Below are 57,671 nucleotides of genomic sequence, written 5' to 3' on the forward strand. Positions count from 1 at the left end.
TTTAAAAATATCGCCCTTGAATGGGATGAGGGAAGAAAGGATCGCTGGTCTGTTGGTTATCGTGATGACATGATGGACGCATTTGAAAAAGACGTCTTACATGGACGTATTAGAGAACGGTGATAATGTGATTCATGGTAACTTTAAATACGTTTAGCCCACCAACAATAGTAAATAGGCAGCCAATAAAAAGGCTGGTTTTTTGTCCTCTGCGCATTAATTCCATACTGAAAACAAACATATTCCATAACTATGAATGGAGTCATCTTAAAAGGATTGTCGTAATTGAGTGGTAGATGTGAGCTATATTTCATATAAAATATTCTACGGCTAGGACTTAAAGCCATAAAATAAGCGTATTATAAGCTATTGAACTATGTCCGAGCGAAAGATTATAAAAAAGGTGAAACATTATGAGCATATTCAAATCGATTTGGGATTTTTTTGGTCTTTATCAGACTAAAAGAATAAGAATTCTACATGTATTAATTCTACTCTTAGTGATATCACAAATCATAGTTAGTAATTGGATGACTGGAACAAAGTCAGTAGTTATTCCTTTTTTTGATGAAGCTTATTTATTCACTTGGATTCATATTGTTTCAGGATTTGTACTTTTTTTCCTGACGTTCTTTTTAGTCGTATCATGTTTTAACCAGCGTGGGCTTAGATATTTTTATCCCTATCTCTGGGGGGACTTTAAGCAAATCAAAGAAGATATAAGCTTACTTTTAGCCAAAAAACTACCAGACAGCTCTCCTAAAGGACTTGCAGCAACAGTTCAAGGGTTAGGGTTAGGTGCTTTATCAATTGTTATTTTGTCAGGCATTGTATGGTTTATATTATGGTTACAGCAGTCGTCACTTGCTTTAGAGGCTAGAAGTATTCATAAATCACTCACAATTTTAATTGAGATTTATATTTACGGTCACGGTGGTTTAGGGATTATTCATTTTGTACTTTGGAACAAAAGTAAAAATAAGTAGGGAGTGGATACTTTGCGGTTTAGTTATTTTGACATTAATTTCAGGTGATAGAAAAAGCGAATTGATACTTAGTTAACTCATGGGTGAGCAACTTGAAAAATCCTACCTATAGAGGAAGCGTTGACGTCTTTGTTAATTTTCGTGAGGTTCTTCTCTGCCAATTTAACGTGTAAGCAATAAAGTAGGAATGTGTGATACGTTGGTTTAATCGACCTCAAAACCTGACATTATTAAGTCATCACAGAATACCAGCCTTAAGGGTATAAAAAATAAAAATGAATTGTAAATGTGTATTACCAATGGTGCAGGTAATTGTTTGTTTTACCTCTTTTGGAACCTTGGCTTTTCAAGAACAGCAATATAACCCTGTAGTGTTCAATATGGCTCAGTTGTATGATTTTAATCCTGTAAGGGGCAATGTTAAGGAGCTTGTCGGCACGGTTTACAATGAAGATAAAACGATTAATTACAAGTCCGTACTAAAAATAGGGCCTGATGGTTGTGTCGAGAGTTTTTGGCTAGATCAGAAAAAAGATGAATATCTAAGCAGTGTTCATAATTACCTTTTAATTAAAAGGGTTAAGAATAAGTTGATTGGAATGGATGCGAATGGGCCAGTCGAAATTGTGATAGGTAAAGACTGTAATATAATTTCAAGGAAAGATACAAATGGAGAATTAATCTATCAATATAATAAAGATGGATTTATCACAGGTTCAGTGCTTGCGGACACGAAAGAAAAATTTGGTGAGAACAGCTATAACGAGCATAAGCTACCAACAGAAATTAAATATTATAAAGGTAATAGCGTTATTTCAGAGACGTTAATAACTTATGGTAAAGATTTCACGAAACCATTTGATCTTACTATGGATATTCGGGCATTAGGGCAAACAATTCTATTGGTTGATTCAAAATGTGATTATGATAAGCGCAATATTGCTTACCAGTGTAATTTTACTCTCACCTTGGACTCGAATGGTAAAACGGTGAAATTGGCAAAAATCAGTAAAACAGAAGTGAAATTTTATTAATTAATAAAAATAGTGGCTTACATAAGTGACAGTATTTCATGTCAGGGGCAGGTGATGACTGTCTTTTATTTTTCAATAGATTGTCATTTATATCTCATACGTTAGAGACATTTTTATCATTGTTCTGTCATCCGTGAGTTATATTTCTGTCATTTCCTACTGGTACATTCTATCTCGAACATAAACTGCGTGATTTCGTACATTTGATGCAAATCTAAGCGCAATTCAATAGAAAGCGAGATAAATAGAATGACACCGTTACAACATTCAACGCTAGCGACAGTATTCAGTTTATTATTTGCCAGCCAAGCCATCGCCGCCACTGAAATTTCCTTTTGGCATTCCATGGAAGGGGAGCTGGGTGAAGAGGTTAATGCGTTAGCCACCGAATTTAATAAGACACACCCAGATTATAAAATTATGCCTGTATATAAAGGCAACTATGAACAAAGCCTTGCTGCAGGTATTGCGGCTTTTCGTTCTGGTAATGCCCCTGCCATTTTACAGGTTTATGAAGTTGGCACGGCAACGATGATGGCATCTAAGGCGATTAAGCCAGTTTATGAAGTTTTCCAAGATGCAGGTATTGCATTTGATGAATCGCAATTTGTTCCAACCGTTTCGGGTTATTACAGTGATGCAAAAACAGGGCATTTGTTATCGCAACCGTTTAATAGCTCAACGCCTGTTTTGTATTACAACAAAGAAGCCTTCAAAAAAGCAGGCTTAAATCCAGATGAGCCGCCGAAAACATGGCAAGACATGGCGGCTTATACGGCAAAGCTACGTGAGTCTGGTATGAAATGTGGTTATGCCAGTGGCTGGCAAGGTTGGATCCAAATTGAAAACTTTAGTGCTTGGCATGGTAAACCTATTGCGTCAAAAAATAATGGGTTTGATGGGGTAGATGCTGTTTTAGAATTTAATCAGCCAACACAAGTTAAGCATATCGCTTTGTTGCAAGAAATGAATAAAAAAGGCGATTTCAGCTACTTAGGCCGTAAAGATGAATCCACCGAAAAATTCTACAACGGCGATTGTGCCATCATTACCGCTTCTTCAGGCTCACTCGCGAATATTCGCAAGCATGCCAAATTTGATTTTGGTGTTGGCATGATGCCTTATGACGCCGAAGTGGAGGGAGCACCGCAAAATGCCATTATCGGTGGAGCCAGTTTATGGGTGATGGCAGGAAAAGACCCTGCAACATATAAAGGGGTTGCCGAGTTTATGCAGTTCTTAGCTAAACCTGAAAATGCAGCACAGTGGCACCAAAAAACGGGTTATTTGCCGATAACAACGGCAGCTTATAATTTAAGCCGTGAATCGGGTTATTATGATAAAAACCCAGGTGCAGATATTGCGACTCGCCAGATGCTAAACAAACCTCCTTTAGCCTACACCAAAGGCTTACGTTTAGGGAATATGCCTCAAATTCGTACCATTGTAGATGAAGAATTAGAATCGGTTTGGTCAGGGAAAAAAACGCCCCAACAGGCTTTAGATACCGCAGTTGACCGAGGTAATCAATTATTACGCCGCTTTGAAAAATCAACCCAGCAGTAACTGACAGACACTATTGCCTCTTTCTTCAAGGAAGGGGCAATTATGCAACTTAACCGAGTGTTTTTATGTCTTCTTCACGACCTGTTTTTCGATCAAGTTGGCTACCCTATGCCCTTGTTCTACCTCAGTTATTGATTACCATTATTTTTTTTATTTGGCCAGCTGTTCAAGCCTTATGGTACTCATTGCAAAATATTGATCCATTTGGGTTCTCAAGTGAATTTGTTGGGTTAGATAACTTTATTCAATTATTCCAAGATAGCTATTATCTTGATTCATTTTATACCACCATGGTGTTTAGTGGATTAGTGGCAGGATGTGGGTTATTTGTCTCATTGTTTTTTGCCGCCTTGGTGGATTATGTTATTCGAGGTAGCCGTTTTTACCAAACATTGATGTTATTACCCTATGCGGTAGCTCCTGCTATTGCCGCGGTTTTATGGATGTTTTTATTCAGCCCAGGCAGAGGGTTAATTACCCATGCATTAGAATCTATAGGGTATGATTGGAACCATGCTCAGCACAGTGGGCAAGCGATGTTTTTGGTTGTTCTCGCTTCTGTTTGGAAGCAAATTAGTTATAATTTTTTGTTTTTCTTTGCCGCTTTACAATCCATTCCACGTTCTTTGATGGAAGCTGCCGCTATTGATGGCGCTGGGCCTATCCGCCGTTTTTTCCGCATTTCATTACCGTTGATTACACCAGTCAGTTTCTTCTTATTAGTCGTGAATTTGGTATATGCCTTTTTTGACACATTCCCGATTATTGATGCGGCAACAGGGGGCGGGCCAATTCAAGCAACAACAACATTGATTTATAAGATATATCGAGAGGGTTTTTCTGGGTTAGATTTATCCTCTTCCGCAGCGCAATCTGTCATTTTAATGTTATTAGTGGTGATTTTAACCATTATTCAATTCCGTTTTATTGAACGTAAGGTGCGTTATCAATGATTGAACAGCGCCGAGGGTTAACGATCTTTAGCCATGTCATACTTATCTTAGGTACGATAGTTATTTTATTTCCACTCTATGTGGCTTTTGTCGCCGCAACCTTAGATAACCAAGCGGTATTTGAAACGCCGATTACGCTGATCCCTGGTAGCCATTTATGGGAAAACTTGAGCTACATTTGGAACAATGGCGTAGCAGCCAACAGTGCTCCTTTTTGGGTGATGTTAGCGAATAGTACATTGATGGCTTTGGTTATCACGATTGGGAAAATTACGGTTTCACTGTTATCTGCTTTTGCCATTGTTTGGTTTCGTTTTCCATTTCGTCACCTCTTTTTTTGGATGATTTTTATTACATTAATGCTTCCTGTTGAGGTGCGCATTTTTCCGACGATCGAAGTGATTTCTAATTTGAATATGTTTGATAGCTATTCAGGTCTAACATTGCCCCTCATGGCCTCTGCGACAGCGACTTTTTTATTTCGCCAGTTTTTTATGACGTTGCCTGATGAACTTATGGAAGCTGCTCGCATTGATGGTGCAACCCCGATGCGCTTTTTCTTCGATATTGTATTGCCGCTTTCAAAAACTAATCTCGCGGCTTTATTTGTGATTACCTTTATTTATGGTTGGAATCAATATCTGTGGCCACTATTGATTATTACTGACCTAGATTTAGGGACGGCGGTTGCAGGGATAAAGGGAATGATTGCTTCAGGAGAAGGAACAACACAATGGAATCTAGTCATGGCAGCGATGCTGCTGACATTAATCCCCCCTGTAATTATTGTTTTAGTCATGCAAAGAGCATTTGTGCGTGGCTTGGTCGATAGCGAGAAATAAGCCATGGCAGAGTTAAAATTACAAGCAGTTAGTAAAAGTTGGGATGGTAAAAACCAAGTTATTAAGCCATTAACTGTTGATGTTGCGGATGGTGAGTTTATTGTGATGGTTGGCCCGTCAGGTTGTGGAAAATCAACGTTATTACGTATGGTTGCAGGCCTTGAGCGAGTGACCAGTGGTGATATTTGGATTGACCAGCAACGAGTGACAAATTTAGAACCTAAAGAGCGCGGCATTGCAATGGTTTTTCAAAATTATGCGTTATACCCACATATGAGTGTTGAAGAAAACATGGCGTGGGGGTTAAAAATCAGAGGGTTAGGTAAAGATCAAATCCGCAAAAAAGTTGAAGAAGCTGCCCGTATATTAGAGCTAGAGGGTTTGTTGCAACGCCGTCCGCGTGAATTGTCAGGAGGGCAGCGCCAGCGTGTTGCGATGGGACGGGCAATAGTACGTGATCCCGCTGTGTTTTTGTTTGATGAGCCATTGTCCAACTTAGATGCTAAATTACGCGTACAAATGCGACTGGAACTACAACATCTTCATCAAAGGCTTAAAACAACCAGTTTGTATGTGACTCATGACCAAGTAGAGGCAATGACATTGGCTCAGAGAGTGATGGTGATGAATAGAGGGATTGTAGAGCAGATAGGTACCCCTGTTGAGGTCTATGAGAAACCTGCGAGTCGTTTTGTTGCCAGTTTTATTGGCTCACCAGCGATGAACTTATTTGAGGGTAAAATTAGCGAGGATGGTACATTTTTTATATTTAGTTCAGGGCATTTGATACCACTGAATCGCCAATATTTACAGTGGGCAGGGAGTGCGATAACGTTAGGGATACGACCTGAGCATATAGAATGGGTTTCGAAAACAGTTGAAGGAATACCGCTGGTGGTCGAAAATCTTGAAATACTCGGCGCAGATAATTTAGTGCATGGGCGTATAGCCTCACAAAAAGTGGTTGTACGCCTTAGTCATGAATTTCGTCCACAGGTAGGGACGGCTCTGTATCTTCATTTTCCAGATACGCACCTACATTTTTTCGATAGCCAACAGGGATACCGTTTATGAGTAATTGGCCTTACCCGCATGTTGTCGCACACCGAGGTGGCGGTAAACTTGCACCTGAAAATACGTTAGCCGCAATTGATGTTGGTGCGAGCTTTGGGCATACAATGATTGAGTTTGATGCAAAACTCTCCATTGACGGGCAAATCTTTCTGTTGCACGACGATACGCTAGAAAGAACGAGTGATGGTGCTGGTGTTGCTGGGTTACTGAGTTGGGAAGAATTGCTCACTATTGATGCAGGAAGTTGGTATAGTTCAGAGTTTGCAGGTGAGCACTTACCTTCCCTTGAACAAGTTGCAGATCGTTGCCAGAAATACGGCATGATGGCGAATATCGAAATTAAGCCAACAACAGGTCTAGAAATTGAGACAGGCACTTTGGTTTCATTGGCAGCCCGAGAACTCTGGGTTGGGCAAACGGCACCGTTATTATCGTCCTTTTCTGTTGAGGCTTTAGAGGCTGCCCAAAAAACGGTTCCTGAACTACCAAGGGGGCTGTTACTCGATAAGTGGCGTGATGATTGGCAACAATTAACAACACAATTGGCATGTATTTCTATTCATTTAAACCATAAACTCTTAGATGAAGCACGTGTCAAAATGCTTAAACAAGCAGGGTTACGCATATTAGCTTACACTGTGAATGACCCAGCTCGAGCCTCTCAGCTTTTACAGTGGGGGGTTGATGCAATTTGTACAGATCGTATTGATGTGATTGGGCCTGATTTTTCTTAATTTCCATTATTTTGATAGCCCCAATTTGGGGCTATCAACGTTAATCTTCGACTAACAAGAAACTTTTTCGAATAGTTGAAAGGGATTTTATTTGCTTACCATTGCGATGGTTAGAATCAGCTAACCAAGCTTGTAGTGCTTCATTTACCTGTGGCCATTCACTGTCAATAATCGAAAACCAATCGGTATCTCGATTTCGGCCTTTGGTCACTAGTGCATTACGAAATCGTCCCTCATATTGAAAACCTAAACGTAATGCAGCTTGATGGGAAGGGTTATTCAAGCTATTGCATTTCCATTCGTAACGTCTGTAACCTAGTGTATTAAATACATATTGCATCAATAACCAGTGTGCTTCGGTTGACATGATTGTCCCACTGAGTAAGGTGGAAAAGTGAACATGACCGACTTCAACAACCCCATTATTTGCATCTATTCTCATTAATGAAAATACACCAATTGCTGCATCATTGCGCTTATTAAAAATAGTAAAAAATAAGGGATCACTTTTTTGTGAAGCGTGATGAACCCAATCTTTATATTGCTCAAAATTTTGAGGCGCTTCATCAGATAACCAAGTCCAACTACGCTTATCTGGTGATTGGGAAAATGACTGATATAAGCTTTCAGCGTGTGAAGTATTGAGGGGAGCAATCCGGCAGTGTCTGCCTTGTAGTTGAATTCGCTGAGGTAATTGGCGCGCAGACCAATTTGGAATTAGCCGACCAATAGGTTGGCCAAATTCATTTTCTATGTGCATAAATAGAGTACCTTATAAAAAATAATAGCATTAATATAAGTAAATTGTGGTTTGATAAAAGCTCCACTTTTTACAAATATTAAGGTGCCAATTGGGGGGCGAAGAATATCATTCTTAGAGGGGGGCTAATAAAGCTGATAATAAGGAATAGAGCTAATCAAATATAAACATTTTCTTACGCTTAAAATTTCAGCTTTAACTTAACGTTGCTTATACTAAGCTAAGTTTTGTGCACTTTATTAATTCAAGGAATGCAATGAAAAAAATAGGATTTTTATTTACTGCGATTATGGCTTTAGCTGGATGTCAAGCGCCTAATTCAACGTTGGTTTATACCTGTGATATTGACCAATCGATCAACCAGATATCACACGATAGGAATGGTAGCTTTACATTCCCAACCGCTGCACCCATCGCCAAAGTATTTTTCTTTAATGATGTGATTAACATCCGTGATTTTGTCATCGGTGAATATGCAGGCTTTCCTTTAAATAAAAGTAAAGAGCATCGCAGAGTCGAGAGTATCAAAGATTTTAATGTGACGATTAATAAAGGTGATTATTATCATGATGATGGGCGTATTATTGAAATAGTTTCTCCGAAAAATAATACGATTAGCCTTTTTTTAATTGATAGCCAAACGGGCAAGACAAATTCCTTGCAGTTTTTAACGGACTGTAAAAAAGAATATGTTGTGTTGAAGTCCCGAGGCCATAATCATGAACATGATTACAAAAAAGAACATCCACTATTAAAAAGAAGTGATTAAGCGCGAATACAAGAACTACTTTAATATGGATAACGCAAATTCGGAGTAATTGCTCAGTTGATTTTTATAATTATGTATTAATATCATAGAAATGTTGTCATGATTTACGATATTTTAGTTATAGGCTTTGGTTACCACAGTTGGGAAAATTTAGTGTTAAAGCCTTACTATTCAAATAATGAGTCATTAATAATCAAGAAGGGCGTAATATGATTATTTCTGCAAGAAATCAACTTATCGGTGTTGTTGAGTCTGTTGTTGTTGGGGCAATAAATGATGAAGTTATTTTAGATTTGGGCAACGGAGAAAGTATTGCCGCAATCATCACTAAAAACAGTACTAAACAGTTAGGGTTAGAAAAAGGTAAACAAGCCGTTGCTGTCATTAAAGCACCGTGGGTTGTCCTTGTTTCCGATGCACAAGAGTACCAGTTTTCAGCACGTAACCAATTTTGTGGAAAAGTAGAATCTATTGAAAAGGGTAGTGTAAACTCTGTCGTTAACTTAAAAACGGAGGCGGGAACACTATTGTCAGCTGTGGTAACGAATAATAGCACTGTTGAAATGGCGCTAGCAGTCGGCAGTAAAGTTACGGCAATTATTAAAGCTTCAGCGGTTATTTTAGCCACTAAAAAGTAATGGTTACCGTATTAGACTAAGGCTGCCTCTGGTGGCCTTTTTTACTTTTGATACGAACTTAAGAGTAGCTCAGTATTTAAAATTTTTATTTGCTTGCCTTTTAGTTCAATTAACTTGTCTGTGATTAATTTAGAGAGTGTTCGGTTTAATTGCCTTACCGATACCCCTAGCATAGCAGCTAAAGATTCTCTGTTTTCTAATTTAAAATTAACACCATATTGTTTTTCTACAAAAGATAGGTAGCGCCTTAATTTGTACTCTACTGAATAGGACGCACTTGAATGTAATTGTGATGCGTTATATAGCTTTTTACTGAGGTGCTGGCAGATAAACTGCAAAAATAATGGTGAATTAATTTCCTTTTTTCGAATTATAGATAAAGGAATTGCGAGTAAATCTGCATCTGTAACAGCTTGAATTGTGTTGTAGATCCTATCATGTTCATCGTCATCTTGGAAAAGTTCTAAATCACCAAGAATAGAAAATGCATTTTCAAATGAAAAAACAACCTTATTTCCATTAGTTTCATAGCGTTCTACTTGTAATTTGCCTTTAACAAGAAAATACAGGTGACTAATTTTGCTATCTTGAAAGATTAAGTACTCTTTAGCCTTTATGTGGATAAGTTTTGCTTTTTCGAGAGTTTCTTCAGAAATAATTTCATTAAGATTATGATAGGTAATAAAATCTTCACACTTTGCTGTAGAGTTTACTCTTTTCATTTTAATAGCCACTTATACTTAAAATTATAGGTGAATCATACTCAATTTTTCTTCTTTAAAAAAGGACATGTGTCCTTTTTTAAAGGGCAATAGCCCAGCTAGTTTGTTTGAAAATAACGTGTAGGGTATTAATATCAAAGATTTTTTAGAATCTTAAAGTATATTTAATTTAGAGATATAGGGCTTTGTCCTCTTCCTCTACTGTGATTAATTATATGTTATACCATTCAAACCCCAATGATGGGTAATTTCCCTTATAATTAATAAAAAAGCACTGAACTCACTATTCGTTGGTAATTGTGTTGAATGAATAGGGCTACCGTTAATTACATTGACCAATTCATTAAAAGCATCTTCGATTTGTGGTGTCGTTATAAATTCACCATTAACATGCCTATTTTCTATCAGTAAACCTAGCATTTTATTATTGCTAGAGAGTAATATTTCCCCATCAGGAAGCTGTCTTTTTACTGGAATAATGGCATTTTCAATATGTTCAATTGCTATCTCTGCGTCATAAGCTGTAATAGGCGTGTGTTGTATGCTAAAACCATTAAAGTTTTTAGTGCCAATCGGTAAACTTATTTCAGTTGATAAGTAAGATAATAGGGTTTCACTGTCTTTAATATCCAATTGAATATGATTTTCCATTGCGACCTCACTTTTATATGTTCATTTAATCATGCTATTTGGGTTAGTATTATCTGTACAGTATTTCAACAGTTTTTGCGTTTTATCATAATTACTAATCTATAATAAGTTACAATAAAAAGGTCGAAAAAAGAGAGTTCTATTTTGTATTATTCGGACTTTATTATAAGGATGGAATTTTATGGTAACAATTATTTATGCGCACCCATGGGACGGCAGCTTCTGTCATTTTTTACTCGAAACAATAGAAAAAGAGTTAATGGCCAAAAATAAAAAGTTTCAGATTATTGATTTACATACAGATAACTTTAATCCTGTTTTAACAGAGGCTGAACTTGCATTATATGCAAAAGGGAACTTTATTGATCCTTTAGTGGGAAAATATCAAAGGATACTGAAAGCCAGTTGTGAGGTGATTGTTATTTTCCCTGTTTGGTGGATGGGAATGCCTGCTATTTTAAAAGGTTTCTTTGATAAAGTGATGTTAAATGGTTTTGCTTGGTACTATAACGAACAACAACAAAAGCTTTTACCACTGTTAGATATCAACAAAACGACCATTGTGACGACATCTGAAGAGCCAACTGACTTTATAGTCAAAGAAGGTGATCCTGTTCATGATGCTATTTTCCACTGTATGACAGCGGTAGGGCTTAAAAATGGAAAGTGGATGAACTGTGATCGCGTAACTCAAGGAGGTGATGAGCATCGCTTAGCCTTTATTGCATCACTGTTGGATGAAATTTAGCTTATGGCTATCAATATGAAATAAACAAAATATAATGCAATTATAAAATTAATTGTATTATATTTTAAAATTACGCTGTTTTTGCAATATAACAATATTATTAAAATTAGAAATGTATTTTCTGAATTATAGAATAATAAAGCCTGAATTCTAATTTTGAGTTATGTTATAAATAGAGGGGTTAAAATTCTCTACTTTTATAACAGGATGAGTTTATGTCGGAAATAAGAATTGTTGCAACGATAATTGCAAAAGATAATGAAGTTGAGTTTGTAAAACTAGCAACTAAATCGCTTGTTGAGCCAAGCAATAGAGATGAAGGTTGCCTTCAGTATGAATTACATCAAGATAATGCTAATCCCAATACATTTATTTTCTTTGAGATATGGAAGGATCAACAATCACTAGATAAACATAATGCTACGCAACACTTACAAGATATTATTAAGAGAATAGAAGATAAAATTGATCTGCTAGATGTGAAATTAATAAGTAAAATTGCATAAAATATAATTTATATTATTCCAAATAATAAAAAAGGAATACGTTGTATACGCTAAATCATTCGAGTTGCATGTAGGTGACAAGTGAAGATAGACCAATGAGCATACACAAGTATGTGATTCGGCTATCTGAATGCAGTCGACACCCATGCAGCTTGAAGGATGACGCATATATTCCTTTTTAAATTAACTATTTAAAAATCGCAGTGAGATGCGTTTTGTAATCATTGATATATTTTTCAATATTGGGTTCTTTGATCACGTCGTTAACCATAAAGGTTGGGATTTTTTTCAATCCAAGGAATTGTTGTGATTTATGAAATGCAAAATAAACACCATCCACACCACGACCATCAAAAAAGTTATCAAATTCATCAAATGCATCGACGGGAGCATTCCAAGTCACTGAAAGCATATATTTTCTACCATGAAGCAGGCCACCAGTGCCGTATTGCTTATTTGGATCTTGGCGAGTTCGTCCATCGTTTGCATATAAGTGACCGTGGCCGAGGGTATAAACGTCATCCATATATTTTTTTACCATCCACGGCATCATCATCCACCAGCCAGGCATTTGGTAAATGATTGTATCTGCCCAAAGAAATTTTTTAACTTCGTTTTCGATATCGTAGCCTGATTCAATATGTGTTTCTTGGATAGTATGCCCTAACTCACTTAAACAGGTTTTAGCGACATTATGTAAAGTACGATTAAGTTGTCCTGCGGAGTGAGCGAATGTTTGTCCACCATTGAGAAGAAGAATTTTCATTTGTCTTGCCTTGTTTGCTAATTACTAAGTTGTATTTAGGCTAACAAACTAAAATAAAGATGAAAAGCAGACTAATTAAACAAACTTTTATGTTTTTTAGTTTTATTGTCTGATTTGATGATGGGGTTAAATGAATTTAAGTAAAAGATTTTAATGAAGGCCACTTTTATAGTTAAAGCTATTATCTGCAGGAATTATTGATTTTTTAGCAAAAGTCTATTGAAATTATGGCTATTTTCGTCAGTGTTATTACAGCGTATTCTCTGTGGTATTCAATTGTCGCCACAACTATTGACTAGTTTGCAGTTAATAAATATGGCGAAAAATAATTATCAGTAAAGTTTAATGTGAATGAATTTAAGGGAGATAACATAATGACTATTCCTGTGATCGGCGTTGGTACATTCCGTTTAAAAGATGATGTGGTAATTGCTTCAGTTAAAAATGCATTAGATGTCGGTTATCGAGCCATCGATACTGCGCAAATTTATGAAAATGAAAAAGCGGTTGGGCAAGCGATGGCCGAAAGTGGCATTTCACGTGATGAACTTTATATTACGACAAAAATTTGGATTGAGAATCTAAGCAAAGATAAGCTCATTCCAAGTTTGAAAAAAAGTTTAAATGATTTACAAACAGATTATGTAGATTTAACACTGGTGCATTGGCCATCTCCAAATGATGCTGTTTCTGTTGAAGAATTCATGCAAGCTTTATTGGAAGCAAAAAAACAAGGGTTAACACGTGAAATCGGTATTTCTAATTTTACCATTCCGTTAATGGAAAAAGCGATTGCGGCGGTCGGTGTAGAAAATATTGCGACAAATCAAATCGAGCTATCACCTTATCTGCAAAACAAAAAAGTCGTCGAGTGGGCAAAACAGCACAATATCCATATTACCTCTTATATGACATTAGCCTATGGTAAAGCATTAAACGATGAGACTATTGCGCAAATTGCACAGAAACACAGTGCAACGCCAGCTCAAGTTATTTTAGCGTGGGCGATTGGGGAAGGATACTCAGTTATTCCATCATCAACAAAGCGTGAGAATTTATTAAGCAATTTACAAGCAACCCAATTACAGTTAGATAGTGACGATAAAGCCGCTATTGCAAAATTAGATTGTCATGATCGTTTAGTTAGCCCTGAAGGTTTAGCTCCAAACTGGGACTAATTATTTATATGCACAGAAGCCATAATTTTTTATGGCTTCTGAGGTTGTTGACAAAGCAGGATAAAAGCGTGGTTTTTCCTGCTTTGTGTTATCAGCCGAAAATCAATAAATTGATTTTCCTAATTTATTTTCAAAACCTATCCAACCTGAAGTCAAACCTAATCGGTTTGCCAGCAGTCTGAGAAGCCATAATTTTTTATGGCTTCTGAATTTCTGCAAGATATTGAGTTAAGCTGTCAATAAAAACGCGGATACGCTGGCTGACAACGCGGTCACTGTAATAAACGGCATGGAATGGCAAAGGAACAGGCTGTAAGTCTTCTTTTAATATTTCGACAAACTGGCCATTTTGAATATCTTTATTCACCATAAAGTCAGACAAGCATGCAATTCCATTTCCCGTTAAGCAAAGCTGCCTTAGCGTTTCTCCACTATTTGATGATATCCCTTCCGTGACTTCCATTAATTGCCCATCAACACTTTTAACTGGCCACATATTTAATGATGCGGGTTCAGTAAAGGTTAAACATGTATGGTTCAAAAGCGCTTGAGGGTATTTGGGTTCACCGTGTTGTTCAAGGTAATTTGGAGATGCGATTATCTTGCGGTAGCTATTAAATAATGGGCGGGCGCGTAAGCTGGAGTCGGTGAGTTGCCCTGCACGTATTGCAACATCGACTTTCCGTTCGATTAAATTAACAAAGGTTTCTGATGACACTAACGACAAATGAATGTCGGGATATTGTTGACGAAAAACAGAAACAAAGGGGATTAATATATGCAATACAATCGGTGTTGCAGCATCAATTCGTAATAGGCCTTTTGGGGAAGCTTGCGTTTCGTGTAATTCATTTTCTGCTGCTTGCATTTCTTGCAAGATAACTTTCATACGCTGAAAATAAAGTTCGCCCTCGGCGGTTAGGTCAATTTGCCTTGTGGTGCGGTTAAGCAAGTTGACACCCAATTTTTCTTCCAGTTTTTTGACGATTCGACTTACTGCTGAATTTGCTAAATTCAGTTTATCAGCTGCTTTACTAAAACTTTTTTGTTCTACCACTTCAATAAATACTCGGGCTTCTTCAGATGTTGCTCTCATAATGATTTTATTAGCCAATAAGATGATAGAAAAGAAGGCAGTTATAGTAGCAGAAATAAAAAGTAGTAGGGAGTAAAAGGGTTACAGTAGTAAAGCGTTATTTATTTGACTATTTTCGACATAATAATTAGTCCTTTATGCTCAGTAAAATCATTCCGTTTATAAAATTTTTCTGCGGGGAAACCTCGTTCAGTATTTAGAATAATGGCATTAAAATTACGTTTTATATATTATTTAAGAGCATTTTTAATGTATCAGTATAATTTTCTTTTGCTTTGCCATAAATAAGCTGATCATTGGTTGCTGTTGCTAAAGCTTCGCCGTGAGTATAGTCGATTAAAATGTGCCCCCATTGGGTTGCTTGTTGTGTTGATAATCCTAACTCCGTTAATAACTGGATTAGCTCCTTGGTTATGCGAGAGGCTTGCTCGGGAAATAACTTAGGTGTGCTAAATATTGCTAACGTAATTTGCGGGTATTGAATGATTTTTTCGCGATATCTAAGTAAAAGGTTTTCTATTTTGGGGTAAATGCCTTTTATATCTGCAATATTAACATCATGATAAAGCGTGTTACCAATAGCTTTAATTAATGCATTTTTATCAGAAAAATAGTGGTAAATAGCCATTGGTGTGATGGCCATCTCCTTGGCTATTAACCGCATAGATAATTTCTCAATCCCTTTTTCATCTAATATCACTATTGCTTTCGCAATAATATTTTCAGGTGATATGTTGAGTTGTTGTGATCTCGGGCGTCCAGGTTTACGTTCTGTCATTTGACTATCTCATAATGAGATTGAATAAACCCTGAAGGGAAGCTTTGAGTATTTAAATGTTTTAGCCAAATATCATGGGATAGAGGGCCAAATAAAGAACGTCCTTCACCTAATAAAATAGGAATTTTAGTGATAATAATGTCGTGAATTAGCCCTTGTTTTAAAAAGGATTGAACAACTTGCCCACCATCGATATAAACACGCTTATAGCCTTCAGCCTCTAACATTAGCATGACTTGCTTTGGAGTCTGGTTTGAAAACCGTACCTTACCGATTAAATGCTCAGGTACGGATTGTGCGGAGAGCTTGGATGAAAGCACCACAATAGGTTTTTCATAGGGCCAAGGTGTGAAGTCACAAATTGTTTCGAATGTTCCTCGACCCATGATGATAGCGTCGATGTTGTTGATAAAGCTTTCGTAGCCATGATTTTCATCAGGCAGGTCCTGTTGTAAAAGCCACTTAATATCACCATTTTTACGTGCAATATAGCCATCTAAACTGGTTGCTATGAAGACATGCCCAGTGATCATTATGATACCTCCAGAATTAATTATACGGTGTATAATAATGTAAAAATATAGGAATGCTAGTTTTAATAATGTGGCTATATATGTTTTGTTTAGTTATTGATAACATGCAGCCTGAGTACTAATTTTTCTCGTTCTTTTCTTTTAGATTACTGCTCAATCATTTCGCTGTCTTTGTATTCAAACCACTTATCATCAAAACCCTTCGATATCATAGCGCTATCACTATGTAATAGTATTCTAATGATGTTATTTGAAAACTGGCTTTTATTTCTCTCAAGATGCCTGATCTCTGAAAAAGTGATGGGTTCTATGCACTCTTTATTATTATATAGCCGTCTAAAACCATGTTTGAAATTTTTTTGATTGATGTCACTGAGTAAAAAACCTTTTTCATCATTTTGGTTCCAAGTGAGAATGATTGAATGGTGGTGTTGGAGAAAGAAATTCAATCCGATTTTACTTGTATTTCTAAAAAAATGGTTTTCAATTAAATTAAATAAGCCAGATGAATTCCAATTTATATCCTCCTTGTTAGTTTGATATAGATCTTGTAATTTCGCTCGAAATTCTGATAGGGATTGACACGGTAATATCTTATTTTTAATAAAATTGTACAGTTCGTTGCTATTAGTTTTTGGTGATGTATTTTTTATGATGAGTTTTTTTAATTCTTTGAGTTGTTCCTGTGTGTTACTCTTTTTAGCTAAATATTGAAATATATCGATTTTATGCTTGTTATTCGCTAGCGTAACTTGCCATTGATTAACGAAAGGAAGATATGATTTTAGAACCCAATCAGCGTCCACCGTTGAGCGGTTTTCTAGCGCGTTAACAAAAGCATTTAACTGTTCGTCCAGCTCGCCATATACACTACATAATGGGTAAACATTCACTTTATTTAGGCCAATACTTTGATTTAAACTGCCTATCATGATGGTTTGTACTTCTTTATTAACAGCTCTCATGTAGTCAGCACATTCTAATTGATGTTTACTAATACCGTAAATAGCCGCTTTTTTTATGTCATGCTGAATATTATTTTTCAATTCATCACGTTCCTGATTAATTGCTATTTTTTGTTGACTAGTACTTAATAAATCGAAGGGGTTTTGGCTGCTCTCCACATTATGGAGATGACTGATGAAACTCGAAGTATTATTTTGTAGTGGATTTATGTTTTTTATTTTACTATTTGATAGTATTGAAATTTCATTATTTACGTTAAGTGGCATAATTTACCTTAAAACTGAGTGTTTTTGTAAATTATAATTATTATGTTGAAATGTAGATTTCAAAAAACGCCAAATAAAATTTATTTAACTTAAAGGTTTCCGATTGTAACAATTGATCCAAATCAATTTAACAATAAATACCCTATTGGTGGTAATTTTAATTGTTGTTTAACTACTCAGTTAATATTAATTAAACTTTTATTTTCACTTTAATTGATTTTAGGCAATATCTAATCATATTAGGCTGCTATTCTCTCACCGATTTATACAAAAAATATAAAGAGGTAGCAATGAACGTTAGTCGCAGAAAGTTTTTTAAAATCTGTGCTGGCGGGATGGCAGGTACAACTGTAGCTGCGTTAGGTTTTATGCCTGGAATGGCAATAGCTAATGTACGTGAATATAAATTACTACGTTCTAAAGAGACGCGTAATACTTGTACTTACTGTTCTGTCGGTTGTGGATTATTAATGTATAGCATGGGCGATGGTGCCATGAATGCTAAATCCGCGATCTTCCACGTCGAAGGAGACTCCGACCACCCTGTAAACCGTGGTGCTTTATGTCCTAAAGGGGCTGGCCTGCTGGATTACATTCACAGTGAAAATCGTTTACGTTACCCAGAATATAGAGCGCCAGGCTCTGATAAATGGGAACGTATTAGCTGGGATGATGCTTTCACGCGTATTGCGCGATTAATGAAAGATGACCGCGACGCAAACTTCATTGAAAAAAATGAACAAGGAACAACAGTAAACCGTTGGTTATCCACAGGGATGTTATGTGCATCTGCTGCAAGTAACGAAACGGGAATGTTGACCCAAAAATTCGCACGATCGCTAGGTATGCTGGCGGTTGATAACCAAGCGCGTGTCTGACATGGACCAACGGTAGCAAGTCTTGCTCCAACATTTGGTCGCGGTGCGATGACCAACCATTGGGTTGATATTAAAAATGCGGATGTTGTCGTCGTAATGGGCGGTAACGCTGCGGAAGCTCACCCTGTTGGGTTCCGCTGGGCAATTGAAGCAAAAAATAATAATGATGCAACACTGATTGTTATCGATCCGCGTTTTACGCGTACCGCATCAGTCGCAGACCATTATGTGCCAATTCGTTCAGGCACCGATATTACTTTCTTATCGGGCGTTTTACTGTATCTAATTGAAAATAATAAAATCAATGCTGAATACGTTCAGAACTACACCAATGCGGCGTTAATTGTCAGAGATGATTTTGACTTTGAAGATGGTCTATTTAGTGGCTATAACGCTGACAAACGCAGTTATGACAAAACCAGCTGGAACTACAAATTTGATGAAAATGGTCACGCACTGCGCGATGACACATTACAAGACCCACGTTGTGTTTGGAATTTACTTCGCAAGCACGTCTCACGCTATACGCCTGAGATGGTTGAAAAAATTTGTGGTACTTCACAAGCCGATTTCTTAAAAGTTTGCGAAATTCTCGCGACGACCAGCGCTTCTGATAAAGCAGGTACGTTCCTGTATGCCTTAGGTTGGACACAACATACCGTAGGCGCGCAAAACATCCGTACCATGGCAATGATCCAATTACTGCTTGGTAATATGGGGGTTGCTGGTGGTGGTGTGAACGCATTGCGTGGTCACTCAAATATTCAAGGTTTGACAGACTTAGGCCTGTTATCTACTAGTTTGCCAGGTTACCTGACATTACCTTCAGAAAAACATCTTACTGTCGATAATTACCTGACGGCAAACACGCCAAAAGCGACATTACCGAATCAGGTGAACTACTGGAGTAATTACCCTAAATTCTTCGTCAGTTTGATGAAATCGTTCTACGGTGATTCTGCACAAGCAGATAACCAGTGGGGCTTCGATTGGTTACCTAAATGGGACCAAGCTTATGATGTGATGAAGTATTTTGACATGATGAGCCGTAACGAAGTGACGGGTTACATCTGCCAAGGCTTTAACCCAGTTGCGTCTTTCCCAGACAAAAATAAAGTGGTTAGTTGCCTGAGCAAGCTGAAATATTTAGTGGTTGTTGATCCTCTGGTCACAGAAACAGCAAATTTCTGGCAAAACCACGGTGAGATGAATGACGTCGATACCGCTTCAATTCAAACTGAAGTGTTCCGTTTACCATCAACCTGTTTTGCGGAAGAAGATGGTTCAATCGCTAACTCAGGCCGTTGGTTACAATGGCACTGGCAGGCTGCGGATGGCCCAGGTGAAGCGCGTAATGATGGCCAAATCTTAACGGGTATTTTGTATAAAATCCGTGAAATGTATGAAAAAGAGGGCGGCCAAGGCCAAGAACCTCTGATGCAGATGAAATGGAATTACAAACAGCAATTCCACCCTGAATCAGAAGAAGTTGCGAAAGAGAACAACGGTATTGCACTGGCTGACCTCTATGATGCGGATGGCAATCTTCAGGCGAAAAAAGGCGAGTTACTCAGTTCTTTTGCATTGCTGCGTGATGACGGTACAACCGCTTCGTCTTGTTGGATTTACACTGGTTGCTGGACAGAAAAAGGCAACCAAATGGCGAACCGTGATAACAGCGACCCATCAGGTATCGGTAATACACTAGGTTGGGCATGGGCATGGCCTTTGAACCGCCGTGTGATTTATAACCGAGCATCTTGTGATACCAAAGGTAAACCATGGAATAAAGACCGTGTGCTTATCGAATGGAACGGTAAAAAATGGGTAGGTAACGATATTCCTGACTTTAACGCTTCTGCGCCAGAAGTAGGAACAGGTCCATTTATCATGCAACCTGAAGGGTTAGGGCGTTTATTTGCTATCGATAAGATGGCTGAAGGGCCATTCCCTGAGCACTATGAGCCGTTTGAAACGCCATTAGGTACAAACCCATTGCATCCAAATGTGGTGTCTAACCCTGCTGCGCGAATTTTTGATGAAGACAAGAAGCGTCTTGGTGATCACAAAGATTTCCCTTATGTAGGAACCACATATCGTTTGACTGAGCACTTTCATACGTGGACAAAACACGCTCGCTTAAACGCGATTGCTCAACCAGAGCAATTTGTGGAAATCAGTGAAACCTTAGCGAAAGCGAAGGGCATTGCATTGGGTGATAAAGTCAAAGTCAGCAGTAAACGCGGCTTTATCAAAGCGGTCGCTGTGGTGACACCACGATTGCAAACCCTGATGGTTGATGGCAAACCGATTGAAACGGTTGGTCTGCCAATTCACTGGGGCTTTGAAGGCGCAACACAAAAAGGTTTCATTACCAATACGTTAACGCCATCTGTGGGCGATGCTAACTCTCAGACTCCTGAGTATAAGGCATTCTTAGTTAACATTGAGAAGGCGTAAGGGAGGGAACATGTCCATGCAATCTCAAGACATTATTAAACGTTCCGCGACCAATAGCATTACGCCTCCGCCGCAGGCGCGTGATGATAAGCTGGAAGTGTGTAAGCTTATTGATGTGTCATCCTGTATTGGCTGTAAAGCTTGTCAGGTGGCATGTTCTGAGTGGAATGATATTCGTGACGAAGTGGGCCACTGCGTAGGGGTTTACGATAACCCTACGGATTTAAGTGCCAAATCGTGGACGGTGATGCGTTTTAGCGAAACCACGGAAATGGGCAAGTTAGAGTGGCTGATCCGTAAAGATGGCTGTATGCACTGTACCGACCCAGGCTGTTTGAAATCGTGCCCATCTGCAGGTGCAATCATTCAGTACGCTAATGGTATTGTGGATTTCCAATCAGAGCACTGTATTGGTTGTGGCTACTGTATCGCGGGTTGTCCATTCAACATTCCACGATTGAATCCGAAAGATAATCGTGTGTACAAATGTACTTTGTGCGTTGATAGAGTCAGTGTTGGTCAAGAACCTGCTTGTGTGAAAACGTGTCCGACAGGGGCTATTCGTTTTGGTACAAAAGCCGAAATGCTGGAATACGGCGCAGAGCGCGTCACGAAACTGAAAAATCGTGGTTACGCCCAAGCGGGTATTTATGACCCTGAAGGCGTCGGTGGAACACACGTTGTTTATGTGTTGCATCATGCGGATAAACCCCAGCTTTATCACGGACTGCCTGAAGATCCACAAATTGATACCCCAATTAATCTGTGGAAAGGCGTTCTGAAACCACTTTCTGCAATTGGCTTTATTGCAACCTTTGCGGGATTAATTTTCCACTATGTGGGAATTGGCCCGAACAAAGAAGTGAGTGATGAAGAGGAGGACGATAACCATGAGTAAAAAAAGCAAAATGATTGTACGGACAAAATTTATTGACCGTGCTTGCCACTGGACGGTGGTCATCAGCTTCTTCTTGGTTGCGTTGTCAGGTATTGCACTGTTTTTCCCAACACTGAAATGGCTGACGGAAACTTTCGGTACACCACAAATGGGGCGTATTCTTCACCCATTCTTTGGTGTGTTGATTTTTGTCGTACTGATGTTTATGTTTGTGCGCTTTGTGAAACACAATATTCCAGATAAAAAGGACTTACCTTGGATCAAGAATATTGTAGAAGTCCTCAAAGGTAACGAGCACGAAGTTGCGGATGTTGGCAAATATAACGCAGGCCAAAAAATGATGTTCTGGAGTATTATGAGTATGATTTTCGTACTCTTAGTGACTGGGATTATCATTTGGCGTCCTTACTTTGCGGATATGTTCCCGATGTGGATGATCCGTTGGAGCCTGCTTATTCACGCAGCAGCTGCGATTATTTTAATCCACGCAATCTTAATCCATATGTATATGGCATTCTGGGTTAAAGGCTCGATTAAAGGCATGATCGAAGGCAAAGTGAGCCGTCGTTGGGCGAAGAAACACCACCCACGCTGGTATCGTGATGTTGAAGCGAAAGAAGCTAAAGCAGAAGCGGAAAGTAAAAAGTAATTTACGTATAAGCTAAGCAACCTGAAGCCATCACAGTGTGATGGCTTTTTTGTGGGGATTGTTTTGGTGGCATTTTAATTACGGTAATCGCTCGCTTTAATGCGATACAACACATGTTCTTGTAGCCAATGACCATCAGGGAGCGCAGGGTGATAAAAGTTATCAGGCTGTTTTATCATGCCAAGGCGTTTCATTACCGATTCTGATGGAATGTTGGGAACCGCGGTAAATGCAACTAACTCTTTAAGTTTTAACTGGGTAAACGCCAGCCGAATAACGGCTTTCGCCCCTTCAGAAGCAAAACCTTGATGCCAATAATCAGGAAGCAAGCGCCAACCAATTTCAACGCAGGGGGAAAAGGGCAGGTTAGCGGCGGGAATATTTAAGCCAAGAAAGCCAATAAATGCACTGGTTTCTTTTAATTCGGCAGCCCATAACCCCCAGCCACCTTGTTGGCTAAATTTTGTGATGATGGTTTCTAAAAACTGTTGGCTTTGTTGCTCATCTAATATGGCAGGAAAGTAGCGCATCACGTCTGGGTTGCTATTGAGCGCATAAAACGCGGCGCTATCTTCCTCTTGCCACTTGCGAAGGCGTAATCGCGGGGTCTCTAATTCGAGAATGTTCATGTTACTACGCTATTTTTAAACGCATATGTAAGAGTGGAAAAGGGTTTCCTTCACCATCTAACTCTGAACGGTCATATTGTACAAACCCCATATGTTCATAAAATCCAACAGCTTGTGGATTTTGCTCATTCACATCAAGCTCTGTGATACCCCATTTTTCAATGGCGTATTGTAGGAGCTTCTTCCCTGTCCCTTGCCCGCGGTTTTCTGGGGAGATAAATAGCATTTCAAGGCGATTTTCAGCGTAACCAAGAAAGCCCACCATTTTACCTGTATCATTAAAGGCGACAAATACAGCTAAGTTTGGCAAATATAGCTGTTTAATTGCTACTTTGAGTTCGTCAATTTTTTCTTCAGGTAAAAAATCGTGAGTGGCTCTAACAGAAGCCTCCCAAATTCGAATTATTTCATCATCATGTGCACGCGTGGCAGCTTGGACTATCATTATCTTGTCTCCCTAAAATAATGCTGCAATCTTAAATTGCAGACCTGTAATGTCAATGTCTGATTTTAATTTTAGTTAAGGCTAGTTTTGAGATATTAATCTCAGAAAAAAAAGTCAACTTTGTCATTATGAGATAAGTTTAGATTATTGGGGCGGTTTAACGTCTTTTCACTTTTCCATATTGGTAGGGGTATCTTAATGAAATACAAAGTGTTAACGCTATGTTTATCTGCGGCCTTATTTGCACCGATTGCACCAACCATGGCAAGTACCGACAATCAAGCAGATATGGTTTTAGACCAAGTTTTAGTCCTTAGCCGCCACAATTTACGAACACCAATAGTTAATACAGGTATTCTCACTGAAGTGACTGATAAAAAATGGCCGGATTGGGATGCAAAAAGCGGTTATCTCACTACTCAAGGTGGGGCGCTTGAAGTATATATGGGGCATTATTTTAGAGAGTGGATTGACCAAAATAAGTTACTCGCGGATGAGTTATGCCCAACTAGTAACGAAGATATATATCTGTATACCAATAGCTTACAAAGAACGATAGCGACAGCACAGTTTTTTGCAGCGGGGGCATTTCCTGGCTGTAAAGTGAATATCCACCATCAGCCAGAAATTGGTAAGATGGACCCTGTCTTTAACCCGATTATTACCAATGGCTCGCCTGAGTTTAAACAAAAAGCCCTTGCGGCAATGGATGATTATCTTAAAGGTTTATCACTAAAAGCAGGTTATGAAGAACTTGATACCGTATTGAATATTAAAGATTCTCAAAAATGCAAAACGGATAAATTGTGTAACCTCGATAGCCAAAAAAATAGTTTTATTATCGAAGCAGATAAAGAGCCGGGTGTTAGTGGCCCATTGAAAATTGCGAATTCTGCAGTGGATGCTATCGACCTACAATATTATGAAGGTTTTCCCGCAGATCAAGTCGCATGGGGGCTAGTGGACACCCCTGAGAAATGGAAAAAACTGAATACTCTGAAAAATGCGTACCAAGAGACCTTATTTACGCCAAAAATTATTGCGAAAAATGTGGCTCATCCAATCCTCAATTATATTGATAAAGGCTTTGTATCCGTAGATAAAGGGGAAACAGCTAAATTTATTTTCTTAGTGGGTCACGATTCCAACATTGCTTCATTGATGTCAGCGATGGATTTTAAACCGTATCAGTTAGCGCAGCAGTACGAGCATACGCCAATTGGCGGTAAATTGGTTTTCCAGCGTTGGACAGACAAACAAACGAAAAAAGACTTTATGAAAGTTGAATATGTTTATCAAACTGCAGATCAACTTAGGGACAATGCCTATTTATCTCTTGAGACACCCCCAAAACATGTGACTTTAGAGCTAAAAGATTGCCCGGTTGATAAAAATGGCTATTGTTCATGGGAAGATTTCCAAAAGGTGATGGCGAAAGCATTGGAACAATAAACGTTTAATCTTCCTCGTTAAGGCCCATTAATAGTAATGTTCAATGGGCTTTTTTCATGTTGAAATTTATGTTTAGCTGCTTACAATTCAGCCATCTTATTTTATCGAGTGACAAATATGCCTATCCAGTTTTTACGACTTCCCCAAATTCCAACAGCTGAGATTATTGCGCTAAATACACACCCATTAGTATTGAAGCATATGCCTCTGGGGGATGCACTATTTGATGAAGCATTTTGCCGAAATTGGGTTGCGGGAAAAGAGCAGCATTGGAGCCTGTATGGTTATGGCGTTTGGGCATTTGTTATCGATGGACAATTTGCGGGGTGGGGTGGGCTGCAAAATGAAAACGGTGATGCGGATTTAGCCCTTGTTTTGCATCCAGTATTTTGGGGGGAAGGCAAACGGATTGCGGTACAAATGATCCAAAAGGCTTTTAGTTCCCTGAATATTGATTCCCTAACCATTCATTTGCCATTAACAAGACTTAAGCTAGCGGCATTATTGCGCTATGGATTTGTTGAAGACGGCTTGGTTGATTTTGATGGCGTACCGTTTAAACGGTTTAGGCTGAAAAAAGCCGATAAAAAGACGAAAAAAACCCCGCTATAAAAGCAGGGCGTGAAAATCACGAAAATGTTTATGAGCCTATAATTTACCGCAATTAGCGATGAAATAGTCTTATAAAGTGTATGGATTTATACGTTTTTGTAACATTTATTGAGCTTAAGCTTATTATTGGTAAAGTAAGATGAAATTACTAAAAATTGTAGATAATAAAGCTTATCTGACAACCAGTACGCTTGTTTTTGCGTAACGTACGACGGATGCTGCATTTGAACCTAATAAATAGGTTGTCATACTCGGGCGACGTGAACCCAGTAAGATAATATCAGCATTAATATCTTCGGCAGTGGCTAAAATTTCATCTTTAACCGAACCAACACTCGCCTTTGCATGCACTTTTTCCGCAGGAATTGAAAACAACTTAATTTTCTCTTGTAACTCAGCAAGAATAATCTCAGCTTGTTTTTCATCATTCGGGAAATCGCCTGGTAAAATGGTGCCACCATAGCGTAGATAATTAGAAATTGGGGCCGTGACCGCAAGAAAATGAATATTAGCATTATTCAATTTTTGCAGAGAATTGACATGTGGAACTAACATATTGGTCAGAGCATCTTCGGTTACATCGATCGGAACTAAAATTGTATTGTACATAAATTCTCCTTTTTTCTTTTATATTATAAGTTTAGAACATTCTTATACATTTTGATATTGATTATTCATACTAGAATAGTAACTGATTGGTTGGTGATGGGGTGTGAGCCAGTAGTCGCAATCAGATTTTTAGCAAAGAAAAAATAAAAACGAACATGACCGATGATGGTGATGTTCGTCAAAATAGGAAAGTTTTAATCTAGAGGAAAAGGGCTGGATTATTTTTTAGAGCACGCTTCTTTAATGCCAGCTTTACAGGCTTGCGCTAGGTAATCAGCCGCTAATTTATCATTAATTTCGGTACCTTCACCATTCTCAAGCATCTTTCCGAGCTGATATTGTGCGGGAGGAAATTTTTTCTCAGCAGATTTTTGGAACCACTCAAATGCGGTAATATAGTTTTGTTTTACCCCAATACCTTGATAATAAAATTGCCCCATATAGTTTTGTGCTTCAACATTCCCTTTATTCGCTGATTTTTCAAATAACTCCATCGCAGTTTCAAGGTTTTGTTCTACACCATTACCATTTAGGTACATATCGCCTAAAAATAGCTGAGCATCAGAATTGCCTTTATTTGAGGCCATCGTCAGCCATTTTTTGGCTTTACCGTAGTCTTGTTTCAGCTCATTACCCAGGTAGTAACCAATCCCAAGCATCACTTGTGCTTTAATATCGCCTTTTTGGGCTTCTTGCTCAATACGTTTGATGGTTTCTTTAGGAACCGCAGCAACACTGAGATTAATGGATAAAATAAAGATAAAAATAAGTGAAAGAATTCTAAGCATGGTTTTATTTCTTATGTCATCGATGTTTATTACTATTATTTATAGGCTATAAAATGTATTTTTGCACATTAATTATTGAACTCGCCTAACTACTTCAAGCATATATGTAATGCCATAGTGCAGATATCGCGTTTTAAATAATAAATATTCTTTTCAGGCGTTACACCCTTTTAGGGTAATTAGCGTGTTGAAATACTCTACGTCCATAATGGGTAAATTACAATATCTATTCTAAATTACATCTTATAGGAGTATTTTTGTGGTGTTAAAATATGACGCTATATGATTGTTGTAACAAAATATTAATGTTTTTTTATTTTTTAAACTAAGTATTTCTAATTATGATAATTATATATTAATAGACATTTTATGAATAAAGTAAAAATTAATTTTTTGTTGAAAATCCTTTTTGGTGAATTATGCCAAAAAATATCATAACTTAAACGAAAAATGGCTTTATTTAACGATTTTGGATATAACGATATGAAAAATAGAAAACTTAAATAATGAAAGGTTAGAAAGATAAATAAAGTGTGAATAAAAATAGGTTCACACTTTATTTACACCAAAAAGGTGATTGTTTCAGTTATTTTAAATATTATTCACCAAATAAGGGTGTTGGTTTTCCATTGTCATCAATGGCTACAAAGTTAAACTGGCCATGGATAACTTCTTCACGGCCTTCAGAATACATATCTTCCAAGAAGATGGATACATTCACCGTTAAGCTGGTTCTACCGACTCGGATGACTTTTCCGACTAATTCAACAATCGTGCCTGATGGAATGGGATGTGTAAAATTGATCTTTTCTGTAGAAACGGTCACTAAACGTTTTCGGCTAAAGCGGGTTGCAGTGATAAAAGAGACTTCATCCATCCATGCTAAAGCTGTACCACCAAATAAGGTGCTATGGTGGTTAGTTGTGGTCGGGAATACAACTTTAGAAACGCGGGAAATGGATTGTTCGATTTTTTGTGCGATGACATCATCAACGATGGAACTCATGGTTGGGCCTTACAGTTGTTACTTAGTGTATTAATAATGTTAAGGCTAAGTGTAATACTCATCACAAATAATTACAGCAATAAATGAGAAGTGAATCGATCCAGTTTGGAAGGTTTTTGAAATAGAGCACATTTTGCTATCGTGATGATAAAAATGTATTTATCCACACCGATATGGTGTGAATGAAAACGAATAAAATGAGGCCAGTTAGTTATCTAAATATTCAGCACTCATTCGAATGGCTTTTGCATTATCACCACTTTTTACGCAAGATACCAAAAAGGCTTTGGATTCTGTCCAAATAGTGGCGGAAAAATCTTTACCATCAACATCTTTTTCGATGGTAATCGGGTAATTTTCAACACCATCTAACCACTCTTTTAAGCCAGATTTACAGGTTGCAAAATCCTCTTTTGCTATCGAGCCATCTAAGGTAGGCGTTGCAGTTTGGGGTTTTTTCCCAGAAGCAATCATATTTTCAACTTGCTCTAGGGTGTAGTTTTTCTCTGCCACTACGCCGAAACTCACTAACGAAATCATCATTCCTAATAATAACTTGTTCATAATCACTCCATTTGATTTAAGTCGAGAATGTTAAGGGATTGAGGAATATTAGGCAATAAAAAACCCTCCAACTTGGAGGGTTTTTGTGATCGCGATGAAGCGAATAAACTAGCTGAATCTGTACAGGCTAAATGGTTTTACATTCAGTGCAGGTTCTTTGCCTAACAATAAGTCGGCAGTTAATTCAGACGAAACTGGGCTTTCTGTCATACCCCAACCTGTTGCGGTATTGATAACCAGACCTGGGTACTCATTAACTTGGGAAATAATTGGGTGTTCATCTGGTGCGATGGCCATTGCTCCGCTCCATTGATCAATCAGTTTTGAGTCTTTAAATGCAGGGAATTCGGTTTTTAGTTTCTCAAATGATGCATTCAGTTCTGGCAGGTCTGGTAATGCTGTCATATTTCTGTGTTTTTCAAACGGTGAAACTTCATTCAATTTCCAGCTAGTTGGCTCTGTGAATGAGTTAATCAGTTGCTCATTTAACGAAATGTGCACTGGGAAATCAGGCATTGATAATAATGGGATATATTTATAGCCGTAAACGAAGGAATCTTTCACCACTGGTGCGACGATAACACGTGGAGAAGTTGCATAAGTGCCATCAGCTTGTTCACGGAAGAAGATATTACCTGGTAATGCGACGTTACCACCTGGCGCTGTTGGTGAACCAGAAATTAACTGTTGGGATTGATAAGCAGGCAGAGTTGGGACGTCTACCCCTAAATTCTGCATAAACAAGCGTGACCAAACACCGCCAGCCACAACGACACGAGAGGTTTTGATCGCCCCTTTTTCCGTAACGACATCTGAAATTGCGCCACCTTGAGTTTCTAACCCTCTTGCTGCGCAGTTGGTGTAAATTTTGATCCCCAGTTTTTTGGCATGCTCTGCCATCACGAAGGTCGCAATTTCAGCATCTAAACTGCCTGAATCTTCTTCAAATCCAGCAATGCTCCATTTAGATTGTGCACCTTTTAGGCGCTGATCTAACTCTGCACCTTCAATAATACGAGTTTTGAATGGGATGTCAGAACCGACATTTTTGCTGGTGGTATCAATCCACTCTCTCACGTTGACTAAGTCTTCTTCGTCAAGAGGGACTTCAACACGGCCTTGGGTGCGGTAGCTGGTATCAGCACCGACTTTGGCATTCATCTCTCTCCAGCGATGTTTACCGAGATGGTGAAGTAAGAAGGTTTCTTCTGGCATTTTATAGGTGATAACTTGGCCGTAGAAACGGGATGATTGCTCACCCGCGATATTGCCTTTTTCAACGATGACAACATCTAAGCCTCGACCGACTAATTCAATAGCAGTCATAATCCCTAGAATTCCAGCACCAATAACAACGACGTCAGCTTGTTGTGGTAGTGCACCTTCCGTCCCTGCAACGAAGCCATGTCTTGGCTTACCAGGTACAAAGCGACCTTCACGCGTTAGCATTGGCGTTAAAATTCCAGCACCAGCGGCTACAGTGACAACCGCGCCACCAATAAGAAATTTTCTTCTAGTAATAGCCATTTATAGAGTTCCTTATATAGAATGAGTTTTTAACAGTTAATCAAAGCGTTAATAAGTAATACTTATAATTGTAATTATATTTTTAATTATAATTATGATTGTAAACTAATTTAACGTTGATTTAAAATTTTTAATTAAATGTTAAAAAAATTATTATCTAATCTGAGATAAGGAACACAAAAGAGAAGGAAGAGTCATACTCATCACATGACGAGCATCATTTAATGTCATTTTTGAGAGTGCGGATATTGGTTGAAGTATGAGCTCTTGAATCTAGAATTTGTAGTTTATTGATTAATTTGAATTTTACCTGTTAGGAATAAGGCTGCATTTCCTGTTAGCTTAACTCTGCCGTTATTGACCTCGCAGTGGATTATACCGCCTCTTTTCGAGAGTTGTTTTCCGACCAATGCTGTTTTTTGTAATCGTTCTGCCCAAATTGGGGCAATGGCACAGTGTGAAGTGCCAGTGACAGGGTCTTCATTTACTCCCTTGGCGGGGGCAAAATAGCGTGATACGAAGTCACAGTCGTCTTCAGTACTTTGTGCTGTAATTGTTAACCCTGGCAGAGGAAGTTGTGCAAGGCGTTGCATGTCTGGTTGGCAGTTTTCGATTTGCTGTCTATTTGAAAGAAAACACAGATAGCGGTCTTTGGCGAGCCAAAGCTCAGTAATTTCAATACCTAAAATATCAGCAAGTTCAGGGAATTGTATTGGTGAACTGAGAACTGAATCAAGGATGGGAAAATCAAGAGTGAGGCCTTGTTCACTGCAGGTTACCACTAATTCTCCCGAAAGTGATTTAAAGACGATTGGCTGGGCGTGTTGCTGTAAGACATGGTTAAGGACATAAGCTGTAGCTAAAGTGGCATGGCCACATAAGGCAACTTCCATTTTTGGGGTAAACCAGCGGATATGCTGACCGACTAAAAATGCCGTTTCCGATAAATTAATTTCCGCGGCAATGGCAATGAGCATATGATCAGGTAGCCAATCATTCAGTAGTACAATGGCTGCGGGATTCCCTTGAAATAAGGTATCTGTAAAGGCATCAACATAGTAGACAGGTAGAGAAAGGGACATACTTAACATTCCGGCTTATGGTAGATAAGACAGTGAGTATAATCTGATTAGAAAAAAATAATAAGCTAAGTAATCGTATGGGAGGAAAGAAAACTGCCCAACAACAATATGTCATTGAGCAGTTCAAGTTAATGAAGATAACTACGCTTTGGCTTCGTTTTTATCCGCATTTTTAAGCATCTTTCTTACTGGAATAATCAGTGCGGCCAATACGACAGCACAGATAACCAACGCGATAGATACGTGGGAGAACAATTCAGGCATGGAATCCAGTTGGTCTTTACGGATGTTACCGCCCATAATACCTGCCGCTAAGTTTCCTAATGCACTGGCACAGAACCACAGCCCCATAACCTGACCACGCATTTTTTGCGGTGCTAGCAAGGTCATTGTTGCTAAACCAATTGGGCTTAGGCACAGTTCACCTAAAGTCAGTAATAAGATACTGCCCACTAGCCAGAACGGTGAAACGCCACTTTGTGTTGCTAATACTTGGTTTGCTGCAACCATCATGATAGCGAAACCGCCCGCGGCAAATAAAATACCGATAACAAATTTTGTCATACTGCTTGGGTTCATATTGCGCTTAGCAAGGGATGGCCAGAACCAGCTAAATACAGGGGCTAGCAAAATAATGAACAGAGCATTAATGGATTGGAACCAAATGGTTGGGATTTCAAAGCTACCCATTTGGCGATCGGTATAGTCACGAGCGAAAATGTTAAATGAAGTCGGTTTTTGCTCGAAGGCTGACCAGAAGAACGCGGCTGCAACCAGTAAAATCAAACAAGCTAATAAGCGTGAGCGTTCACTGCTATTTAAACCTGCAAAGAAGAACATAAACAGGAAGTAGATGCCCACACAGGTTGAAATCACGTAAGCAGAACTTTTAGCGATCATTGATGCGTTGAATGGGATTGTGCCGTTATCGATTAAGATAACCAATACCGCGAGCAATGCCATCGCAAAAGTGACCCATTTACCGACATTTTTACGTTGAACTGTCGGGTGGTTCCAAGTGGAATCTAAGCCGACTTCTTTGTCGTAACGACGCATTTGCGGAATAGCATAGAAGCGGAAGATTAACAGCGCCACTAACATCCCTAAACCACCGAGGCCAAAGCCTAAATGCCAACCGTATTTTTCATGCAATGGGCCAATGATTAATGGTGCAATAAATGAACCCATATTGATACCCATATAAAACAGGGAGAAACCGCCATCACGGCGTGTATCTTCTTTCTTATACAGGGTACCTACCATCACGGTGATACAGGTTTTAAACAGCCCCGTTCCGAGTACGATCAGCAATAGACCAACAAAGAAGAAGGTATTCGTTAAAAATGCAGACATTGCGATGGATAAGTGACCAAATGCAATGATCAATGAGCCGTACCAAACCGCTCTGCGTTGGCCTAACCAGTTATCAGCTAACCAGCCGCCTGGTAACGAAGTGATGTAAACACCACCTGCAAAGATACCAACGATAGCAGAGGCTTGTTCAATTGGCAGCTCCATGCCGCCTTGTAAGAGTGCCGCACTCATAAACAGAATAAGTAGCGGGCGAACGCCGTAGAAAGAGAACCTTTCCCACATTTCGGTAAGGAAAAGTGAACTCAGCGGGTATGGATGCCCGAAAAAAGTTTTTGTTTTAGTCGCAGAATTATTCATCTGTGAACTCCCATAAATCATCTCTTGAGAGGTTGTGCATGATATAAAACACCAAGCCGAGCGCCTGAGTGTCGATTATTATTTGATATGTTAACTTTCAGTTTGGAAACATATTTTTAACATACATTATTATAGAATCGCCTATAAACAGAATGAATTTATTGTAAAAGGCGAGGTTTTAAGGTGAAAAGTCGATATAACTCTCATTTTTCACGATAAGGTAGGGGAAGATACAGGATTTTCATTGACAATAAAAGAAAGAATTTTGAATCGATTAAGTTGTTATTAAACAGTTAGTTAATCATATAAAGTATTATTTTTTCGTTAAGAAAACAATAAAGCTTATAAAGCATCAGGTTTTTGGTTAAAAACTATCTGGCTAATTATTGCTCAGTTGGTGAAGCGCGTAGGCCATCTGATTGGCGTCGAATAATGAGCCAAGAATAGATAAGATTAAAAAGGACTAAAGCAGCTGTGAAGAAAAAGACAGCTCTGAAACCATAGGTTGCTGCAACAAACGACCCCATCAGCGGCCCCGTTACATTCCCCACATCCCGCAAAGCTTGGTTATAGCTGAAAATGCGGCCAGTCACTTGGTGCGAAATATTATAAATAATTAGCGTCTGAACCGCTGGTAGTAAGGCGGCATTAAGTGCCCCTAATAAAAAACGTAGGAAACCTAACTCCCAATAGCTACTCACGAGCCCCATCGGGAATAACACGAAAATTGAAGTGCCTAAAACAGCCAATAGGACTTTTTCAGGGCCAATTCGATCACTTAATTTACCTAGCATTGGTGCGCTGATTAACGCGGCGACGCCAGGAATAGATGCAATCACTCCACTAACAAATGCTAGGTTTTCAAGGGAGTCTGACAGTTCTCGAACATAAAGGGTAATGACAGGGTTAATGGAACCCATTGCTGCCTGAATAATCATTGTGGTGAAAAATAAGCTGATGACCAAGTTTTTATTCCGTAGGGAGGCAAAAACCTGTTTACTGGTTAAGGCATCTTTGCGCGAAACAGGGGTGAAACGTTCGCGAACATAAAAAAGGGTGACGAAAAAACAGATAAATAGAACGGTTGCTGTGATAAAAAAGACGGGGCGTAAACCATACTGGTCAGCAAGGAACCCACCAATTAATGGGCCAATGAGCGCACCACTCACAGCCCCCGTGGCCAAAACGCCCATTGCCCAGCCACTTTTTTTCACTGGAATTTGTGTGGCGATTAGCGCATTGGCATTGGGCACAAAGCCACCAAGCAAGCCGAGTAAGGCTCTGAGTGCCAATAATTGCCAGATATTTTGTGCAAAGCCAATCAAGACCATCACAATCGCCATGCCAAGCGCAGAGCGCAGCAGCATTAACTTACGACCTTTACGGTCAGATAGCCGCCCCCAGAACGGCGCGGCGATGGCGGAAAACAGAAAAGTAATACTGAAAACAGCGCCGGTCCATAAATTCAACGAAGCGTGGTCTTTGACGCCGAGCTCTTCAATATAAAGGGGAAGAAAAGGCATGATTAAGCTAAAGGCAGCACCTGTTAAGAAGCAGCCGAACCAGACGACGTATAAGTTTCTTTTCCAGTAATTACCTTTTCCTGTCATATTTTCCCTTTATATTCAGACCGCTTATTTTCCTGTTATATTCAGACCGACAGCGTTGTTGCCGTCACTCAGCTACTCAGGTCACATACTTGTGTACGCTCCTTGGGATATCTTCATTTAGGCGCCTCGCTGTAGGGCTGACTATTTAGGGAAAACTTTTGGCTTATTTTCCTGTTATATTCAGACCGACAGCGTTGTTACCGTCACTCAGCTACCCAAGTCACGTACTTATGTACGCTCCTTGGGATATCTTCATTTAGGCGCCTCGCTGTAGGCCTGACTATTTAGGGAAAACTTTCCATCTATTTAGGAAAAACTCTTTGTTAGGTAGGGCTACAGCTATTTTGTCATAAATTAATGATGAATTTTATCGAGATCGCCATACAGAGATGTTTCACCTTGTGGGCGCGTTTTAAAACGGCGATGTAGCCACATATATTGCTCGGGCGCACGCAAAATTTCTTTTTCGATGACTTGGTTCATCATCGCTGCAGTTGCCACATTGTCTTCTACAGGGAAATTATCCACTGCAGGTTGAATGAGAAGCTCATATCCTTTGCCGTTGGGTAAACGTCGTGGGACAAAAGGGACAACCAGTGGGTTGGCTAAGCGAAGTAATATTTGTGAGCCATTAGTGGTTGCTGCCTTTTCAACCGCAAACAACGGTGCGAAGGTACTATTGCGTGGGCCATAATCGTGATCAGGGGCATACCAGAGAATTTCCCCGTCCTTCAGAGCACGTACCATCCCTTTGACATCTTTACGGTCGAGCATGTATTTATTTGAACGTAAACGCCCACGGGTTTGTAGCCAGTCAATCAGTTTATTATCGTTAGCACGGTATACCCCAATACCTGGGTTTAGCATACCAAAAGCACGCCCGCCTATTTCTAAGGTGAGAAAATGTATGCCAAGCACGATAATCCCGCGGCCAGTCTCTTGGGCAGATAACATATTTTCACGGCCTTCGACCTTAACCCAACGTTTAATGCGCCAATCAGGCCAAAACCATGCCATACCCGTTTCAAATAATCCCATACCGACAGATTCGAAATTTTTATCAATATAGTGTTGCCTATCTTGCATACTCATCTCTGGAAAACACAGTTGCAGGTTACGATCGGCAATTTGTACGCGTTTTTTTAGAAAGCGCTTGGATAATAACCCTAGGCGAGTCCCCATCCAATAGATAACAGGGTAAGGCAGTAAAACAAGAAGATAAAGTACAGTAACACCTATCCACGTTAACCAGTAGCGAGGATGAAGTAGGTGTTTTTGAAAAGTAGGCGCTGGTATCATTAGTATCCGATTATTTTTAGTCTGTAATGGTGAATTTTTATTAATTAGGTTTAATTGAATCTAATTATATCAAATTATTTTTTTAATAAGTTCACTGACTGCATGGTACTCATTAATTCAGCGATGTTTCTCACCGCCATTTTTTCCATCACGCGAGAACGATGCACTTCAACAGTACGTACTGAAACACAGGTAGCTTCAGCAATTTCACGGTTAATTAAACCTTGGAGCACATAGCGACAGATTTCTTTTTCGCGGGGTGTTAGCATTTCATAGCGTTGTTTAATTAGATAATTTTCGGTGGATTGCGTGGTTTGCCGTTGAGCTTGCTCAAGAGTTTTTGCCAGTTGTTGGCTATCAATCGGTTTTTGTAGAAAATCTACGGCACCAAGTTTGACTTGCTCAACCGCCATAGGAATATCCCCATGCCCAGATAGAAAAATCACGGCTAAGGTGCTGTGCTGATCGCACAGATATTGGTGGACTTGCCGACCATCTAGCTTTGGCATGCGCATATCAAGCAAAACCACCCCCTCTTGGTGAAGGGCTGCATGTTGAATAAATTGTTCACTGTCATTCCAAACGGTAACAGTGTAGCCCAGCGTTTCAAGTAAAAACTGGCAGGCGTCGGTCACATCGGTGTCATCATCCACTAGATGGATAACTGGCATAAATACATACCTCGTCGTGTAGAGGGTGACTATTAAGATAGATACTAGTCAGCTCAATAAAGCTATTGTCACATATAATTAATCTGAATGTTATCAATTGCGTGGCATACAGTGCTTAGTGGTGCAAATTATCGGGATAATTAAAAATTAATGTGACTCGCAAGCCGTTTAATCCATCATCACTCAGGTTGTTTTCAATACGAATATCCCCACCTTGACTTTGAATCAAGCGCTGGCAAATCACTAAGCCAAGCCCTAAGCCTTCTTTTTTGGTGGTTGCGAATGGGGTTATCCCTTGTTCAAGTTGTTCTAAAGGCATACCCCCTGCATCATCTTGCAAGACCAGTAAAAAGCGGTTTTGGGCAAAATGAAAACCAAAGTGTAATGTGTTGGCTCCTGCTTGCAGGCTGTTGCTGACTAAGTTGGACAATAATTGCTCCAATAGGGTCTCTGGCAGTACCAACGACACATCTTGGGTGTCTGGTAGTAATAATTTTGCATTAGGGTAATGTTGGTCAACGCGTAAAAGTTGCCAAATATGCTTAATAGCTTGTTTAACAGATTGTTGGCTTAAAATTAGTGCTGGGTCTTGCCCTGGCTTGCCCGCCCAAAGACGTAAATTACGGATGATATCCGCCCCACGTTGGGCTTGGTCGTCAATCTTTGTTAAGGCATTAATTAAAGGATGCTTTTCCGACTCTTTATTCAGCCGCAAAATACACCCTTGTGCATAGTGCCGAATAGCCGATAACGGTTGATTGAGTTCATGAGCAAATCCTGAAGCCATTTCCCCTAAAATATTCAACCTTTGAGCTTTTTGTAAATCTGCCTCTTGCTGGCGCAGTCGGTTATGCGCCACTTCTAATTGACGACTTCGGCGGCGAACTAAAAATGCAATCCATACGTGGTTCACCCCAAGAAGGACAAAAAATAGAGCAACAAAGCCAAGGGTAATTTGGTTTTGAATTGTCCAACTGACAATATCTTGCCAAATTTGCCGCTGCTGTGGATGTTGGTTCACATCCCGCAAAAGGGTTTCCACTTGGGTAACGGAGGCGGGGGCTCCCCAGCGCATAGTACTTTTATCTGTTGAAAGTAAGGTTTTAGTGACCTTGTCGACAAGGTTATCTGGCACTTCGCTTAGGGCCGCAAATGACCAATTGGGATAAAGTTCCGTGCTGGTCAGGCAAGACAGAGAACTAGGATGTTGAATAAGCGGTCGGAATTGCGTTTTATCAATTAGCCCTTCACTGTGCATATTTTCCAATAAACAAACAGGAACGATCGCGGCTGACAGTGAACCATCGCGTAAGGCATACAGCAGGGCATCCGCAGGGAAGCCTAAAAACTGCATTTGAAAATCTTTTTCGGCGTCATAGCCTAAATCTCGCAGCACTTTATAGCCTAATAAATACCCACCAAAAGCATCGGGGGAAATCGCCCCCACTTTTTTACCAATCAAATTTTGAGGTTCAGTCATGTCACTGTTATTGCGTACCAGTATCAGACTACCAATCACGTTGCGGGTGGTGCTATTAGGTTCGACATCGGAACGCAAGGAAAGTAGCCACCGTAAGTGGTAGCGGCTGTCGAGCTGAATAAACTGTGCTGGGTTAGTCAGTAAGAAATCAATTTTTTGGTTGGAAATGGCTTCACGCATTTCATCGAGATTTAAGGGCTGGAGAGTGAAGCGTTCTCCTGGAATTGAATCATTTAACGTATCGACTAAAGGTTGCCAGTGAGATTGTGTGGAACTGGGGCCACGCAAAGCCAAAACGCCGATTGTCCATTGCGCAGAAATCGCAGGAAATGACCATGTTAAAAACATGGTTAATAGTATGTGATACAACAGTATAGGCGATTTTTTTAACATATTTGGGTTATTCGTTGCGTTAGATCAATTTAGCTTCGGGTATGTGGTAAACCACAATAGGGCGCTGGCTCCTCTCTTCCTACAATGGCACTACAAGCTTTACCAAGATAACACACCAGTTTTAAAGAGAAATAAGAATTTCTGCGGTTATCTTAACTGGACTGAATCGATTGTCAATAATGCTTGTAAAACAAATAACATATTGATTAATAACTTTTATTTTCGCATTAGCAATGTCAATACTGGAGCCAATTATGGATCTGAGTAAACGAAAATTTCTACAACAAATTGGGGCAGTGACGGCGGGTGCGTCGTTAATTCCAATCTCGGAGGCTGGCCTAAACTTATCTCCAACGCGTCATGAAGGCAATCCTGAAAAACGTTATGGGATGTTAATCGACTTACGTCGTTGTATTGGCTGCCAATCTTGCACTGTAAGTTGCTCGGTTGAAAACCAAACGCCACAAGGCCAATTTAGAACCACCGTTAACCAATATCAAGTGGCGGTTAAAGGTGAGGAAGGTTTTACCAACGTACTTCTGCCACGCTTATGTAACCACTGTGATTCACCTCCTTGTGTTCCTGTATGCCCTGTTCAAGCCACTTTCCAACGGGAAGACGGCATTGTTGTGGTTGATAATGAACGTTGCGTCGGCTGTGCTTATTGTGTACAGGCTTGCCCGTATGATGCCCGCTTTATTAATCATTCCACACAAACTGCAGATAAATGTACTTTCTGTGCACATCGTTTAGAAGTGGGTTTATTACCCGCATGCGTTGAATCTTGTGTGGGCGGTGCACGTATTATTGGTGACTTAAAAGACCCGAACAGCACCATTCGTAAAATGCTGACTGAACATGAAGCGGAAATTAAAGTGCTCAAACCAGAAAGTGGCACATTACCACAAGTTTTCTATATCGGTTTGGATGATGCATTTGTAGAGCCGCTACAAGGCAAAGGGCAACCCGCATTATGGCAGGAGGTGTTCTGATGGACGGTCAAGTGACATATATTTCTGAAATTATGGCTCAGCCACAAGAATTTTTCTGGCTACCGTGGGCCGTGCAATACTTTTTCTTTATCGGAATCGCTTCTTGCGCTGTGCTGTATGCGTGTTACCTGCATTGGCAAAATAAAAGCGAAAATGGCCGATTAGAGATGATCGCTGTGTTCATCGCGATCACCATGGGGATCACCGCGCCACTCGCGTTAACGGCAGACTTGCACCAAACCGCACGGGTTTGGCATTTCTACGCACACCCAACACTGTGGTCTTGGATGTGGTGGGGCTCGGTTTTATTACCATTATTCACCACATTCATTGGGTTATATTTTGTTGCCCTGATTGTGAAAATGATTTGGAAAAAAGAGTTTAAAGCGACCCGTTGGGTGGCATTGCTAGCGGCGTTATCTGCAATGGGCTTATTGCTGTACACCGGCCGTGAAGCGTCAATCTTAAACGCGCGTCCAATCTGGTATAGCTGGTGGATGCCAGTATTAATGTTCCTAAGTGCGTTGCAAGTTCTGCCTGCATTGATTGGTTTAGGTGCTCGCAAAGAGCCACAATACCAAAACCGTTTAGCCCGTTTCCAAGTGATTACCCTGCTGTTATTTGCCGTGTGTTTCGCTCTGTGGTTATCAGGGGATACCATATCAGGGATCGCGGTACGCCAACAGTTGGATACTGCAAGTGCAGGTTGGTGGATGCTGATGGGGGTTTGTGCGCTGTGGTTAATCACATTTGTGATGTCAGTGAGCAATGTAAAAGCTATCCGTTCAGTACCTTACATTACCGTTTTAGCCTTAGTTTCGATGGCTTTTGCTTGGACACTACGTTGGATTTTCCTGATGGAAGTTCAAGCGGTTCCAAAATATAACATTATCGCGAATCCATACCACTTCCCTCTGGGGACTGACGGCTTAATGGCTATTGTAGGCACATTTGGTCTGTGGATTGCGTTAACAATTATTGTTCGTGAAGGTGTTCGCTGGTTTGCGAGGAGAGTGCAACATGGCTAAATTCTCAAGACGTCAATGGCTTAAAGGTGGTTTGGTTGTCGGTGGCATTGCGTTATTTGGTGCAAGCTACCGTGATGTGGCCAAACGTGCAGTCGATGGTTTGGTTAATGGCACCTCTGGTAAAGTCACGTTAGACCGCCTCAATGGCAACTCACTGCGTCCAGAAGGCCAAGCACTGAAAGGCTGGCAGGAAAACCCAGAACAAGTAGTGGCGATGACCCAATGTTTTGGTTGCTGGACTCAGTGTGGTATCCGTGCTCGTGTTGATACAGCGAAAAATGAAGTGCTGCGTATTGCTGGGAACCCGTACCACCCGTTATCTCACGAAGAGCATTTCCCCTATGGTATGCCGCTAAAAACTGCGTTCAACAAAATGAGCGGTGAGTCAGGTTTAGAACATCGTTCAACGGCATGTGCCCGTGGGGCGACCTTAATGGAAGGCTTAACCAGTCCACTACGTATTTTAGAACCGATGAAACGTGTGGGTAAACGCGGTGAAGGTAAATGGGAGCGCATTAGCTTTGAACAACTGATTAAAGAAGTGGTTGAAGGCGGTGATTTATTCGGTGAAGGCCATGTGGATGGGTTAAGAGCCATTCGTGACCTTGAAACGCCATTAGACCCATCACAGCCTAAATTAGGCCCGAAAGCGAACCAATTGCTAGTGACTAACGCAGGGGACGATGGCCGCGACGGCTTTATTCGTCGCTTTGCACAAAACGGCTTTGGTAGCAAAAACTTCGGTGCGCACGGCTCTTACTGTGGCCTCGCTTACCGAGCAGGTTCGGGGGCATTGATGGATGACTTGGACAAAAACGCCCACGTCAAGCCTGATTGGGATAACGTGCGTTTTGCCTTATTCCTCGGGACGTCCCCTGCACAATCGGGGAACCCGTTCAAACGTCAAGGCCGCCAGTTAGCGACAGCACGTTTACGTGATTCTTTTAATTATGTGGTTGTTTCCCCTGCATTGCCACTAACGACAACATTAGCCAATGACCATGGTCATTGGGTGCCTGTACAACCAGGGACGGATGCAGCGTTAGTGATGGGAATGATACGCTGGATCATCGAAAACGAGCGTTATAATGCAAAATACCTTAGCGTACCAAGCGAAAAATCAATGGAAGGCATGGGGGAAAAAAGTTGGACCAACTCCACCCATTTGGTTATCACTGATGACGCGCATCCATTAGCAGGCAAATTATTAATTTCCTCTTATCTTACTGGGGAAGAGGATGATGAAAAAGCCTATTTGGTTCAGGACGCTTCTGGTGAGTTGAAATTAGCAGATGATGTCCCTGCTGCGGAACTTTTTGTGACCCGCAAAGTGACATTGCATGATGGCAGCGAAGTCACAGTAAAATCAAGCTTCCAATGCCTGAAAGAAGCAGCAAATCGCATGACGCTTGAAGAATATAGCGAACGCTGCCATGTACCAGTGAAAACCATTGCATCACTGGGCAAAGCCTTAACTTCTTATGATAGAAAAGCAGCGGTCATTTCCCATGGCGGTATGATGGGAGGCAACGGCTTCTACACAGCATGGTCAGTCATAATGCTTAACGCCTTGATTGGTAATTTAAACCTGAAAGGCGGTGTGTCTGTTGGTGGCGGTAAATTCAACGGGGAGAACGATGGCCCACGTTACAATATGTCGAGTTACAAAGGCAAAGTGAAGCCAAAAGGCGTTGTGTTATCGCGCAGTAATGAAGTCTATGAAAAATCAGATGAATTTAAAGCAAGATTAGCCGCAGGTGAAAAACCGTATCCTGCAAAAGCCCCTTGGTATCCGTTTGCGAAAGGCCAATTAACGGAGCAACTGGCGTCTGCGTTGATGGGGTATCCGTATGCGCTTAAAGCGTGGATCACCAATATGACTAACCCGGTATATGGCATCGCGGGTATTCGTCAGGTTATGGAAGAAAAACTGAAAGATCCAAAACATCTTCCATTAATTATTGGTATTGATGCTTTTATGAATGAAACCACTGCGCTGGCAGATTACATTGTGCCAGATACCCATAATTTTGAAAGTTGGGGCTTCAGTGCGCCGTGGTCAGGTGTTCAAGTTAAGGCGAGTACCGCGCGTTGGCCAATTGTTGAGTCCCGTACAGCGAAAACCGCGGATGGCCAGCCAATTTCAATGGAAAGCTTCTGCATTGCGGTAGCAAAAGAGCTGAAATTACCTGGCTTTGGGGACAACGTGATTGAGGACATGGATGGCAACATGCATTCACTCAATACCGCAGAGGATTACTACTTGCGCGTGGCTGCTAATATGGCTTGGTTAGGGGAAAAACCCGTACCAGAAGCTGCAACAGAAGACATCCAAATCAGTGGTGTTGAACGTATTTTACCTGCGATAACTCGCACGTTGAAACCAGAAGAAGTGCGCCGTGTGGCTTACATCTTCACACGCGGTGGCCGTTTTGCACCGTATGAAAAAGCGTGGGATGGCGATGCAACAGGGCCACAATGGAAAAAAGGATTGCAGATTTGGAACCCAACTGTTGGGACTAACCGTCATGCAATTACGGGTGAACGTTACAGTGGCTGTCCAACTTACTATCCGCCACGTATGGCGAATGGTGATGACGTTAATAAAGTGTTCCCAGAAAAAGAGTGGCCACTGAAACTGATGTCATTTAAATCTCATGTAATGAGCAGTTCAACAACGGTGATTGAACGCTTACGTCATGTTAAACCGACCAACCTTGTGGCTATTCACCCTGATGATGCTGCGAAAATGGGGGTAAAACATGGTGATTGGATCCGCATCACCACGCCAGGTGGAAATGCAGAAGCTCAAGTCAGCGTGTTGGATGGTGTAATGCCAGGAGTACTAGCGATTGAGCATGGTTATGGGCACACTGAAATGGGCGCTAAACAGCACTATTTAGATGGTGAACCAATGCCGATGAATGCGGCTAATGGTTCAGGTATTAATTTAAACGACCTCGGGTTTGCTGACCCAACGCGTGAAGTGGCAAATACTTGGCTTGATTGGGTATCGGGTGCTTCTGTTCGCCAAGGTTTACCAGCGAAAATTGAGTTAATCAGCTAGCTAGGTTTTAACGTAGTAGTAAAAGTTGCTAGCTTGCGGGGTTCTGCATAGCGTTGCAGGCCAGCAACTTTGTTTTGAGCAGTTGACATTGCGCATCAACAGTGTGTTTATTGCACTGTGACTTCGGCAAGTGCCAGGGAGGGGGAGCCCTCCCTTTTTTAATGCAATAATGGTGAGGTTGCGTGTTCCATTGCACCGCTTTGATACAATAAAACGCCCATCAAGACAAACAGCACCCCAGCGATGATTTTAAGTGAAATTACCCAATATGGTGAGAGTTGAACGCCTTTTAGACGTGAAACGCGCAATGCATTATCTCTCATAAGATGAACAAACACCGCAATCAAACAGATGGTTAACGCTGTGCCGACAGCCATCATCAGCGCAGCAATAATTCCCCACACATATGCATCAATCACATACGAAAAGAGCAGTACCAAAATTGCGCCTGAGCATGGGCGGATCCCCATCGAAAGAATAATCAGTAGCTTACTTTTGAACCCCGCTTGTAGCTGTTCAGATTGGACAACATGTTGATGCCCACAAGCGCAGCTAGACAGCTCGGTTTGCACTTTGTTATAAATAATTTTTGGTTGGGATTGATTCAGTGGTTGTATGCTTCGCAATGTTAAAGCGGCTGATTTTTTTGGTTTGCTGATTTGCCAAAGACGGCGAATCGCACTGACACAAAGAAATACGCCTAGCAAGATCACAAAAATGTAGCTGATTTGCTCTGCATAAGCACTGGCTTGGTTCAGGTGTTTAGTGGAGAGCTGGAATAAAATGAGTACAAAAGAAACCAGTAAAATGGCGACTAATCCCTGCAATAAAGACGCGAGTAAGCTAATCACGACACTTTGTTTTAAGTGAGTGGCTTGTGTGGCGATATAGGTGGTGATGATTAATTTACCGTGCCCTGGCCCAAGGGCGTGTAAAAAACCATAAGCAAAGCTTGCAATGACCAATAATCCCCCAGCATAAAATGGCCGAGTCGCCGTTTCTTGGAGAAGGTAAGATAGCCCTTGGTTTAATTGTTTTTGCCAAATAACACTTAGTTGTAACCATGAGTTCCAATGGATGTAAACCTGCAAGGCGCAATACGCTATAAGCACTAATAAGATAACTGCACCGAGCCATTTTTGGTTACGCAACGCAATTAAGGGCATTGGATATCCACCTGTTGTGCAAATTGCTTACCAAGTGCTAAGTCTTCATCTGGTGTATCATTTTTGTCTAATGAAAAGGCATAGGCGCGCATGGAGTCAGTAATATCGGCTTCTTTTAATGCCAACTTGCAGGTCGCGGCAAGCTCTATAGGTAGTGTAATTTGCTGCGGGTTTTGGTAGGTCATACTGACATAAAATGATGGATCGTAGGTTTGGAGAGTCACATGGGAGCTTTTAATTGGTAGAGGTTGCATAAATGACGCAGTGAAGTAAAACACTAGAGAAAAACCGTCTTTTTCAAGATGGTAGTTATCGGGGATGCGCTTAAAACTGACTTTTTTCCCTTGATAATAGAAATCAGTGAAATAATCCTGCATTAATACATTCGCCATCACAATGGCTTCTTGTTGCTTCCAGCGTGGGTCATCCTTTTTTACCCCTTTGAGTTCATACAGAATATCAGCAGAGGTCATTGGATCCATCTTCCAAGCATAATTTATCCCTGAATAGTTATCTTGTTTGGTTTCAAGGGTCATTTTCATTTCAATAAAACTGTGAGGATGAGCCGCTACCTGTGGCACGACAAGAGATAACATAATAAAAAAGAGAGGGAATAATCGCATTATTTCTACTATTTAAAGGTGGTAAATTAATAACGTTATAACATAACGGAATGAAATCGTGAATCATCAAATGTCACTAAAATACCGTTAATTATGTAAGTAAATAATGATTTAAACGTTTTAATCATATTTCAATAACAATCCCACTTAAAATAAAGGGTTTTTTATTAACACAATAACAGCGATAATATGAATAAATAATCTCATGCAGTTGTGTTTAACAGTCATCAGGTTAATTGTTTAAATATTAGTTAGTTACAAAGGAAAAGAGAACACCATGCCAGTGTTACATAACCAAGTTTCAAATAAAATACTCAAAGAACGCATGTTGGCTGAAACTGAGCCACGTACCACTATTTCTTTCTATAAGTATTTTAATATTGAAGACCCAGCTGTCTTTCGTAATGAATGGTACCAACAATTCAAAGCGTTAAACGTATTTGGCCGTGTGTACATTGCCAAAGAGGGCATTAATGCACAGATCAGCGTGCCAGCATCCAATGTTGACGCTTTACGTGAACTAATTTATCGCACAGATCCTGCATTGAATGATTTGCGCTTAAATATTGCTATTGATGATGATGGGAAATCGTTCTGGGTTCTGCGCATGAAAGTGCGTGATCGCGTAGTTGCTGATGGCATTGACGATGAGACATTTAACCCTGCAAATACTGGGCAATATCTCAAAGCGCATGAAGTGAATGCAATGATTGATGATCCGAATACTGTATTTGTTGATATGCGTAATCATTATGAATACGAAGTGGGTCACTTTGAAAATGCGGTAGAAGTTCCATCGGATACTTTTAGAGAACAGCTTCCGATGGCCGTGGAAATGCTGCAAGAGCAAAAAGATAAGAATGTTGTCATGTATTGTACTGGCGGTATTCGTTGTGAAAAAGCGAGTGCATACATGCTACACAACGGCTTTAAAAACGTTTATCACGTGGAAGGCGGTATTATTGAGTATGCACGTAAAGCCAAAGAACAAGGCTTACCTTTGCGTTTTAAAGGGAAAAACTTTGTTTTTGATAACCGTATGGGCGAACGTATTACAGATGACATGTTAGCGCACTGCCACCAGTGTGGGGCACCTTGTGATTCACACACGAACTGCCGCAATGATGGTTGCCATCTACTGTTCATCCAATGCCCAACTTGCGCTGAAAAATACGAAGGTTGCTGTAGTGCTGCATGCAATGAAGAAATGAAACTACCAGAGCAAGAACAGCGTGCTCGCCGTGCAGGTCGTGAAGTGAGCAATAAAATATTTAATAAATCCCGCCACCGTTTATCAGAGGGCTTATTAAATAGCGATAGCTAATTGAGTATAATACTAAAAAAGTAGAAGCCCTTTTTCAGGGCTTTTTACTTAATATAAATATTTAAATACATTATAAATGAAGAAAAGCTCTATTCTGTTTTTAACGAAAACCTTACTTGCTATATGGCGCTTTTGTGAATAAACCGTACTGTTACTTATCCCTAATTTCTTAGAGATAATATGGTTTGGTATTTCATTCATCCAATTGCTAATTATTTTTTGCTCCTTGACAGTAAATATAGAGGTATCTGTATTATTCGCTAATTTTGTTATTTTTTCTATTTGTGCATAATCATTAATTACTCTATCCAATGTTTTAATAATGATATTTTTGGATAAAATAAAAAAATTATCTTTTAATAATAGTGGGTTATCTGTTTGGGGGTAAGGGGCATTGATATAAATATAAAAACGAATATTATTTGATAGATTTAGTAACCCTTGTAAAGTTGGACAATAATTTGAGTAGTGGCAATAATAGGTTAAATTAACAAGAACAATGTTTGGTGAGTTTTTATTTATGAATTTAATAGCATCACCCAAACAGCCAGTGCTAATAAAGTTTAAGTTCTTATTCTTTGATAAATATTCAGTAATACCAAGTCTCGTGTAATAACACTCATCAATAACTAATATTTTCATTGGGAACGTCCTGGTTCGAAAGAGTATTACAATAAATTGGAATAGCTAGTGATGTCAACTGAGTAATAATAAAAACAAAAAATGTTGTCGTTAATTTAAATTAATCAATTTATAAAAATAAAATGAGGTAAAGTAGTTATATAATATATAACTACTTTATTGAAAGGCTATAGATTTAAAAAATGGATATCTACGGCTCAAATATCCATTTAAGGATTTAGTGTGTTTTAAAATTAAATTCGATGTATTCCCCAGACTCTATCTTATCCACGCCAGCTTGAAGAATACCAATCAATTGTTTTGCGACATCCGTGGTAAGCCACATGGTTTTATCCACGACAGCATCGCCTGAGTTTTTATCTTGTTCGGGGAGGTAGTGCAAACGTAACATCATAGCATCATAGGCATCTACGGTGCTAATGTCCCAGCCAACAACTGGGTGAGTTTGAATAACATCATTTTTTCTATTCATAAAAACCTCCTAATCAAACAGCGTGATAAATAATAAATATCTATAACTGACTAAGAGCAAAGTTCTTGGAATGAATCCACTTTCAGTATAAGGAGATTTCGTTAATAAGGAAGTAAATAAAATATTTTTTTGCATAAATGACAGTAAATGCACAAATAAAGCGAATATAGCTGGGGCTCGTAGAGGGAAGCGATTGCAACTTCCCCCATGACGATAAACGAGATTTTTAGTGCTTATTTAGCGATAGCGATTGACCAGCGAGAATCTTCACCTGCTAAGAACGGGATCAATTTATCATTACAGCAATCAATCGATTCACAAGTCATGTTTGGTTCTTTAGTCAGGGTTATATGGCCTTCATTTACAGGCAAATTATAGAATTTAGGACCATTCAATGAGCAAAATGCTTCAAAGTGCGCTAAAGCATCTAGTTCTTCAAACACAGTTGCATAAGCGGCCAGTGCGGTTGGTGCATTAAATACGCCAGCACATCCGCAAGCGGCTTCTTTACGTGATTGCACATGTGGAGCGGTATCTGTTCCTAGGAAGAAGCGATCACAACCCGATGCAACAGCAGAACGAAGCGCTTCTTGGTGAATGTTACGTTTTAAAATTGGCAAACAGAACAAGTGCGGTCTTACACCACCGACTAACATATGATTACGGTTAAACATCAGGTGCTGAGGCGTTAGCGTCGCAGCGGTAAATTCGTTGGCATCCAAAACATATTGTGCAGCTTCTTTTGTTGTGATGTGTTCGAAAACTACCTTTAAGTTTGGAAATTGGGCGCGTAATGGCTGCATGACTTGTTCAATAAACAGTGCTTCTCGGTCAAAAATATCAATATGGTTCGCGGTGACTTCACCGTGAATCAATAGCGGAATACCTGCTTTTTCCATTGCTGCCAGAACAGGGTAAATTTTCTTAATATCAGAAACCCCATGGCTTGAGTTGGTTGTTGCATTAGCAGGATATAATTTACATGCGGTAAACACACCTTCTTGAAAGCCACGGATGAGTTCAGTTGAGTCAGTTCCATCAGTAAGATAACAGGTCATCAACGGGGTAAATTGGTGCCCTTGTGGCACAGCCTGAATAATGCGCTCGCGATATGCTTTTGCGGCTGCAACGGTAGTAACGGGAGGAACTAAATTTGGCATCACAATTGCGCGGCCAAAAAACTCACTGGTGTAGGGAACGACCGTTTTTAACATATCATCATCGCGAAAATGAACATGCCAATCATCAGGGCGGCGAATCGTTAGGGTAGTTACAGTAGTCATTAAACCGGCTCCATAAGGGAAGGTGAGTGATGAGCGAACGCTCAGGCCGGGAACGAATGATAAAGCGAAAGGAGAAAAATAGCTATGGGAATTGATGATTAAATATCTTTTGAGAAAAATGATAAACGATAAGAAAGCAAAAAGCCTGCTTAAATTTCTTTAAGCAGGCTTCTCTAAATATTGGCTCCTCCAGCTGGACTTGAACCAGCGACATACGGATTAACAGTCCGCCGTTCTACCGACTGAACTATGGAGGAACTCCTTGGTACGCAGAGGATATTAGCTTCCTCTAAAGGGATTGTCAAAGGAGAATATCGAAAAAAATGTTCGTTTGCCTGTTATCTGTGCGAACTGAGGGAAGTTTGATCGGAAATTATGTAGGAACAATAAACTGAAGGACAAATCAATAGAAAAAACATCAATGCCATGATGGGCTTTGTGTATTAAAAGTATTGATTACAGTGGATAACAACAGGTAACCACTGTAATCATTTTTAATCATATCGGTTAACGCGGGATCACTAAAACGGGTTGAGAAATATCATCTAATAAACTGCGAGTGACCGACGTATTCAGCCAGCGGCTAAATGAAGAAAGGTGACGGTGGGAGATAATCAGTAAATCACAATTGTGTTTTTCCATTTGTTTAGGGATTGTCTCGATAGGTGTTCCTGCGGCAAGCAGCCCCTGTGTTTTAAATCCCATATTTGTTAATGCGCTGGTGACATCTTTTAATTGTTTCTCTGCTAAGGCTTCTTCTCGCTGGGCAGCAGGGTACTCATCGCGTTCATCGCTATTTTGACTTAGTTTAGTGCGGCTTAGCGCAAAGGTGCTATCGACAACGGTTAAGACAATGACATTATGAATACAGCCTGTCATACGTTGCATAAAATTGAGGGCATTACTGCTATTTTCGAAGCTATCGACAGCCAACAATACATTATTAATCATTTTTATCTCCTGATAAGCGATTTACACCGCACCCTTAAAGTTAGATTCCCCTTTTTTCCAATAGCCTTTTGCGAAGAGTGAGGTTTTGGGGATCCCTCTTTCGTTGATAAAATGATTCTTCAAATAAACAGCAATTTGTTGCTCACAGGCTAACCAAACTTGGCCTGGTTCAGCAGGCAGAGCACATTGAGTAATGGCTCGGACTAGAGAACTATTCATCACGCTATCATAATGACGGTCGCGAATTTGCCAGCTATTGACGATTAAGTCAGGGTAATTTAGTGTTTGTATTTCTGCTTCATCACTGACCTCTGCAAACCAGAAAACAGGCATTGGTTCCGTCAATGATTCAAGAATACGACGCATTGCGGGAAGTGCGGTTTCATCACCCAATAAAAGTAACCAACCTGCTTCAGATAGCGGTTTAAACCCGCCAGAACACGGCCCTGCAAAACCAAGTCTATCACCGATTAATGCGTTTTCAGCCCAGCGAGATGCGGGGCCATCACCATGCAAAACCATATCGATATCAATGGTTCTGTTGATTTTATTGATCCCGCTAATGGTGTAAGCGCGACCCGCTAAACTTTCTTTCCAAGGAAAAAATACCTTGACCCAACTTGCGGGTTCGTAAGCTCTTAAATCATCTAAAAACTTATCGACATCATCACCACTCAAGGTAATCCGTCGCATTTTTTTTGTTAATGATTGCACTGCGCTAACGGTAGCTTCTCGTTTGCGCCTTGTATCTTTTTCTAATATGTCGCCCACAATTTTATTCATTGTATTGTGCATGAGGATCCTCCTGCTGCATATTTGACGGATAAGTGTGTTCCCAACCACCGCCTAATGCTCGATATAGATTGACTACAGCAAGGGCGGTTTCTTCTTGAGACGTAATTTGTGCCGATTGCAAATCTAACAAGGCGCGCTGGGTGCTTAATACATGCATGAAGTCACTGGCGCCATTAAGATAGCTATCCCGTGCTAATGAAAAAGCATGCTGATTAGCGGTAACGGCAGAAACTAGGTGTATTTGCCTGAGTTGTTGGGCCTGATAGTCTGAAAGTGCATCATCAATTTCATGCCAAGCACGCAAAACAGTTTGTTGGTATGCAATTGCCATTTCTTGTTGACGGTACTCACTTAACGTCACACGTTGTTTGATTTTTCCACCATCGAATATGGGTAAATACAGTGAGGGGCCAATGGCGAACATATGCGTTGACCAGCTTCCCATATCGGATAATGCAAGGGCTTGGTAGCCTGCATTACCTGTTAACATGATCCGTGGGTAGTAATCCGCTTTAGCGACGCCAATTTCTGCGGTTGCTTGGTGTAAGCGCTCTGCGGCTTCACGAATATCTGGCCTGCGAAGTGCAAGATCAGACGGAACGCCCATCGGAACTATTTGAGTTAACTGTGGGAGGTTCTTTTTCGTTGATAATTGGGCATTAAACGCCCCAGGTTGCTCGCCCAGCAACAAGGTAATGGCATTTTTTAGGCGATTTTCCCTATCAATTAGCACAGGAAGCAAGGCATTGATTTGGTCGAGTTGTACTTGCGCTTGTTCCACATCAAGTTGGTTTCCTGAGCCATTTTGTAAACGTACCTGAGTGAGTTCCAAGGTTTGTAACGAGGTTGCATGGTTTTCTCTTGCAACTTGAATTTGTTGCTGTATGGCACGCAGGCGTAAATAATCGGTGGCAACTTCTGCGGTGACAGAGGTTAACAAGGCTCGCCGATTTTCTTCTGATGCTGCAAAATTAGCACGAGCACTTTCTGATGCACGGCGTAATTTTCCCCACATATCCAACTCCCAAACCGCACTAAACCCACCGCGCCAAAGGTTAAAGTCAGACTCGCCTTTTTTCCCTGATGGATCCATACTACCGACTGATGTTGCACGTTGGCGCTGGTAAGCACCATCAAAGCTAAAATCAGGGGCTAAGTCAGAATCGGCAATGCCTAATAAAGCGCGACTTTGTTGCATGCGCGCTGTCGCTAATTGCAAATCTAAATTACTTTTTGTTGCGCGTTGTATGAGCTCTGAAAGCTGGGGATCACCAAAAATGCTCCACCACTCGATAGGAAGGGAGGAGGTGCTTTGGTTAGCACCCCAATTTTCTGGCAAAGTCGCTTGCGGTGGCACGTAATCGGGGCCAACTGCTTGGCAACCTGTGAGTGCTACGAGAACCAGTGCAATGGCGGTTTTTTTCATTAGTGGCTCCCATCCAATGTGTTGATGCTCACATCGGCTGACATGCCTACGCGTAGTGCATTCATTGTCGCCTCACTCTCTTTGTTAATATCAAAGGTAATTTTTACAGGGATACGTTGCACAATCTTTGTGAAATTACCTGTTGCATTTTCAGGTGCAACAGGAGAAAAGCTAGCGCCTGAAGCGGGTGCGATACTGTCAACATAGCCTTTTAGGGTTTGGCCAGGGAACGTATCAATGCTGATGTCAACGGTTTGCCCCTGAGTAATGTTCTGCAACTGTGTTTCTTGGTAATTAGCAATAATGTACAGTTTGTCTTGGGGCACAATTGCCATTAACGCATCACCAGGCTTAACAAACTCACCCACTCGCAGGCTTTTTTTACCCACTACTCCTGCAATCGGTGCGGTAATACGGGTATAAGATAAATTGAGTTTAGCCATCTCTTTCTTCGCTTGCGCCAATGTCAATTCAGCGTCACTATCTGATTGCTTAGCTTGTAAAACTTGCAACATATTCTTAGCCGCTTTTAAAGACGCTTCGGCTTGTGCAACACTGGCAGTCATCGTTTGTACGCGGGTAGTTGCTTGTTGTGCCGCTTGTTGTGATCCTGCGCCAGTCGTTGCCATTTTGTGATAGCGCGTTTTCTCTTGGTGAGCAAATTGCAACTCAGCTTGTGCGGATTGTAATTGAGCTTGCGCAGCAGAAATCAGCGCATACTGGCGTACTAGATTCGCTTTTGCATCATCTTGGCGTGCACGTGCTGAGTTTTCTTGTGCTATCGCTTGGGAAAGTGCGACAGTGAATTCCCGTGGGTCAATTTCCGCTAATAATTCGCCTTCTTTCACCCATTGATTGTCTTGAACCAAAACTTGGGTAACAACACCTGAAATTTGGGGTGAAATACGCGAAATATCGGCACGAATATAAGCATCATTGGTATTTTGCATTGTTTTTTTAATGGCGAACTTATTAATTAATAGCCCGCCTACGACAACTAAAATACCCGCGATTGCAAGGGCAACACCTTTATTAATTTTAATTTTACTCATTGTTAATTCCTGATAATCAATAACTAAGCCGCGGCCACAGACCGTGGCGGATAAATTCGAGTTGGCATCACAACGATCAGCCCTGTTAACAACAGCGCTAAGCCTGAAACCAACATATAAAGATCAGCACTAGCCAGCACATATCCCTGACTAGAGGCAAGCTGGGTCAGCTCTCCAATAGACTCTGAGGTTTTGCGATATGCTGTCCCGTAGCCATCGGCAATTACGCCTGAATGAAAATCCCCCCGTTGGCGGCTTAACAGGGCAATAACACCACCTGCTGCTGTTGCTGCGAAGCCTTTGACTGCGTTAAACCACGCAGCAGCAAATGGGCCATCGGTCGGTAAAAGTCCCCCAGTTGCCATCATCAACAACGGAATAACGGCCATGGGTTGAGCAATGGCTTGTAGTAGCGAAATGGTTTTAAAATTATTTCCATGCCAATCAGGGGTCAGTTGTGATGCAAGCACACAAGCCGCTGCCATCAATAACAGGCTGATCGCCAATACCCAGCGACAGTCCACTTTTGGGGTATTACAAATGATCGCAACGATAGGCAGCGTAATTAGTTGGGGGAGTGATACCCACAGCATCATGTCTGAGGTCTGTTCGAGTCGATATCCTTGGATTGCGGATAAATAACCAGAGGTAATATTGACTAGTGAAACCATAATCAATAGAACCCCACCCAACGTAATTAATGAAAATGAAAGATTTCGTTTTCCAAGCAGCTGCAAATTAAAAAATGGCAATGGGTGATACCATTCATTAATGAGAAACAGCGCAAGTAGCCCTAATCCACCAATTAATAAGACATAAATGAGTGAGGAATTAAGCCAATCTAAACGCTCTCCTTGGGATATTCCTACAGTTAGCATGGCTAAAGCGCTTCCCCCAAGGATTAAACCACGCCAATTAAATTGTTTAAGGCGTTCTAGGCGAAGAGGGTCTTGTGGTAAGCCATAGCCGATGCAAATGGTTGCAATGGCCATTAAGGGTAAATTCCAATAAAAATAACCACTCCATCCCCAGTGAAATGCAAATGCGGCGGCGGTCGCACCAAAGGTGGCACTCCACGCGGAAACCCATCCATAAGCACCTAACCCTAACACCTTAATTAGCGGGGGCATAAAGCGCAGTACAACGGTCATTAACATCGGTGGTAAAGCACCACCCGCGAAGCCTTGTAAGCTGCGAATGGTTAACAACCATGTGTAGTGCTCCCCTAACCAAGGTGTAATTAATCCACCCAGTAGATAAATTGAGCACATCACTAAGGCTACACGGCGTAATGAAAAAGTAGGCCAAAAACAGGGTGTAAAACCCGAACCAATAACAAAACCTGTGACATAGCAGGAGATTAACCAACTTCCTGTATCTATATTTAGAGCCATTGCGCCTTGGATGTCGCCAAGGGCGAATTTACTGGCGTTTTCTCCCACGCCACTCGCCATGACCGCTAAAAAAACACCAAATAGGCCCATCCATGTGCGGCCACTGATCTCGCCTGCACTGGCTATCCATTTGTTTTTTTGAGGTTGCGTAATAGACGCATCAACCATTTCAAACTCCTGCTGTTTCAATAATTGTTCTATCAATTTCAGCAGTAGTATCTAAATTTTACTTGATTGTTTAAAATGAAATGATGTAATTAATTTATTGCAAAAAACGCAATCCGTGGGCGGGGGAAATATGCCACAGAAAATAGATTTTAATTTAATTTATGCGCTGAATTTATTACTGGAGGAAGGCAGTGTGAGCGGTGCTGCTGAAAAAATGAATTTAAGTGCGCCTGCGATGAGCCGCATTTTAGGCCGTATCCGTGAACAATTTAATGATCCTATTCTCGTGCGGGCAGGGCGAAAATTGGTTCCGACACCCAGAGCGTTAGAGTTAAAACAACAATTGGCAGAAATTATAGCTCAAGCTCAAGCACTTATTGAACCTGATGAGTTGTTTCATCCCGAATCCCTTGAAAGAACATTTGTCATACGTGCGAATGATATTTTTATTGGGGCACTAGGTGGGGGGTTATTAGAAACATTACGTGAGTTGGCACCACGAAGTAGTTTAACCTTTATCGCAGAAAGTGATACAGATGATGACTCCTTGCGTAGTGGCAAAGTGGATTTGGTTATTGGCTCATCACGGGATTGGCACCCTGAAATTAAAGCCCAGAGCTTATTTACGAGCACGTTTCAAGCGCTAGTGCGTCCTGGGCATCCAATTCTTGATAACGTAACACCTGAAACGTTAACGCATTATCCGCATATTAGTGTTTCACGAAGGGGACGGACTTTAGGGCCAATTGATGATGCATTGCGTGATTTGAAATTACAACGCAAGGTGGCATTGACGTTACCCAGTTTTCATTCCGCTATGATGCTAACAATGAAGTCTGATTATATCTTGCCGTTACCGCGCCATGTATTACAAGGGGTGAAAAGCATCAATTTGCCACTTGTTGAGATAGAACTCCCTATTGAGCTGGAGTCTATATTTATTGTGCAAGCATGGCACCCTCGTCTGGATAGGGACCCTGCGCACCAATGGCTACGTCAAACGATTAAGCAATTTTTTCTAGAAAAAGAATAATGAGTTAGTCGATGTTAGATAGCAAAAAGCCCGCATTAAGCGGGCTTTTTAAATTTGGCTCCTCCAGCTGGACTTGAACCAGCGACATACGGATTAACAGTCCGCCGTTCTACCGACTGAACTATGGAGGAATTGCTTTGTTCCTGAGAACGAGGCGCATATTACCCATCCTGTTTCCCGTTGTAAAGCATAAAAATTAAAAAAATCGTCAAGTGGGTGTTAAATAGACAAACTGGCGATTATCTGTACCTAAATATCTGATTTTAACTAAATGAGGGGGATAGACAGCCACAATGAGAGCGAGGAAAGAAAAAATAGATTTATACGTTAAATAGAGAGAATGCAAGATAGCAAAAAGCCCGCATTAAGCGGGCTTTTTAAATTTGGCTCCTCCAGCTGGACTTGAACCAGCGACATACGGATTAACAGTCCGCCGTTCTACCGACTGAACTATGGAGGAATTGCTTTGTTCCTAAGAACGAGGCGAATATTAACGATATCACCTCGGACTGTCAACGATAAAAATTGAAAAAAAACTCAACTGCTCAATCACTACTCAATATGACTGAATTTCATGCTAGTTAATTGATATTGCATTAATTTTGTGCAGCCAATTTACCTTGTACTGGTGTAGAAACTTCGGGGTAAACCACATGATAAATATCGTAAAACGAGATCATGCCTTTTAATGCAATTAGACGGGTGATTTCTTGTTTAATTGTTTGACTGACTTCATTGGAATCAAGGACTTTACGAATTGCGTTTTCAGAAACAGGTTCAGTCACGAACCATTCACCATTATAACAAACACGTAAATCTAACACGCCGATGTCTTCGAAATGGTAGACTGGCTTAATATCAAAAAGTAACACGCTAGCTAAAATAATAAATAACAGAGTAATACCCAACGTCCAGTATGGGCCAAAATATGGCGCATACCAAAGAATAACGGCTAGCGGAATATAAGCTGCAATCATACCTATACATAAGTAAGGGTGGTTTGCGAGGAACTGGCTATTGAAATACGGTTTGCCATCACGATTTTCACGTTTATTGATGGTATCTAAATCTTCGACAAGTATTTGTTTGATAATATCCATGTGATAACTCTCTGTCAGATATTGAATCTATACTCGCAGAGTATCACGAGGGCTCAAGATTGTTATATATCAGTTAAAAAAAATATTAATGCAGATTGTCATGAGATCAGATAATTCCGACTGACAATAAAAGGTTTTTTTGCCCTTGTAATTAAATTTTTCTTTAAGTTATCAACTAAATGCAGTGTTTTTGTTAACGTTATGGCGGATAAAAGTGACATAGTCGAAAAAACTGCATTTTTTTATGGATTGAATGTATAAAATAGTTGCTATTATCTTAAAGTCATGAGTTAATGTGCATCGGCCTGTTTAGCAGTCCTATTTGATGTATGATTACTGAGTTAGTGTGTTCTAAAGAAGAAAGTTATCACAGATAGCCTTTGACCGTGACGCTTCATCTTGGTGTTTCCCTGATTAAATAGTTGACTCTGGCCCGTATATGCCAAAAAGGCAAGTTTTTTTGATGTTATATAGGAAAAGTCAAATGTCCGACAAAATGAAAGGTCAAGTTAAGTGGTTCAACGAGTCTAAAGGCTTCGGTTTCATCACTCCAGCTGATGGTAGCAAAGACGTTTTCGTCCACTTCTCTGCCATTCAGGGCAATGGTTTCAAAACTCTGGCAGAAGGCCAGCAAGTTGAATTCACCATTGAAAACGGTGCAAAAGGCCCAGCAGCTGCTAACGTAACTGCTATCTAAGCTAATTGCTGAACTGATTTTCTAAAGCCCGTCATTTTTAATGACGGGCTTTTTCGTATGCGTTACATTTATGATTAATATTATTTTGTTGGAAAATAGATGTCATGAATATTAATGATCGTGTTTATGTGAAAACAGATGGGCAAGAGCGACGAGAAGGAACAATTTT

At 40.4% G+C, this 57,671-nt stretch carries 56 protein-coding genes and 3 tRNA genes (1 of these 59 running past the window's edge); 24 read left to right on the top strand and 35 right to left on the bottom strand.

The window, feature by feature from the left end; translation table 11 throughout:
* Nucleotides 1-413 precede the first annotated feature (413 nt).
* The 7 genes from PSF27_RS01560 (at nucleotide 414) to ugpQ (ending at nucleotide 7,189) form a co-directional block, all read left to right on the top strand.
* Nucleotides 414-986 carry a cytochrome b/b6 domain-containing protein gene (locus PSF27_RS01560; RefSeq protein WP_272680753.1) on the top strand — a complete coding sequence of 191 codons (573 nt, stop codon included), beginning with the start codon at nucleotides 414-416 and terminating at the stop codon, nucleotides 984-986.
* Nucleotides 987-1,285: 299 nt separating this feature from the next.
* On the top strand, nucleotides 1,286-2,020 hold the full coding sequence (locus PSF27_RS01565; RefSeq protein ID WP_241016910.1) for a YnfC family lipoprotein: 735 nt from the start codon (nucleotides 1,286-1,288) through the stop codon (nucleotides 2,018-2,020).
* Between the two features lie 249 nt (nucleotides 2,021-2,269).
* The gene (ugpB, locus tag PSF27_RS01570) at nucleotides 2,270-3,586 is read left to right on the top strand and encodes a sn-glycerol-3-phosphate ABC transporter substrate-binding protein UgpB (protein ID WP_272680754.1); all 1,317 of its coding nucleotides are present in this window, start codon (nucleotides 2,270-2,272) and stop codon (nucleotides 3,584-3,586) included.
* Between the two features lie 65 nt (nucleotides 3,587-3,651).
* Nucleotides 3,652-4,539 carry a sn-glycerol-3-phosphate ABC transporter permease UgpA gene (gene ugpA, locus PSF27_RS01575; protein WP_272680755.1) on the top strand — a complete coding sequence of 296 codons (888 nt, stop codon included), beginning with the start codon at nucleotides 3,652-3,654 and terminating at the stop codon, nucleotides 4,537-4,539.
* Nucleotides 4,536-5,381 (top strand): sn-glycerol-3-phosphate ABC transporter permease UgpE, encoded by an 846-nt coding sequence (gene ugpE, locus PSF27_RS01580; protein ID WP_206086688.1) that lies wholly within the window; start codon nucleotides 4,536-4,538, stop codon nucleotides 5,379-5,381. Before ugpA ends, ugpE begins: the two co-directional genes overlap by 4 nt.
* Before the next feature lie 3 nt (nucleotides 5,382-5,384).
* Nucleotides 5,385-6,455, top strand: coding sequence for a sn-glycerol-3-phosphate import ATP-binding protein UgpC (locus PSF27_RS01585; protein WP_272680756.1), 1,071 nt, complete (start codon nucleotides 5,385-5,387; stop codon nucleotides 6,453-6,455).
* Nucleotides 6,452-7,189: a glycerophosphodiester phosphodiesterase gene (gene ugpQ / locus PSF27_RS01590; RefSeq protein WP_272680757.1), complete on the top strand. Its 738-nt coding sequence runs from the start codon at nucleotides 6,452-6,454 to the stop codon at nucleotides 7,187-7,189. The genes PSF27_RS01585 and ugpQ overlap by 4 nt, the downstream gene beginning before the upstream one ends.
* Before the next feature lie 40 nt (nucleotides 7,190-7,229).
* Here the strand turns inward: ugpQ and PSF27_RS01595 are convergent, their stop codons facing one another.
* Complete coding sequence (locus PSF27_RS01595; protein ID WP_272538713.1) at nucleotides 7,230-7,949, bottom strand: GNAT family N-acetyltransferase; 720 nt, start codon at nucleotides 7,947-7,949, stop codon at nucleotides 7,230-7,232.
* A gap of 256 nt (nucleotides 7,950-8,205) precedes the next feature.
* Here PSF27_RS01595 and PSF27_RS01600 point away from each other — a divergent pair, with 256 nt between their 5' ends.
* Nucleotides 8,206-8,718 carry a hypothetical protein gene (locus PSF27_RS01600; protein ID WP_206086692.1) on the top strand — a complete coding sequence of 171 codons (513 nt, stop codon included), beginning with the start codon at nucleotides 8,206-8,208 and terminating at the stop codon, nucleotides 8,716-8,718.
* Nucleotides 8,719-8,927: 209 nt separating this feature from the next.
* Entirely contained in the window at nucleotides 8,928-9,356 is a 429-nt protein-coding gene (locus PSF27_RS01605) for a TOBE domain-containing protein (RefSeq protein ID WP_272680758.1), read from the top strand.
* Between the two features lie 41 nt (nucleotides 9,357-9,397).
* Here the strand turns inward: PSF27_RS01605 and PSF27_RS01610 are convergent, their stop codons facing one another.
* Together PSF27_RS01610 and PSF27_RS01615 are read right to left on the bottom strand one after the other, a co-directional pair.
* A complete protein-coding gene (locus PSF27_RS01610; RefSeq protein ID WP_206086694.1) occupies nucleotides 9,398-10,078 on the bottom strand; it encodes a Crp/Fnr family transcriptional regulator in 681 nt (226 codons plus the stop codon).
* A gap of 207 nt (nucleotides 10,079-10,285) precedes the next feature.
* Nucleotides 10,286-10,729, bottom strand: a complete 444-nt coding sequence (locus tag PSF27_RS01615) for a hypothetical protein (protein ID WP_206086695.1) — start codon at nucleotides 10,727-10,729, stop codon at nucleotides 10,286-10,288.
* A 181-nt stretch (nucleotides 10,730-10,910) separates the two neighbouring features.
* On the opposite strand from PSF27_RS01615, the gene PSF27_RS01620 reads away from it, so the two are divergent.
* A complete protein-coding gene (locus PSF27_RS01620; protein ID WP_206086696.1) occupies nucleotides 10,911-11,477 on the top strand; it encodes an NAD(P)H-dependent oxidoreductase in 567 nt (188 codons plus the stop codon).
* Nucleotides 11,478-11,692: 215 nt separating this feature from the next.
* Nucleotides 11,693-11,983, top strand: a complete 291-nt coding sequence (locus PSF27_RS01625; protein WP_206086697.1) for a putative quinol monooxygenase — start codon at nucleotides 11,693-11,695, stop codon at nucleotides 11,981-11,983.
* 187 nt (nucleotides 11,984-12,170) lie between these two features.
* On the opposite strand, the gene PSF27_RS01630 is transcribed toward PSF27_RS01625, so the two are convergent.
* On the bottom strand, nucleotides 12,171-12,749 hold the full coding sequence (locus PSF27_RS01630; protein ID WP_272680759.1) for an NAD(P)H-dependent oxidoreductase: 579 nt from the start codon (nucleotides 12,747-12,749) through the stop codon (nucleotides 12,171-12,173).
* A gap of 374 nt (nucleotides 12,750-13,123) precedes the next feature.
* Here PSF27_RS01630 and dkgB point away from each other — a divergent pair, with 374 nt between their 5' ends.
* On the top strand, nucleotides 13,124-13,927 hold the full coding sequence (gene dkgB / locus PSF27_RS01635; protein ID WP_272680760.1) for a 2,5-didehydrogluconate reductase DkgB: 804 nt from the start codon (nucleotides 13,124-13,126) through the stop codon (nucleotides 13,925-13,927).
* Between the two features lie 196 nt (nucleotides 13,928-14,123).
* On the opposite strand, the gene yafC is transcribed toward dkgB, so the two are convergent.
* From yafC to PSF27_RS01655, 4 genes are all read right to left on the bottom strand, one after another.
* Nucleotides 14,124-15,023, bottom strand: a complete 900-nt coding sequence (gene yafC, locus PSF27_RS01640) for a DNA-binding transcriptional regulator YafC (RefSeq protein ID WP_206086700.1) — start codon at nucleotides 15,021-15,023, stop codon at nucleotides 14,124-14,126.
* 223 nt (nucleotides 15,024-15,246) lie between these two features.
* A complete protein-coding gene (locus PSF27_RS01645; protein ID WP_272680761.1) occupies nucleotides 15,247-15,801 on the bottom strand; it encodes a TetR/AcrR family transcriptional regulator in 555 nt (184 codons plus the stop codon).
* Nucleotides 15,798-16,334 carry a dihydrofolate reductase family protein gene (locus tag PSF27_RS01650; protein ID WP_272680762.1) on the bottom strand — a complete coding sequence of 179 codons (537 nt, stop codon included), beginning with the start codon at nucleotides 16,332-16,334 and terminating at the stop codon, nucleotides 15,798-15,800. Before PSF27_RS01650 ends, PSF27_RS01645 begins: the two co-directional genes overlap by 4 nt.
* Nucleotides 16,335-16,480: 146 nt before the next feature.
* Entirely contained in the window at nucleotides 16,481-17,566 is a 1,086-nt protein-coding gene (locus PSF27_RS01655; RefSeq protein ID WP_272680763.1) for a hypothetical protein, read from the bottom strand.
* Nucleotides 17,567-17,856: 290 nt separating this feature from the next.
* On the opposite strand from PSF27_RS01655, the gene fdnG reads away from it, so the two are divergent.
* From fdnG to fdnI, 3 genes are read left to right on the top strand one after another with little or no spacing between them, the layout of a single operon-like run.
* Nucleotides 17,857-20,904 carry a formate dehydrogenase-N subunit alpha gene (gene fdnG, locus PSF27_RS01660; protein ID WP_206086704.1) on the top strand — a complete coding sequence of 1,016 codons (3,048 nt, stop codon included), beginning with the start codon at nucleotides 17,857-17,859 and terminating at the stop codon, nucleotides 20,902-20,904.
* Nucleotides 20,905-20,914: 10 nt separating this feature from the next.
* Nucleotides 20,915-21,802 (top strand): formate dehydrogenase subunit beta, encoded by an 888-nt coding sequence (gene fdxH / locus PSF27_RS01665; protein WP_206086705.1) that lies wholly within the window; start codon nucleotides 20,915-20,917, stop codon nucleotides 21,800-21,802.
* Entirely contained in the window at nucleotides 21,795-22,451 is a 657-nt protein-coding gene (gene fdnI / locus PSF27_RS01670) for a formate dehydrogenase-N subunit gamma (RefSeq protein ID WP_206086706.1), read from the top strand. The genes fdxH and fdnI overlap by 8 nt, the downstream gene beginning before the upstream one ends.
* Nucleotides 22,452-22,525: 74 nt before the next feature.
* On the opposite strand, the gene PSF27_RS01675 is transcribed toward fdnI, so the two are convergent.
* The gene (locus PSF27_RS01675) at nucleotides 22,526-23,080 is read right to left on the bottom strand and encodes a GNAT family N-acetyltransferase (RefSeq protein WP_272680764.1); all 555 of its coding nucleotides are present in this window, start codon (nucleotides 23,078-23,080) and stop codon (nucleotides 22,526-22,528) included.
* 4 nt (nucleotides 23,081-23,084) lie between these two features.
* Complete coding sequence (locus tag PSF27_RS01680; protein WP_206086708.1) at nucleotides 23,085-23,525, bottom strand: GNAT family N-acetyltransferase; 441 nt, start codon at nucleotides 23,523-23,525, stop codon at nucleotides 23,085-23,087.
* A 198-nt stretch (nucleotides 23,526-23,723) separates the two neighbouring features.
* Between PSF27_RS01680 and agp the strand changes: the two genes are divergently transcribed.
* Both agp and PSF27_RS01690 read left to right on the top strand, forming a co-directional pair.
* A complete protein-coding gene (gene agp / locus PSF27_RS01685) occupies nucleotides 23,724-24,977 on the top strand; it encodes a bifunctional glucose-1-phosphatase/inositol phosphatase (RefSeq protein WP_206086709.1) in 1,254 nt (417 codons plus the stop codon).
* 117 nt (nucleotides 24,978-25,094) lie between these two features.
* Nucleotides 25,095-25,589, top strand: a complete 495-nt coding sequence (locus PSF27_RS01690; RefSeq protein ID WP_272680765.1) for a GNAT family N-acetyltransferase — start codon at nucleotides 25,095-25,097, stop codon at nucleotides 25,587-25,589.
* 171 nt (nucleotides 25,590-25,760) lie between these two features.
* Here PSF27_RS01690 and PSF27_RS01695 read toward each other — a convergent pair whose 3' ends face one another.
* The 11 genes from PSF27_RS01695 to ttrS form a co-directional block, all read right to left on the bottom strand.
* Nucleotides 25,761-26,198 carry a universal stress protein gene (locus PSF27_RS01695; protein WP_272680766.1) on the bottom strand — a complete coding sequence of 146 codons (438 nt, stop codon included), beginning with the start codon at nucleotides 26,196-26,198 and terminating at the stop codon, nucleotides 25,761-25,763.
* 218 nt (nucleotides 26,199-26,416) lie between these two features.
* Nucleotides 26,417-26,986, bottom strand: a complete 570-nt coding sequence (locus PSF27_RS01700; RefSeq protein ID WP_206086712.1) for a tetratricopeptide repeat protein — start codon at nucleotides 26,984-26,986, stop codon at nucleotides 26,417-26,419.
* Nucleotides 26,987-27,584: 598 nt separating this feature from the next.
* Nucleotides 27,585-27,992, bottom strand: a complete 408-nt coding sequence (locus PSF27_RS01705; protein ID WP_206086713.1) for an acyl-CoA thioesterase — start codon at nucleotides 27,990-27,992, stop codon at nucleotides 27,585-27,587.
* Nucleotides 27,993-28,199: 207 nt separating this feature from the next.
* Nucleotides 28,200-28,556 carry a hypothetical protein gene (locus PSF27_RS01710; RefSeq protein ID WP_272538704.1) on the bottom strand — a complete coding sequence of 119 codons (357 nt, stop codon included), beginning with the start codon at nucleotides 28,554-28,556 and terminating at the stop codon, nucleotides 28,200-28,202.
* Nucleotides 28,557-28,664: 108 nt separating this feature from the next.
* Nucleotides 28,665-30,083: an NAD(P)/FAD-dependent oxidoreductase gene (locus PSF27_RS01715; protein ID WP_206086715.1), complete on the bottom strand. Its 1,419-nt coding sequence runs from the start codon at nucleotides 30,081-30,083 to the stop codon at nucleotides 28,665-28,667.
* Between the two features lie 287 nt (nucleotides 30,084-30,370).
* A complete protein-coding gene (locus PSF27_RS01720) occupies nucleotides 30,371-31,165 on the bottom strand; it encodes a PhzF family phenazine biosynthesis protein (protein ID WP_272680767.1) in 795 nt (264 codons plus the stop codon).
* A 141-nt stretch (nucleotides 31,166-31,306) separates the two neighbouring features.
* Nucleotides 31,307-32,836, bottom strand: coding sequence for a peptide MFS transporter (locus tag PSF27_RS01725; RefSeq protein WP_206086717.1), 1,530 nt, complete (start codon nucleotides 32,834-32,836; stop codon nucleotides 31,307-31,309).
* 383 nt (nucleotides 32,837-33,219) lie between these two features.
* The gene (gene mdtG / locus PSF27_RS01730; protein WP_206086718.1) at nucleotides 33,220-34,446 is read right to left on the bottom strand and encodes a multidrug efflux MFS transporter MdtG; all 1,227 of its coding nucleotides are present in this window, start codon (nucleotides 34,444-34,446) and stop codon (nucleotides 33,220-33,222) included.
* 354 nt (nucleotides 34,447-34,800) lie between these two features.
* Nucleotides 34,801-35,745: a Kdo(2)-lipid IV(A) acyltransferase gene (locus PSF27_RS01735; RefSeq protein WP_272680768.1), complete on the bottom strand. Its 945-nt coding sequence runs from the start codon at nucleotides 35,743-35,745 to the stop codon at nucleotides 34,801-34,803.
* Between the two features lie 74 nt (nucleotides 35,746-35,819).
* Nucleotides 35,820-36,416: a tetrathionate respiration response regulator TtrR gene (ttrR, locus tag PSF27_RS01740; protein ID WP_206086720.1), complete on the bottom strand. Its 597-nt coding sequence runs from the start codon at nucleotides 36,414-36,416 to the stop codon at nucleotides 35,820-35,822.
* Nucleotides 36,417-36,531: 115 nt separating this feature from the next.
* Nucleotides 36,532-38,289, bottom strand: coding sequence for a tetrathionate respiration histidine kinase TtrS (gene ttrS / locus PSF27_RS01745; protein ID WP_206086721.1), 1,758 nt, complete (start codon nucleotides 38,287-38,289; stop codon nucleotides 36,532-36,534).
* Between the two features lie 254 nt (nucleotides 38,290-38,543).
* On the opposite strand from ttrS, the gene ttrB reads away from it, so the two are divergent.
* Genes ttrB through ttrA form a run of 3 tightly spaced genes read left to right on the top strand, consistent with a single transcriptional unit; the run spans nucleotide 38,544 to nucleotide 43,376 of the window.
* The gene (ttrB, locus tag PSF27_RS01750; RefSeq protein WP_206086722.1) at nucleotides 38,544-39,281 is read left to right on the top strand and encodes a tetrathionate reductase subunit TtrB; all 738 of its coding nucleotides are present in this window, start codon (nucleotides 38,544-38,546) and stop codon (nucleotides 39,279-39,281) included.
* Nucleotides 39,263-40,309, top strand: coding sequence for a tetrathionate reductase subunit TtrC (gene ttrC, locus PSF27_RS01755; protein WP_206086723.1), 1,047 nt, complete (start codon nucleotides 39,263-39,265; stop codon nucleotides 40,307-40,309). Before ttrB ends, ttrC begins: the two co-directional genes overlap by 19 nt.
* Complete coding sequence (gene ttrA / locus PSF27_RS01760) at nucleotides 40,302-43,376, top strand: tetrathionate reductase subunit TtrA (protein ID WP_206086724.1); 3,075 nt, start codon at nucleotides 40,302-40,304, stop codon at nucleotides 43,374-43,376. Before ttrC ends, ttrA begins: the two co-directional genes overlap by 8 nt.
* 158 nt (nucleotides 43,377-43,534) lie before the next feature.
* Here ttrA and PSF27_RS01765 read toward each other — a convergent pair whose 3' ends face one another.
* Nucleotides 43,535-44,542: a nickel/cobalt transporter gene (locus tag PSF27_RS01765; RefSeq protein WP_272680769.1), complete on the bottom strand. Its 1,008-nt coding sequence runs from the start codon at nucleotides 44,540-44,542 to the stop codon at nucleotides 43,535-43,537.
* The gene (locus PSF27_RS01770) at nucleotides 44,533-45,165 is read right to left on the bottom strand and encodes a DUF1007 family protein (protein WP_272538699.1); all 633 of its coding nucleotides are present in this window, start codon (nucleotides 45,163-45,165) and stop codon (nucleotides 44,533-44,535) included. Before PSF27_RS01770 ends, PSF27_RS01765 begins: the two co-directional genes overlap by 10 nt.
* 277 nt (nucleotides 45,166-45,442) lie before the next feature.
* Between PSF27_RS01770 and trhO the strand changes: the two genes are divergently transcribed.
* Nucleotides 45,443-46,489 carry an oxygen-dependent tRNA uridine(34) hydroxylase TrhO gene (gene trhO / locus PSF27_RS01775; protein ID WP_206086726.1) on the top strand — a complete coding sequence of 349 codons (1,047 nt, stop codon included), beginning with the start codon at nucleotides 45,443-45,445 and terminating at the stop codon, nucleotides 46,487-46,489.
* Nucleotides 46,490-46,537: 48 nt separating this feature from the next.
* Here trhO and PSF27_RS01780 read toward each other — a convergent pair whose 3' ends face one another.
* The 9 genes from PSF27_RS01780 to PSF27_RS01820 form a co-directional block, all read right to left on the bottom strand.
* On the bottom strand, nucleotides 46,538-47,131 hold the full coding sequence (locus tag PSF27_RS01780) for a LuxR C-terminal-related transcriptional regulator (protein WP_206086727.1): 594 nt from the start codon (nucleotides 47,129-47,131) through the stop codon (nucleotides 46,538-46,540).
* Nucleotides 47,132-47,348: 217 nt separating this feature from the next.
* Nucleotides 47,349-47,603, bottom strand: coding sequence for a biofilm formation regulator BssS (gene bssS, locus PSF27_RS01785; protein WP_047756449.1), 255 nt, complete (start codon nucleotides 47,601-47,603; stop codon nucleotides 47,349-47,351).
* 233 nt (nucleotides 47,604-47,836) lie between these two features.
* Nucleotides 47,837-48,886 (bottom strand): dihydroorotase, encoded by a 1,050-nt coding sequence (gene pyrC, locus PSF27_RS01790; RefSeq protein ID WP_272680770.1) that lies wholly within the window; start codon nucleotides 48,884-48,886, stop codon nucleotides 47,837-47,839.
* 181 nt (nucleotides 48,887-49,067) lie between these two features.
* Nucleotides 49,068-49,143, bottom strand: a tRNA-Asn gene (locus PSF27_RS01795).
* A 250-nt stretch (nucleotides 49,144-49,393) separates the two neighbouring features.
* Nucleotides 49,394-49,837, bottom strand: coding sequence for a universal stress protein (locus PSF27_RS01800; protein ID WP_206086729.1), 444 nt, complete (start codon nucleotides 49,835-49,837; stop codon nucleotides 49,394-49,396).
* A gap of 21 nt (nucleotides 49,838-49,858) precedes the next feature.
* On the bottom strand, nucleotides 49,859-50,632 hold the full coding sequence (locus PSF27_RS01805) for a siderophore-interacting protein (RefSeq protein WP_272538697.1): 774 nt from the start codon (nucleotides 50,630-50,632) through the stop codon (nucleotides 49,859-49,861).
* Complete coding sequence (locus PSF27_RS01810) at nucleotides 50,613-52,058, bottom strand: efflux transporter outer membrane subunit (RefSeq protein ID WP_272680771.1); 1,446 nt, start codon at nucleotides 52,056-52,058, stop codon at nucleotides 50,613-50,615. The genes PSF27_RS01805 and PSF27_RS01810 overlap by 20 nt, the downstream gene beginning before the upstream one ends.
* Nucleotides 52,058-53,110, bottom strand: a complete 1,053-nt coding sequence (locus PSF27_RS01815) for an HlyD family secretion protein (RefSeq protein WP_272680772.1) — start codon at nucleotides 53,108-53,110, stop codon at nucleotides 52,058-52,060. The genes PSF27_RS01810 and PSF27_RS01815 overlap by 1 nt, the downstream gene beginning before the upstream one ends.
* A gap of 23 nt (nucleotides 53,111-53,133) precedes the next feature.
* Nucleotides 53,134-54,672, bottom strand: coding sequence for an MFS transporter (locus PSF27_RS01820; protein ID WP_272538694.1), 1,539 nt, complete (start codon nucleotides 54,670-54,672; stop codon nucleotides 53,134-53,136).
* A gap of 130 nt (nucleotides 54,673-54,802) precedes the next feature.
* On the opposite strand from PSF27_RS01820, the gene PSF27_RS01825 reads away from it, so the two are divergent.
* A complete protein-coding gene (locus PSF27_RS01825; RefSeq protein WP_206086734.1) occupies nucleotides 54,803-55,705 on the top strand; it encodes a LysR family transcriptional regulator in 903 nt (300 codons plus the stop codon).
* Between the two features lie 55 nt (nucleotides 55,706-55,760).
* Here PSF27_RS01825 and PSF27_RS01830 read toward each other — a convergent pair.
* The 3 genes from PSF27_RS01830 to PSF27_RS01840 all read right to left on the bottom strand — a co-directional run bounded on the left by PSF27_RS01830 (nucleotide 55,761) and on the right by PSF27_RS01840 (nucleotide 56,805).
* Nucleotides 55,761-55,836 (bottom strand) — tRNA-Asn (locus PSF27_RS01830).
* 253 nt (nucleotides 55,837-56,089) lie between these two features.
* Nucleotides 56,090-56,165 (bottom strand) — tRNA-Asn (locus PSF27_RS01835).
* 136 nt (nucleotides 56,166-56,301) lie between these two features.
* Entirely contained in the window at nucleotides 56,302-56,805 is a 504-nt protein-coding gene (locus PSF27_RS01840) for a YlaC family protein (protein WP_206086735.1), read from the bottom strand.
* Nucleotides 56,806-57,289: 484 nt separating this feature from the next.
* On the opposite strand from PSF27_RS01840, the gene cspE reads away from it, so the two are divergent.
* Both cspE and dsrB read left to right on the top strand, forming a co-directional pair.
* Complete coding sequence (gene cspE, locus PSF27_RS01845) at nucleotides 57,290-57,502, top strand: transcription antiterminator/RNA stability regulator CspE (protein WP_004909801.1); 213 nt, start codon at nucleotides 57,290-57,292, stop codon at nucleotides 57,500-57,502.
* 104 nt (nucleotides 57,503-57,606) lie between these two features.
* Nucleotides 57,607-57,671, top strand: the 5' portion of a protein-coding gene (gene dsrB / locus PSF27_RS01850) for a protein DsrB (RefSeq protein ID WP_206086736.1). 124 nt of this gene lie beyond the right edge of the window; the window shows 65 of its 189 coding nt (coding positions 1-65); the start codon lies at nucleotides 57,607-57,609; its stop codon lies beyond the right edge, outside the window.

Source organism: Providencia sp. PROV129, assembly GCF_028482245.1.
Lineage (GTDB): Bacteria > Pseudomonadota > Gammaproteobacteria > Enterobacterales > Enterobacteriaceae > Providencia > Providencia vermicola.

Bases quoted from the DNA above. Each gene is read 5' to 3' on its own strand.
- PSF27_RS01645 (WP_272680761.1), bottom strand. From the start codon at position 15,801: ATGACAGAACGTAAACCTGGACGCCCGAGATCACAACAACTCAACATA.
- PSF27_RS01800 (WP_206086729.1), bottom strand. From the start codon at position 49,837: ATGATTAATAATGTATTGTTGGCTGTCGATAGCTTCGAAAATAGCAGT.
- PSF27_RS01695 (WP_272680766.1), bottom strand. From the start codon at position 26,198: ATGTACAATACAATTTTAGTTCCGATCGATGTAACCGAAGATGCTCTG.
- PSF27_RS01765 (WP_272680769.1), bottom strand. From the start codon at position 44,542: ATGCCCTTAATTGCGTTGCGTAACCAAAAATGGCTCGGTGCAGTTATC.
- ttrR (WP_206086720.1), bottom strand. From the start codon at position 36,416: ATGCCAGTTATCCATCTAGTGGATGATGACACCGATGTGACCGACGCC.
- pyrC (WP_272680770.1), bottom strand. From the start codon at position 48,886: ATGACTACTGTAACTACCCTAACGATTCGCCGCCCTGATGATTGGCAT.
- PSF27_RS01725 (WP_206086717.1), bottom strand. From the start codon at position 32,836: ATGAATAATTCTGCGACTAAAACAAAAACTTTTTTCGGGCATCCATAC.
- PSF27_RS01610 (WP_206086694.1), bottom strand. From the start codon at position 10,078: ATGAAAAGAGTAAACTCTACAGCAAAGTGTGAAGATTTTATTACCTAT.
- PSF27_RS01705 (WP_206086713.1), bottom strand. From the start codon at position 27,992: ATGAGTTCCATCGTTGATGATGTCATCGCACAAAAAATCGAACAATCC.
- bssS (WP_047756449.1), bottom strand. From the start codon at position 47,603: ATGAATAGAAAAAATGATGTTATTCAAACTCACCCAGTTGTTGGCTGG.
- PSF27_RS01600 (WP_206086692.1), top strand. From the start codon at position 8,206: ATGAAAAAAATAGGATTTTTATTTACTGCGATTATGGCTTTAGCTGGA.
- PSF27_RS01560 (WP_272680753.1), top strand. From the start codon at position 414: ATGAGCATATTCAAATCGATTTGGGATTTTTTTGGTCTTTATCAGACT.
- PSF27_RS01615 (WP_206086695.1), bottom strand. From the start codon at position 10,729: ATGGAAAATCATATTCAATTGGATATTAAAGACAGTGAAACCCTATTA.
- PSF27_RS01605 (WP_272680758.1), top strand. From the start codon at position 8,928: ATGATTATTTCTGCAAGAAATCAACTTATCGGTGTTGTTGAGTCTGTT.
- ugpB (WP_272680754.1), top strand. From the start codon at position 2,270: ATGACACCGTTACAACATTCAACGCTAGCGACAGTATTCAGTTTATTA.
- PSF27_RS01780 (WP_206086727.1), bottom strand. From the start codon at position 47,131: ATGAAAATATTAGTTATTGATGAGTGTTATTACACGAGACTTGGTATT.
- ugpE (WP_206086688.1), top strand. From the start codon at position 4,536: ATGATTGAACAGCGCCGAGGGTTAACGATCTTTAGCCATGTCATACTT.
- PSF27_RS01690 (WP_272680765.1), top strand. From the start codon at position 25,095: ATGCCTATCCAGTTTTTACGACTTCCCCAAATTCCAACAGCTGAGATT.
- PSF27_RS01820 (WP_272538694.1), bottom strand. From the start codon at position 54,672: ATGGTTGATGCGTCTATTACGCAACCTCAAAAAAACAAATGGATAGCC.
- PSF27_RS01810 (WP_272680771.1), bottom strand. From the start codon at position 52,058: ATGAAAAAAACCGCCATTGCACTGGTTCTCGTAGCACTCACAGGTTGC.
- PSF27_RS01585 (WP_272680756.1), top strand. From the start codon at position 5,385: ATGGCAGAGTTAAAATTACAAGCAGTTAGTAAAAGTTGGGATGGTAAA.
- fdnI (WP_206086706.1), top strand. From the start codon at position 21,795: ATGAGTAAAAAAAGCAAAATGATTGTACGGACAAAATTTATTGACCGT.
- PSF27_RS01625 (WP_206086697.1), top strand. From the start codon at position 11,693: ATGTCGGAAATAAGAATTGTTGCAACGATAATTGCAAAAGATAATGAA.
- PSF27_RS01655 (WP_272680763.1), bottom strand. From the start codon at position 17,566: ATGCCACTTAACGTAAATAATGAAATTTCAATACTATCAAATAGTAAA.
- cspE (WP_004909801.1), top strand. From the start codon at position 57,290: ATGTCCGACAAAATGAAAGGTCAAGTTAAGTGGTTCAACGAGTCTAAA.
- PSF27_RS01565 (WP_241016910.1), top strand. From the start codon at position 1,286: ATGGTGCAGGTAATTGTTTGTTTTACCTCTTTTGGAACCTTGGCTTTT.
- PSF27_RS01700 (WP_206086712.1), bottom strand. From the start codon at position 26,986: ATGCTTAGAATTCTTTCACTTATTTTTATCTTTATTTTATCCATTAAT.
- PSF27_RS01675 (WP_272680764.1), bottom strand. From the start codon at position 23,080: ATGAACATTCTCGAATTAGAGACCCCGCGATTACGCCTTCGCAAGTGG.
- PSF27_RS01620 (WP_206086696.1), top strand. From the start codon at position 10,911: ATGGTAACAATTATTTATGCGCACCCATGGGACGGCAGCTTCTGTCAT.
- mdtG (WP_206086718.1), bottom strand. From the start codon at position 34,446: ATGACAGGAAAAGGTAATTACTGGAAAAGAAACTTATACGTCGTCTGG.
- trhO (WP_206086726.1), top strand. From the start codon at position 45,443: ATGCCAGTGTTACATAACCAAGTTTCAAATAAAATACTCAAAGAACGC.
- ttrA (WP_206086724.1), top strand. From the start codon at position 40,302: ATGGCTAAATTCTCAAGACGTCAATGGCTTAAAGGTGGTTTGGTTGTC.
- fdxH (WP_206086705.1), top strand. From the start codon at position 20,915: ATGTCCATGCAATCTCAAGACATTATTAAACGTTCCGCGACCAATAGC.
- PSF27_RS01680 (WP_206086708.1), bottom strand. From the start codon at position 23,525: ATGATAGTCCAAGCTGCCACGCGTGCACATGATGATGAAATAATTCGA.
- ttrB (WP_206086722.1), top strand. From the start codon at position 38,544: ATGGATCTGAGTAAACGAAAATTTCTACAACAAATTGGGGCAGTGACG.
- PSF27_RS01595 (WP_272538713.1), bottom strand. From the start codon at position 7,949: ATGCACATAGAAAATGAATTTGGCCAACCTATTGGTCGGCTAATTCCA.
- dkgB (WP_272680760.1), top strand. From the start codon at position 13,124: ATGACTATTCCTGTGATCGGCGTTGGTACATTCCGTTTAAAAGATGAT.
- PSF27_RS01650 (WP_272680762.1), bottom strand. From the start codon at position 16,334: ATGATCACTGGGCATGTCTTCATAGCAACCAGTTTAGATGGCTATATT.
- PSF27_RS01630 (WP_272680759.1), bottom strand. From the start codon at position 12,749: ATGAAAATTCTTCTTCTCAATGGTGGACAAACATTCGCTCACTCCGCA.
- ugpQ (WP_272680757.1), top strand. From the start codon at position 6,452: ATGAGTAATTGGCCTTACCCGCATGTTGTCGCACACCGAGGTGGCGGT.
- ttrS (WP_206086721.1), bottom strand. From the start codon at position 38,289: ATGTTAAAAAAATCGCCTATACTGTTGTATCACATACTATTAACCATG.
- PSF27_RS01815 (WP_272680772.1), bottom strand. From the start codon at position 53,110: ATGAGTAAAATTAAAATTAATAAAGGTGTTGCCCTTGCAATCGCGGGT.
- PSF27_RS01715 (WP_206086715.1), bottom strand. From the start codon at position 30,083: ATGGCTATTACTAGAAGAAAATTTCTTATTGGTGGCGCGGTTGTCACT.
- ugpA (WP_272680755.1), top strand. From the start codon at position 3,652: ATGTCTTCTTCACGACCTGTTTTTCGATCAAGTTGGCTACCCTATGCC.
- PSF27_RS01735 (WP_272680768.1), bottom strand. From the start codon at position 35,745: ATGATACCAGCGCCTACTTTTCAAAAACACCTACTTCATCCTCGCTAC.
- PSF27_RS01825 (WP_206086734.1), top strand. From the start codon at position 54,803: ATGCCACAGAAAATAGATTTTAATTTAATTTATGCGCTGAATTTATTA.
- PSF27_RS01805 (WP_272538697.1), bottom strand. From the start codon at position 50,632: ATGCACAATACAATGAATAAAATTGTGGGCGACATATTAGAAAAAGAT.
- PSF27_RS01770 (WP_272538699.1), bottom strand. From the start codon at position 45,165: ATGCGATTATTCCCTCTCTTTTTTATTATGTTATCTCTTGTCGTGCCA.
- PSF27_RS01840 (WP_206086735.1), bottom strand. From the start codon at position 56,805: ATGGATATTATCAAACAAATACTTGTCGAAGATTTAGATACCATCAAT.
- ttrC (WP_206086723.1), top strand. From the start codon at position 39,263: ATGGCAGGAGGTGTTCTGATGGACGGTCAAGTGACATATATTTCTGAA.
- agp (WP_206086709.1), top strand. From the start codon at position 23,724: ATGAAATACAAAGTGTTAACGCTATGTTTATCTGCGGCCTTATTTGCA.
- PSF27_RS01710 (WP_272538704.1), bottom strand. From the start codon at position 28,556: ATGAACAAGTTATTATTAGGAATGATGATTTCGTTAGTGAGTTTCGGC.
- yafC (WP_206086700.1), bottom strand. From the start codon at position 15,023: ATGAGAGCAACATCTGAAGAAGCCCGAGTATTTATTGAAGTGGTAGAA.
- PSF27_RS01720 (WP_272680767.1), bottom strand. From the start codon at position 31,165: ATGTCCCTTTCTCTACCTGTCTACTATGTTGATGCCTTTACAGATACC.